This is a genomic window from Streptomyces sp. NPDC050625 (assembly GCF_040654755.1).
Taxonomy (GTDB): Bacteria; Actinomycetota; Actinomycetes; order Streptomycetales; family Streptomycetaceae; genus Streptomyces.
Map to the genome: position 1 here is coordinate 1 of NZ_JBFAIQ010000031.1, position 56,204 is coordinate 56,204.

Genomic DNA, 56,204 nt, shown 5'->3' on the forward strand with positions numbered 1-56,204 from the left:
GTAGGCGGCCTGCAGCACCACATCGTCGAAGCGCTGCGCGCCGAGCCAGGCGTGGTGCGCCGGCCGCCACGTGGCCCCGCCGCTCCACACGAGCCCGTGACGCAGCAGCAGTTTGCTCACCCGATGGCGCGCCCGCATCAGATCCCCGCGCACATCCTCGCGCGCCCGCACCAGATCCCGGGCGGCTTCTTCGGCCGCCGAGGGCACCCGCACCGCGGTGAACTCGTCCAGGCGCAGCAGCTTCGCCAGATGCAAGGCGTCGCGTGCGTCGGTTTTCACCCGCTCACCGGCCGGACGCTGCAGCCTTGAGGGCGCGAGTACCTCGCAGCGTATCCCCGCCAGCGAAAGCGCCCGGGCCGGGCCGAACCCGGTCGGGCCGGCTTCGTAGGCCACCGCGGCCGGACCGGGCAGGCGACTGATCCACCCGAGGACGTCTGCATGCTGCGGCGTGAGCCGACAGCGGATCAACTCCCCGGTCACCGTGTCGATCGCGCACCCCACCACGCTGCGGGCATGCACATCCAACCCGACGCTCGTACGCTCAGAAAACACCGGGCCTCCCGCAAATGTAGGCACTACCGGCCAGGCTGCGCCCGGCCGGCAACCCACGACAACTTGCGAGCGAGGCCCGGGCCCACGACCGGCGCCTACATACCGTCTAGCTCCGCCGGCTGGCCGCCGTCACCCAGCACGGTCACACCCTCCCGTTGCCACCCCGCTCCCACATCACCCTCAGCAGACGCATGCACTACCTCACCTGCAGCCCGGTGAACGTCTCCACCCACACCCGATCAGCCCTGCTGCCGGCGGCGGACCCGTTGTGGAGGGCTTCGACGCGGGCGGTCGTCCCGGTACCCCATCGTCCCGGTCTTCCCGGGCGCTGGGTCACCAGCGCACACGAAAACTGGGAGGCGCCGAGCTGGCGCCTCCCAATCGAAGTCAACGGCGAGGAAAGCGAAAGAACTCGTTTCAGGAAAGGAGTTGAGAAGGAAGCCCCTTCATGGCCTCGCCGTAGGCAACGCTAGCACTCAGCCCGGGATCAAGTCGCGCAGATTTTCGGGGGTGATGATCCGCGAGTCCGGATGCAGCCCCTCAGGACGTCCGAGGCCGATGTACATCACGGGCTCGTCCAAGACCGGCTCGCCGTCCCACAGGTCCACGGTCGTGGTGTCGCCGGACATCAGGTCGATCAGGTACCGCACCGTCAACTGCTCGCGCTCCACGATGGCGCGCACCACCTTCGACACGGACACCTGGTTCTCCTCGACCCGGTTGCCCGACGAGATGCCCTTCAGATAAAGGTGCAGCCACTTCGCACGCCACCGGCCGTCGTCCCCGCGCTGGAACACCAGCGGCAGCGCCACCCGGCCCACCCCACGCAGCTCCGACTTCATCCGCACCGTGCGCGGCTCGAACGGCCGGCCCTTCTGCTCACCATCACGCAGCATGAAGCCGAAGAACGATTCCTCGACCTCCTCGAAGCCTTCGCCGGCATAGATGTTGACCTGAGGAACGATGAATGTGCTGCGCACTCGGTCCAGGGACAGGTTGATGAACTCCGAGGCCCCGTCGGGCGCCTCAGTGATGTCGCCCGAATGCTCGCCCCCGACGGCCTTGAGAGACGTGTAGGAGAGCCAGGAATCGGTGCTGTAGTCGGTGTGGAGAAGCAGCGCCGACAGGTCGTAGTCGGTCCGGTCCTTGGTCTCTTTCCAGTACACGAAGAAGCGCAGCTGTTCGCCGTCGACCGCAGAGACCGACCCTCGCGGCAGTACACCGAGACCGGCCGCGGTTGCCCGGCCGCTGAGCGGAAGCGCGACGTCGAGGACATCGGGGTCGAGCAGCAGCCGGCCCGGCGCCGGGAGCCGACGACGCATCTCGGCGTCGAGGGCGGCGATCAGACGATCGCGGTGGGCGGCCGGTACCGGCGGTCGGAAGTCGGGGGTCACCCAGGCGCGGCCCCGGCGGTTGACGAAGATCCGGGGTTCGCCGCTCTCACGTGCCCGGTTGTGGAGATGCTCGCGCACCGATAGCACGACCCGACCGGAAACGTCGGGAGCGACCTGCACCGCGGCGGCCACCACTGCGTCCCGTTCCTCCTGGTCGGCGGCGATGCGCAGCAGGAGGTCCAGGGCCCGGAACAGCTTTCCGGGAGCGGACTTCAGCAGCTTCACCGCACCGAGGACGTCGAACTCGTCGAGCAGCTTCTCGATCCGGCTGTCGAAGGACCGAGCCTCCTTCTCACCCCGCGCGACCGCAAACACATCGGCGGCGTGCGGCCAGCGCGGGTACTCGTGCGGGTGCAGGCGCTCGCCAAGCCGCTTGAAGGACTCCCGGTGCGCGTGCACATCGGCGAGCTTCGCGGGGTTCGCCGCGACGACGGAGTCGAGACCCGCGAGCAGCCCCCGGCGTAGCGGCCGCGACAGCGCCCGGAACCGGGTCGGCTCCTGCAGCGTCACGTCGCCGCCCGACAGCGCGCAGGCCAGCCGCAGCACATCGGTAACGGTGTCGAGGAGGAGGTCCGCGCCGACGCCGAGCCGGGCCTCGTTGATGACGGCCCGGTTCTCCCGGATCGGGATCGCCTCCGGCTGAGGGCCCAGCGCGCACCGCTCGGCGAGGGTATTGAGGTCGCGCAGGTCGTCCTCGCCCAGCGGAGTCATGCTGCCGGCCAGGGCCAGGTACAGGTCGGTGAGTTCGTCGTCCAGGTCCCGGCCGAGATGCAGGACGGTGATCCGGTCGCCCGCCGAGGCGATCAGTTCGTTCTGCGCCGCGAGCATTTCCTCGTAGGTGTGCTGGTACCGGCCGTACGTGGGGAGGCTGAGCAGATCCAGCACCCCACGCCCCAGCTGCGTCAGCACGTTCTCGCGCGACTTCTCGTCGCCGACCGCTTTCGCCACGCACCGCATCCAGAACTCTTCGGTTTCCGGCACGTTCGCCGGGAAGTCGATGAAGTACGAGTTGTGCCGGACGTGGTCGCCCACCATCTCGCTCACGGTGCGCAGCGTCCGCTTGGCGGTGTGCACGACCACGGCCTCGGACAGCCCCGACAGCCGCTCCAGCAGCTCCGCCGACAGCTTGAAGCCCACGGATGTCAGCGCCGCGTCAAACTGCCGTGCGGCGATAGCCCCTCCTCCGGCGGAGCCCTTGGGGGACGGAAGGCGGTAGGTGTGCCGGATGACCAACGACTCGAGACTATGCGCCATTCGGGGATGATCGCAGAGGTGCGCGGGCCGGCGCACAGGAGTTTTTGTACGCGCTCCGACGCTGCGATACACCTGCCACAGCAAGATCATCCCATCTGCGAGCGACAGTTACGGGATGGCCCCTAAAGGCCTTAGGGGCCATCCCGCAATGACCTGGAGGCCCGCGTCGGGGCCCGAAAGGATGCGATGCCGTGCGAGCAGTGTGTGTACGGTGCCGGAGTGATCGACTTTGAATGACGGAGCCGCAGATCGCAGGCGTGCGATTTCAGAACTTCGGCATCTGACGTGTTTCCGAGTCAGGCGGTCAGCTCACCATGCGCAACGCTCCTGCCAGGAGGAAGGTGCCGGTGATCCCGAAGTAGATACGCATGGTGGTAAGACTTCGCCAGCTCTTCCCGTATGGCCTGCGCACTGCTTCTGCCCAGTCCCAGACCCACACGTCGACACCGCGATAACCGCATGCAATCACCGTGCATGCACTGCTCGCGAGCAGCAGGAGCAGACAGAGCGCTCCGCGAATGATCAACGTCGTTCCCCTCCTCGAGCTGGCGCTCAGCGTCGCGGCATTGTCGCAGGGGGCGTAGGCGGGGGCTGAGCGTCCCTGACGTGACGGCAACCCTGACGTGACGGCAACCCTGATGGCGACGACGGCGGACGGCAGCGGCACCGAGCAGCCTGGCATGGTCGGGGCTGTCGGAGGCAGCAGCGCGTGTGCAGGCAGTCCCGCCGATGGGATGACGATCTACACTCAAGCGAGCTGTGGGCGGCCGGCGGATGAGCGGAGTGTGCAAGTGATCGGGGCCTCATCGTTTCGGCCCTGTTCGTGGCGCTGGCTGTCCGGTACGTCGTGGTGGCCGTCCGGCTCTGGGGGCATCCCGAGCGTGCTCGCAATGCCACGGAGTCGTTCAGTGTGAGGGGGCGCCGGGGTGGGTCCTCACCCGTGGCGTCGTGGTCGTTGCAGCCAACTTCGTCTTCCTGGCCGTCATGGTGATCGCGGTGTATGTGGGACTCGAAGTCACGCTGACGCAGAGACCGGCTGAGCCGTGGTTGGGGATTTCAGCCGTGGCAATCGGCGGCATGCTGCTCTGCTGACTGTTGATCATCCTGGTAGGGATCTTCAACAGGCCGCGCTGTCTGGTGGTCCCCTACCTAAGGGACAAGCGGCGGCTGTGATGCCCAGACCGGCTCTCATCGCCTTCGGGCAGTGGGCAGCGTCAAGGTCCGGACAGCCGACCTGACCGGTCAGGGGGTGCGTGAGCGGCGGGTGAACACGCACCACTGGTTGTTGTTGGGGGCGCCGAGTACGGTGCTGAGGGCGATCGAGTCTCCTTTGCGGACGTAGTCCAGGTCGTAGAACTCATTGCCGATCTCCAGGTCGAGGGTCTGCGGAATGCTCCCCTTGACCCCTGGGTAGAGGTACCGGGTGCCGTGGCCGGACGCCAGACGCTTCGGGTCTCCGGAGTCCAGCTCGAAGTCCACGGGGAAGTTCGGGACGGTGAAGGTGCGGTCCGGTTCGACCGTGAGCGTCGATCCGCAGTCGCTGGTCCAGTGACCCAGGACGTCTGCCGCCGTCACGTGCACGTGCGCGAGCGCCTGCGGAGCACCGCCGCCGCAGGCGCCGGCCAGCAGCGTGGCACGTACGTCCTCGTTCGAGTCGCGGAGGTCCCGAAGGCTACATCTTGATCGCCCGTGCCCACCACGCGGCCATCAGCTTCGCCGGACAATCTCCGAACAGAGCCTCCGGAAGGCCGAGTTTGCGTACGTCGTTCAGCTTCGTCATCTCCGTCAGCAGCAAGTCCAGGCCGACCGCGCCAGGGTCGCGCTTGAGCGCGGCCAGCAGCGCGGCGCCGTTCTCGTTGTCCTCGGCCACCAGTGCCGGTAGCCGGGCGACGCCGGCCCCGCCCGGGCGCTCGACGGTCCGCGCGCGGAGCCGCGGCCGTCACCCTCGGCGAGGCTGAGATCCGCCTGCCGGTGGTGCGGCCGACACCGCCTGCCGGATTTCGTGCAACGCCTCGTCGAACAGGGCGCGGGCGCGGGTGAACCAGTCTGTCAGCACGGCGATCTCATCGGCTTCGTAGTCGCCGAAGAGGGCGCCGAGACGCTGGTAGAAGGGGCCGTATACCTCGAGGATGCGTTCCTGAGCGGTCTCCTCCATGACCACGTACACGCGTCGGCGGTCGTCCGGGTCGGCGGTGCGCCGGATGTAGCCGGCCTTCTCCAGGCGGTTCAGTACGCCCGTGACCGCTCCCGTGGTCAGCCTGGCCCGTTCTGCGAGATCGCCGGCGACCAGTGACTCGCCGGCCACGGACGCCTCGATGAGGAAGCCCAGACAGGTCAGGTCCGTGACGTTGAGACCGAGCCGCCGGGCGATGTCCTGTTGCCCGAACTGGGCGGTGGCGATCATCCGATCCATGGCGTAGAGCGCCTGGTCGGCTGTTGCTGCCGGGCGCGCCTTGCGGTCAGTCACACTATCCCCTTAGCATCTAAGTTAATTAGCTCGCGAGATAAGATATCTCTCGAGAGTCATACGACCTCATCTTCACAGCTCTCAAGGAGCGCAATCATGTTCATCCACGGTGACGACGACTACGACATGGGCCACACCGTCGCAGGCTGGACCGGCATGGGCATCGCGACACTGGGCTTCGGGCTGTGCGGCCTCGGAGCGGTCGCGGTATCAGGACTGCTCGTGCTTGCGGGTGTGGCAGTGCTCTCCCTGGCCCTCCTGACCACATGGATGCTTCATCTGGCCGGCTGGGGCAAGCCGACCGGCCCCCGCCCGGTCAGCCAGTGGGACTGGCGAGTCAGGGATCTCAGTGTCCGCGATGGTCACCCCGACTGCCTCGGCTGCCGCCTCGCAGGGCGAGGGGTAACTCACCAGCAAGCCGAAGACCACCCGGTGGAACCCGCCCTTGCCGACGCCTGAGAAACCCTTGTCCTTCCGAGCTTGAGAACTGCGTTTCCACTGGTCAGGCATAGAGACGGTGATCCCGTGACAGTGGCGGTGTGTCGTGCCAACGGGCCGAGTCAAGACCACGGCCCGCCCTCCAGCAATGAGGGCGGCACCTCGTCTCGGAGCCGGGTCCGCCGCCTGAACGCCGAAGAAGCCGCCGGACACGGCGAACTGCTCACCGCCTGACTCTACCGCCCTGCCTTCACCGACAGCCCGTTCGAGGCCTTGCAGGCCGAGCTGCAGCACCGCCAGCACGCGGTGATCGAGCAGGTTATCGCGGACAGCAAGGCATCGGCGCTGTCCCACCTGCCCTCCGGGAACTTCCAGGCCAGCGCGGCCTGGCCCACGCACTGGGCGATCGCCCACGACCTGCTGCGGGCCGCCGGAGCACTCGCCGGGACCTTTCATGCGAAGGCCACCACCGCGACGATCCGCGCGCACCCGGCCCACGTCCCGCCCCACCGGCTCACACTCCACCTGCCCCACCGATGGCCCTGACAGCACGCCTTCACCGATCTCTTCAACGCCACCCATCCGCCACCGGCTCGCCGACCGCCCCGACCACCCGCCCGCATGGCTTCGGCCTCACCTCCCCCGCCGCACCGTCATTGCCCGACGTGGCGGCGGCGCCGAGGCGCTGGTCTGGGTGGTGGAACTCGCCTGCGACTCGAACGAGCTGGACCAGCGGGGACCCCTTCGCTGGGTGAAGCTGGAGGCGTGAGTATCAGTAGCAAGCGCCCGGTAAGTGCTGAGCAGATCTACACTGCGCTGGCCGCTTTGGCGGCTGAGCCGGTGGCAGATCCGGAGAAGCGACCCAAGGGGCCGCAGGAAGAGGACCGTCTGCAGTTGCTGGGCAGGCTGCTGGCGAAAACCGAGCTCGAGATCACCGCCGCAACCCGTCTGACCGAGGAAGAGGAAATCGAAGACGTCCTTGAGACACTGCTCGGCTGGGAGGCACAGGTAGGAACGGATTCCGGCCTGGCGGTCAACGTCCTGACCAACCGGCTGCAGCGCACCGCGGTGCAGGTCTCCGAACCCGAGGCGGAAGAACTGCCACCGGGCCGGGAGGCCGCCTTCGCCGCCGTCATGACAGCGGTGTACACGCTGGGCGCCCAGCTGCACGCCGAACGCGGCGACACGGAGGGAACCCGAAGCGCTCTCAGCGGGGCGGAAGAGGCCCTCATCGACATCCTGCAAGGCATACATGACCTGCGCATCTCCATCGGCGACGCGCCCGGGCCGGAGAACGAAGCCGCCGGCTGACCAACTCCGCACCCGACCGTCAAGAGCCTCCCAGGACGGCAGCCGGCCCGAGACCGCAGCCTCTCCCCTGCCGACCGTGGCCACCGGGGAGAGGAACTGCCACGTACGAACGACTCCGCAGGCGTCGGCAAGTTGCCGGCGGCCGGGCAGTGCCGGTTGCTTGCCCAGCATGTGAGGTCGCCGACGTGGTAAAGGAGTTCTCAGCACCCCGCTTGCCCACTGGGGCCGGAAAACGGGGCTCCCTTGTTGCGCTGCGCAGCGCAACAAGGGTGATCTCCAGCAGATGCTGCACATGCTCCTGGCGCAGCCCCACCGCCTAGCCATCGCCCAAATTCGCTTCCTGGGCGATCTGGGGTGGCCTGCGTGATACCTCTGCCGATGACCACGGTGCCGTAAGACGGCAGCGAGGCCGAGCGATTAGGACTGCTGTGCGGTCTCGGAGCGGGAGCGCTCGTACTCGGCGGGGTCCAGGATCTGCCAGACCGCCTGGCCGATGGCAAGGACGCCGCGGGCCGGCAGGGTCGCGTCACCGATACGCACGCAGTCCGGCAAATGAGTGGGGCGGCCGAGGTCGACACCGTCCATCATGGCTCGCGAGGTTTCGACAAAGTAGATCCGCTGCGGCATGAGCATTCCGGTATGGCCGCTCGGCATCACGCCGGAGAAACGCATGTCGCCCATCCCCAGCGCGCGGGCCAGTCGCTGCCGTGCCCGAAGGCAGGCAGAAGCGCGCCAGGTGGAAAGCGGCAGCGCCGCGCTGACACTGTTCAGAAGGTCCAGGAGCCGGGTCGAGGTGGCCGTGAGGGTCCAGTCCAGGGAGGGGGAATCCATCGTCACCCGCAGGGAGGCCGCTCCCGTCCAGGTGACCTGTATGTGGGCGTGTCCCGTGCGCTCGCATGCGGCGCCGTAGTACCTGGGGCACGCGGTGTCCAGCCGTGTCCCGTCGACGTCGATCGACCAGTTGCCTGCCGGATCGCGATGCCACAGCGTGCGGTACGGGCCGAAGTCGTTCTCCGGGAAGACGCGCAGCGCGAGCACATGACCGGAGTCGAAAGGCAGGCCGAAGACGCCCCAGCCCTTGACGTATTCATGTCCCGGCCAGGGGGCTCGGCCCCGTACCGCCGGAAGGTCCGACAACCTGGCGGACAAATCAAGCATCTCCATCACCCCGGAGGGTCGTCGGTGTGCCTCCAGCGTAGGGGTTGCCCAAGGTGCGGGCGCGGTGTGGCGGTAACGGCGTCAGCCACCCGCTCGGGTTCGTCGGCCCGGACGAAGTGGCCGTCGTCGTCGAGCAGACGCAGTTCGCTGTTCGGGAACAGGTCGGCGAGCTCCCGCGCCGCCCGGCATTGAGGTAGCGGTCCCGGGCCCGAAAACGATCCGTACGGGCGACTCGAACGCTCGCAGCTCGGGAAGGCACCGTCTCGGCTGATCTTGGCGTCCCCGACAGCCGACCCGCGCTTGGGTTGGTTGCGTAGGCCTGGCCGTAAGTGACGAACGGGACCCCCGCCAGCCTCGTGGCTCAGCGCCCCTGCCGGGGATCCCGTGTCGGACTGCCGATAGGACCCCCACGACGGCTGCGGTACGCGGCGCCATCACTGCGCCAGTGGCTTTGGACCTTGGCCGACGGAGGCAACGTTCCGGAGCCGTCGGCGCCGCGTCCGCCAGACCTGGTCGACCGGGGCTTCACCGCCTCACGGCCGGATCAGCTGTGGGTGGCGGACAGATGGTGTCCCTTTTCGTGATGTTGGCGATCAATCGGTAGGCGTGTGCGCGTTGTTGGGTAGCGCGGGGGCGCTTTCGGGGCGTTCGCGGTAGAGCTCGTCCATGCTGCCTTCGGGCAGGCAGCGGCGGGGGAAAGCGATCCATTCGTCATGCATCTCGAAGAGCACGGCGGTGACCAGTCGCAAGAGCGCGTCGTCGTTGGGGAAGACCTGGACGACGTCGGTGCGGCGTTTGATCTCCCGGTTGATCCGTTCCAGCGGGTTGATCGACTGGATCTTCTTCCAGTGCCTCGGCGGGAGGTCCGCGAATGCGGTCAGATCCTCCTTCGCGTCCAGCAGCATGCCCCTGACCTTGGGAAACTGGGTGCCGAGCATGTCGGCGACGGTGTCGAGCTGGGTGCGCACCAGCTCGGCGGTGGGCTGGGTGAAGATGGTGCGGATGGTCGTGGCAACCATCTCGCCGGAGTCCCGGTCGATCACGTTGAAGACGTTCCGTAGAAAATCGACACGACAACGCTGCCAGGCGGCGCCGAGCATGACCTTGCGGACCGCGGCGACCAGGCCGGAGTGCTGGTCGGTGGCGACCAGGCGGACCCCGGACAGGCCGCGTTCGCGCAGGGAGCGCAGGAACTCCTTCCAGAACGCCTCGCTCTCGCTGTCCCCGACCATGGGTGGTTGCTAGCGCTGCCGGCAGTCCGCAGGCGTTCGTAGTACAACTGGGACGTGTTGCTGAGTGGATGTCAGGAGTTGCGCGGGGTTACCAGGCCGGATTCGTAGGCGAGGACGACGAGGTGGGCGCGGTCGCGGGCGTGGAGCTTGGTCATGGCCCGGTTGATGTGGGTTTTCACGGTCAGCGGGCTGATCACCATGATGTCGGCGATGTGGTCGTTGGACAGGCCCTGCGCGGCCAGGGTGACGGCCTCGCGTTCGCGACTGGTCAGCTCTTCCAGCCCCTTGGCGGTGCCGGTGTTGAGTGGCTGGGTGACGTATCTGTTGATGAGCTTGCGAGTGATCGAGGGGGCGAGCAGCGCGTCGCCGCGCGCCGCGACGCGGACGGCGTGCAGGAGGTCTTCCGGCACGATGTCCTTGACGAGGAATCCGGCGGCGCCCGCGCGCAGCGCGTTGAAGACGTACTCGTCCAGGCCGTAGTTGGTCAGAATGACGACGTGCACCCGGTCCAGGGCCGGGTCCGCGGCGATGCGCCGGGTGATCTCGATGCCGTCCATGACCGGCATCTGGATGTCGATGAGCGCGATGTCGGGCAGGTGTTCGCGGACCAGGGCCAGGCCCTCTTTCCCGTCGGCGGCCTCGGCCACGACGGTGATGTCGTCTTCGAGGTCGAGGAGCGCGCGGAATCCGCTGCGGATGAGTGGCTGGTCGTCGACCAGCAGGACACGGATCATGACGTCTGAGCCACGGGGAGTTCGGCCTGGACGGTGAAGCCGCCCTCGTCGCGGGGTGCGGCGCGCAGGTGGCCGCCGAGGGCGGTAACGCGTTCGTGCATGCCGAGCAGCCCGACCCCGGGCACCGGGGCGGTACCCGGGGTGGCCTTGCCGTCGTCGTCGATGTGGATGGCGAGGGCGTCCGGACGGCAGTCGATCCGCACCGAGGCCGTCGTCGCGGCGGCGTGGCGGGCGATGTTGGTGAGCGACTCCTGAACGATCCGGTAGGCGGTCCGGTCCACTGCGGCGGGCACGTCGCATCGCTGTCCCTCGATCGTCAGCGTTGCGTCCAGGCCGAACCTACCGGCCCGATCCACCAGTTCCTTGATGTGGTCGAGCCCGCGCGGCGGGGTTGTGTCGTCGTCGCGCAACGCCTGAAGGGTCGCGCGTAGCTCCCGGCTCGCCTCCCGGCCGGCCTCCTGGATGGCGAGGAGGGCCTCCGGCACCTGCTCGCCGCGCCTGCGGGCCACGTGGACGGCGACTTCGGCCTGCACCTTGATGACCGAGATCTGGTGGGTGAGCGAATCGTGCAATTCCCGCGCGATACGGAGCCGTTCTTCGTCGGCGCGGCGCAGGGCGGTCTCCTCCCTGGTGCGCTCGGCTTCGTCCGCCCGCCGCTCGGCCTGCCGTAGCGCCTCCCCCGCGGCACCGGCGGCGATCAGCCAGGCAATCTCCAGGGCGCTCCGGGCCTGGGTGAACGCCTCGCCCGTGTCGTGCAGGCCCGAAGCCAGTGCTGCGAGGGGCAGCAGGGCCAGCATGGCCACGCTCGCCACGATCGTCATGGTGCGGTGTCCGGCTCGTACGGCGGCGTACACCGCGAACAGGTAGGCCACGGCCGGCACGTTGAAACCGGCCGCCTGGTAGCCCACCGTGCACAGCCCGGTGACGGCCAGCACAGGAACCGGAGCGCGGCGGCGTGCGGCCAGTGCCACGCCGCCGGCCGTCAGCAGCGTGTAGCCGAGCGGGGCGAGGCTCGTGGCGGAGTGCTGCCCGGACAGCCCGGTGACCAGCAGCGTTGCCGCCACGCCGACGGCAATCACCCAGTCTCTGGCCCGGGCCCATGCACCGGAGAGTCCAGTCCTCATACGCGAACCCTAGCCAGACGCCCTTGCGAGCGAATCCCACCCGCGGACGAGCGGCCGACTACCGCACACGCAGTATTTCCCCTGCTCCTGCCGCGTCCGCGGTAGCGGGGTGCGCCATCGGCGGCAGTGCGAAGTGCGTCCGTCTGCGGGACGACGGTGACGGGCACGGCGGACATGCTCGGACCACATCCAGTCACAGGAGGAGACATGTCAGTCGTGTTGGTGCTTGCCGCGCCGGCGGCCGCGCACGCTTCGGTCCAGTCGGTCGCCGCCGATGCCTACGACCTGACCGCCGGACGGCTTGTGGGCACCGTGGCCGCACTGGTGTCGCTGGCCGGTGTGGTCATCGGCGGGCTGGCTCTGGCCCGGTCTCGATCCGCCAGCCGTATCGGCAACGGGAAGAGGCGGGCCGTTGTGTCCCTGGTGGCGGGACTGACCGGCATGGTCATCGGCGCGCTGAATCTGGCCGTCGCCGACGGTGGTCTCGGCACCGGCAACGGAGTGGCCGGGGGCGCCATTGCCCTGGTACTGGGGCTGGTCGCCACGGTCCTCGGCCGTCTGGCTCTGATCCGCTCCGCCCGCACCGGCCGGGCGACCGACGGGGCCGATCACGAGCGCGCGCTCCAGTGAGGGCAGGAGAACGACGCGAGGAGACGACGGTGGCAACCGAGACCCCCCGTACGGGTGGAGCTTTGGCGGGACTGGGCCGGTTCTGCTTCCGGCGGCGCCGCCTGGTCCTTCTGACCTGGATCGTCGGTGTGATCGCCGTGGCGTTCGTCGGCTTCGGCTACGGAGCTGCCCCCGACAACGACTTCTCCGGAGGAGACTCGCAGTCGGCCAAGGCGCAGCAGCTGATGGAGAAGCACTTCCCCAAGGAGCAAGGGGACAGACTGACCCTCGCGATCAAGGCTGACAAGGGGATCGACGATCCTGCCGCCAAGCAGAAGATCGAGAAGGTCATCGCCGATCTCGCTGACTCACCCGTTACCGGACCGGTGACTTCGCCGTACCAGGACAAGCACCTGGTGACGGAGGATCGCCGTATCGCCCGTATGACCATCCCGCTGAGCGCCAAGGACGTGAAGAAGAGCGAGGTCAAGCCCTTGGTGGACACAGTCAAGGACGCCTCCGACGACAGCGTCACGCTTGCGCTGGGCGGGTACATGGCGGAAAAGGCCGAGACACCCCCGCAGGGTTCGGCCGAAAGCATGGGCATCCTGGCCGCAGCAGTGATCTTGTTCATCTGCTTCGGGTCACTGGTGGCCATGGGTTTGCCGATCGTGACCGCCCTCCTGGCCATTGTGGGCGGCCTCGCGCTGACGAAGCTGGTGGGGCACTTGTTCCCGGCGCCGGACTTCACGCTGGTCTTCGGTGCGATGATCGGGCTGGGCGTCGGCATCGACTACGCACTGTTCATCGTGACCCGCTACAAGGACGGCCTTCGGGGCGGCGATGACCCCGAGAGCGCCACGGTCAAGGCCATCGACACCGCCGGTCGCGCGGTGCTGTTCGCCGGCACGACCGTGGTGATCGCGTTGCTGGGCCTGTTCGTCATGGGACAGAGGCTGATGACCGGGGTGGCCGTCGCCACGTCGATCACGGTGCTGATCACGATGATCGCCGCGGTGACGCTGCTGCCCGCGTTCCTGGGCTTCACCGGATACAAGATCAACTCGCTGCGCCTGCCTCGCCGCGCCTCCCGCCGGAAGGAGAAGGTCAGTGCGCCGTCCCAGAAGCGCCGTACGCTCGCCGAGCGTTGGGCCGGCGTGGTGCAGCGCAGGCCGCTGGTCGCCGCACTCTTCGCCGGCGGGATCCTGCTGGTGCTGGCCGCCCCCACACTGTCGATGCGGCTGAGCCAGCCCGACGCCAGCGTGCAGCCCCGCGACCGGAGCAGCTACATCTCGTACAGGATCCTCTCCGATGGCTTCGGTCCGGGCTATGGAGCACCCTGGTCTTCGCCACCGAGATCGACTCCAAGGACGCCGACCTGGGGCCCACCGTCGAAGCGGTCAGCAAGACCGAGGGCATCGCCTACGCCACGCCACCCCGGGTCAGTGAGGACGGGCAGGCCGTCACCTTCACCGCCTTCCCCACGACCGGGTACCAGGACGAGGCAACCACGAACCTGGTGCACGAGCTCCGCGACAACGTGCTGCCCCGGACCACCGGCGGCGAACAGGTTCTCGTCGGCGGACCGAACGCCGGCACCATCGATGCCGCCCAGCAGTCCGGCTCGCGCCTGCCCCTGATGATCGGGGTCGTCATCGCGATGTCCATGGTGCTGCTGATCGCGCTGGTCCGGTCGGTCACGATCGCCGTGCAGGCCGCCGTGATGAACCTGCTGTCGATCGGCGCCGCCTACGGTGTGGTGGTGGCGGTCGTGCAGTGGGGATGGCTCGGCCCAGCCCTCGGGTTCCCCGCCGCGATGCCGGTCACGACCTGGGTCCCGATGATGATGTTCCCGGTCCTGTTCGGCCTGTCGATGGACTACCAGGTATTTCTGATCTCACGGGTCCGGGAGGAGTACGAGCGAACCGGCGACACCCGCGTTGCCGTCGCCCGCGGACTGGCGCGGACCGCCAAGGTGATCACGGCCGCGGCCGCCATCATGATCGCCGTCTTCACCACCTCCCTGCTCGGCCCCGATGTCGCGGTCAAGCAGGGGGGCCTGGGCATGGCCGTCGCCGTGCTCATCGACGCCACCATCGTCCGGATGATCTTCGTTCCCGCGGTGATGGAACTGTGCGGCAGGGCCAACTGGTGGATGCCCGGACGCCGCACACCGAAGGCGGCCTTGGCTTCACCGACCGAGGCGGCGGAAAAGGCCCGAGTCTGACCTTTCCTCAAGGCAGGGGTCATCGCCGACGGATGACGGTGCCCTGCTGCCCCGCGATCCTTGGCAGCGTGTGACAGGGCACCGCGGCCTGCGAGGCGAGCGATGAGGCGAAGGCGGCGAAGGATCCGAGGAGCTGTGTGTGGACCACGTCCTGGCGGCTACTGGACATGGACGCACTGACCTTCCTGGCTCCGGACGTGCCCGGGGCGGTGACCTGGGTGCGCGGCAGCGAGCCCCGCGGCTGTCGGCGACTTCCCAATCCAGCGTGCCCGGGCTGTACTTCACCGGCTCGCCGGCCGCCTCCTTCGGCCTCTGCCGGGCCAAGGGCCGGTCAGGCTTTCCGATACCGCTTGCCGATAGGGCAGTTGTGGACACACTGGAGCAGAAGGGGGTAAGACTCCGGGCTCGGTGGTGGCTTGAGGCTTTGTGCTGTCCTGATGTGCGCCTGGGGAGAGGCGTGCGCGGGCCGAGCAGGGAATGTGCGTGACGCAGTCGTGGTCTGCCCAGCGTGAGGAAGCGTCGTCGGACGCGGTCGTCGGACGCGGGCTGCCAGTGGTGGTAATCGGGGCGGGGCCGTACGGGCTGTCGGTGGCTGCGCATCTGCGGACCGCTGCTGTGCCGGTTCGGGTGTTCGGTGAGGTGATGGGCAGTTGGCGGCATGCGATGGCCACCGGGATGTTCCTGAAGTCGACGCCGGAGGCAACGGATCCTTCGGCGCCGGTGGCGGGTGGACGGTTGCCGGACTTCTGCCGGTCGCGGGGTGAGGAGGCGCTGACCGAGCTGACACCGATTCCGTGCACCACGTTCGTGGCGTACGGGCAGTGGTTCCAGCAGAGTCCGTTGTTCGGGGCTGGCAGTGCATGTCGGGCGGTGTGCGCTGCTCCGTGAGGCGGGGTTGGGGAGGTGGAGGGCATGCCGGGGCTGCCGCCGGGTTGCGGATCTTCGGTGCAGTGTGGGACGGGCGTCTGGGCTTGTTCGCCTGGTGGTTCGTCAGCCGTGGTGTGGAGGGCGGCCCGTTTCGGCTGGGCCGGCCGGGTGAGACCGGTGTGGGCGTGCACCGACCAGCCCCGCCACAAGCCGTGGATGCCGACCCGGCTTCCCGCCGGTTCTCTTACGGTGGCAGGATGCCTGACCACGCCAGGAGCACACGGGAGATCCCATGCACGATCAAGGCAACCCTGGCTCGGCAGAAGGCTTCAGCGTCTTCGCTGTCGACGCCAGCTGGCCGGAATCACGGCAGGTCACGGGGCACGGCCACAACCGAGTCACCGGCGACATCCATGTGTACCTGTGGTTCGGTTCTCCGTATTTCGACCCCGAGGTCGAGCACGTCACGGTCTTGAGCGCCTCCTCCGGCAATGCGGAGGCCGGCGATGCTCTGGAGCGGGCTTTCGAGGACTACCACCACCCCGGCGAGGGACCCCCGGCCAGCCTGCCGGCCTCCGAACCCGTCACTATCACCGCAGACGGGAAACCCATGACGTTCGAACTCTGGCGCAACAGCAGCAACCGTTACTGGGTCGCACGGGGATGCGTCCTGAGCACTGAATTGGTCCTGTCCGGCTCCGAGATCGAACCCAGCGAGCTCAGCCTGGTCCGCGTGAGAGATCTGACCTCGTTCTCGAACCCATTCGCATCCCTCGGGTAACTGCACTACACGGAACCCCTCGGCCCACTGTCCGGCTGCGGACCAAGGTCACCCGGGGCGCCGGCAGCGCGGCCGCCGCCCCGGCCATGGTCTTCAAGCTCGTCGAGTCCGCCCAGCAGCGGTGGCGGGCCGTGAACGCACCCCACCTCGTCGCGCTGGTCCGTGCCGGAGCCCGCGTCGAGCGCGGCCACCTCGTCGAACGCTCCGAGAGCCACGCGGCCTGAACGACCGCATTTGATCCACGGGTCATGATTCCTGCCCCCTCAGCCCGGCAGCAGGCCGGCGCGTCGGGCCGATGAGTTTGCCGGTTGCCTGAAGTCTTCCTTGTGACAAGCCCGCCCCGTCGGCGGATCGGGAAGCGCCGGATCCCGTGGTCATGGAGGAGAGATGGAGGAGGCCAGGATGAAAAATCCGATTCGGCTGTACATGTCGATGTCGCTCGACGGCTATATCGCCGGCCCGGACGATCGGCCAGGGCAGGAACTCGGACGCAACGGTGGACGGCTCTTCAACTGGCTCGACGACCGGGAGTCCGACGGTCCCAGCGGCCAGGTCTACCGCGAAGCGTTGGCGACCGGCGCGGTGATCTCCGGCCGTCGGACCTTCGAACTCGCCGGGCGCTGGCAGGGCGATCACCACGACGGCGTGCCGATCTTCGTACTCACCCACCAGGTGGATGACGAGGACGTGCCACCCGGCCACGCGCGTTTCGTCACCGCTGTCGAGGACTGCGCCCGTCAGGCTCGCGCAGCCGCAGGGGACCGGCCGGTCATGGTCCATGGGGCGGGGGCGGCCCAAGCACTTCTCCGAGCCGGGCAGGTGGACGAGATGGAGATCCACCTGGTTCCGGTCCTCCTCGGGGACGGTCGACGGCTTTTCGACCACCTGGGTAGTGAGCACATCGAACTCGACCTCGTCCGACGGCTCGAGGATCGAGATGTGACGCATCTCCGCTACCGGGTGCATCGACCCGAGGAGGCCGCGTGAAGACGCTCTTCGTCTCCTACCGCGTCACCGACCTGGACCGCTCGCTCGGTTTCTACACCGCCTTGGGCTACACCGAGCTGGGCAGGGTCGAGGCCGGCGACGGGGCCCGCCTCGTGATCCTCAAGTTCCCCGACGAACCGGCGGCCTCGCTCGAACTGGTCCACCGCCCCGGCTACGGACCGGTCGACGTCGGCAGCGGTTTCGACCACCTCGCAATCCAGGTGGAGAGACTCACCACCACCCTGGAGACGCTGACCGAAGCCGGCCTGAGGCCAGGACCTGTCCAGCAACCGGGCGGCCCTCACGGCCCGAAGACGTCGTGGCTCACGGACCCGGATGGTTACCGGATCGAGTTGGTGGAGTGGCCGTCCGGACATCCCGACGGCATCACCTCACCAGCCACACCCGGTGTCCCTCGGGCGACAGGGCCCTACTAACAGCCCGATCAACCCCCACCAGAAGGTAGGACACCTCAGGGATCTAACTCGTCAAGCGGTGTCGAGCCGTTGCATGCTCTGGTCGAACAAGACGGTGGTCAGACACCGGCGAACGCGGACAGAAGTGTGTCGGTGCGGAGCTGAAGCTCAGGTGTCTCGGCTCCTGTGACGCTGACGGACAATTCTTCCCCGCCGACAGCTTGGGCGAGGGCGACCTTCAGGATGGCGCCGGTGCCGACCAGGGGATACGAGTACCAGCCGTCGGGACCTTCGTCGTCGGTGTCCTGAAAAAGGAGGCCTGTTCGTCGAACAGCTTGCGGTGCTGGAGACAGTGGTAGAGCTGGCCGATCATGCGGCTGAAGAGATTGCGCTGGGCGGGAGCGTGCCAGTGCCGTGGTCGTCACGGCGCCTGCAGTAGTGGGCTTTGGCGCCGGGTGAGGCGGTGATAGCGGAGAAGGCCCCGGGCACCCCGGAGTCCGGCTCCGCTGCTATTTCGACATGCGCCAGTCCCCCAGGACACGAACCACGCCGCCTCCAGCGCAGCGGACGACTCCGCCGCACCGACCCGCTGCCGGATATCGAGGCGACTGCACGGTCGGGAGTCGAGCGGGCGTGACACTCCTGTCGGCAGTCCCACCAGAGCACAGTCAGACCCCGGGCCGCAGCAGATGCCCGGGGTCTCGTGCTGCCAAGCAGGCTCAGGCCGTGAGCTTTTTTGGAGGGGACCTTGGGGGAAGAGCCAGCGGGCTGCAGCTCGACCTCCGGGCGCACACGGTACGGCGCGACCGCGGCGCCTCTCTCCCCGTGAACGGCTGCCGTCCCCCGGACGGCGCAGTCCTCCTGGCGGGACGGGTGACGCGCACAAAGGATGGCATATGCCACCCCATGGGCCGGCGCGCGCCCGAATGCGGGCAGCGAGCCCCGGCACGGGTACGAACCGCCCCCGATCCGCGGGACGGGGGCGGGTTTCCGGTCTCGAACCTCTCGTGAGGCAGCATCATGAACGGAAAGTCGGTCGACATCGACTGGACGCGCGACTTCGACACGATCACCTACCACAACAGCGCCTGGTGGATCACCAAGAACTACATGGCCGTCAAGCTCACCCAGGACCTGCGCGGCTTCCAGAGCGCACCCCTCTCGATCGGCGACGCATGGCCCGCCCTGAAGGGGGACATCTTCGAGGGCGCCCTCGACACGTGCTTCATCGACTCCTCGAACCCCGACGGCTGGTGGATCACGGCGGGCGCGGTCGCCATCAAGGTCAGCACCGACGGCAAGACGACATTGGTGCCCCGCACCCCGATCACGTCGGTGTTCCCCGCACTGGCGTCCCTGCCCCAGGACGACATGCTGTGGACGCAGGAACTCGGCTCGATAAACCATGTCAACGGCGAGTGGTGGTTCACCAAGCGCGGTCGAATCGTCAGGCTCTCCGAGGACTTCCGGACCGTGACTGCGCAGCCTGCGCCGCTGACCGACACGTTCCCCGTCCTCGCCAACGGCGTCTGGAAGAACGGCGAGGACACCCTGTACTTCGACGGCACCGGCTGGTGGACCACCTCCGGACCGTACATGGGCAAGACGGATCCGCAGGGCGAGCAGTGGACGGACTGGCCCGAACTCGCCGCCGCCAGGGTACGTTCGGTCGTCTTCTCCGAGCCGGGGGACCACACCTTCGACGCCTCCTCCTTTCCCGTACCGAGCGGGGTCGGACAGATCACCGTGGAGCTGTGGGGACCCGGCGGCGACGGCGGCGAGAGCTGCGACGACCCCAACACCTTCGGCGGGGACGGCGGGCCCGGCGCCTACGTCAAGGACATCTTCCCCTTCGGTTCGAACACCGCGTTCAGCTTTCACGTCGGGGCACGAGGGGACCACAGCCGCAATGGCACCACCGTCGAGTCGAGCACCCTCCTGGCCGCCGGCGGAGGCGGTGGTGGAGGCTCCGGAGGCTTTGGCTACGGCAACGGCTGGGCGGGCTCCGGCGGATCCGGTCCGGGCCAGGCCAAGGGCAATCTGCGTGGCGGGGCGGCCGGCGGCTCGGGCTACCCCGGATACGGGGGCAACGGCGGAGGCGGCTGGCCCGGCGACGGCGGCAACGGCGGACAGGGCGGCGAGGCCGGCAGCAATGGAAGCACCGGCGCCCGGGGCAAGGACGCGGGGGGACCAGGCGGAGGCGGAGGCGGAGGCAGCGGTGAGCCCCACAGCACGGGCGGCTCCGGCGGCTCAGGCGGAGGCGGCAACGGCGGCAGCTCCAACGGCAGCGCCGGAGGCGGAGGCGGCGGAGGGGGCGGGAACGGCTACGGCGGCGTCGCGGGCAGCGGAGGCGGAGGGGGCGGCGGAGGCGGAGGCGGCGGTGGAGGGGCCCAGGGATGGAGCATGGTGCAAACGGGCACCCACTACGACGGCGGCAAAGGCACCACTCCCGCCGGGAACCCGCCACCCGGCGTGGCCGTCGGCGGCAACGGAGGTCAGCAGGCGAAGCCCGCCGAAAAGGGCGGCAGCGGCGCCGTCCGCATCACCTGGTGACACCTGGGTGTGGTGTCTTCGGTGCGGCGAAGGTGCCATGCCTCCGCCGGGGTGTGGGACCCGAGGCGGGCCCCACGGGCTCGCAACGGGATGACGACGGGTGGAGTTGGTGCAGCCGGTCGGCCGCTTTCAGGAGCTATGAACGAGCCCGGCGGCCCCGTGGGCGCGAAGTACGCCGGGCCCGGCTGTCCGCCACCGCAGCGCTCGCTCCGCACGCACGGCGGCGCACCCCCGGCGAGCCGTCGAGAAGTGTGTCGCCGAACACCGAAAGGGCCTGGCCGAGCCCGCCGACGACACAGCAACCGAAGCCCCGGCCGAGCCGGTATCAGATGCGACGGCGGAAGACGCGCCGGCCCCGATGGAGGGACCGCGCGCGATCAAGCGACGCGAGCGCCATGCCGCGGTGCATTGCCCTGTACGACAAGGGCGTGCAGATCGAAGTGATCGCCAAGACTCTCGGGCTCGACCGCAAGACCGTGCGCCGCTACGCACACGCTGCCACACCTGACGATGCCTCCCGCAGCACCGGCTCCCGCCGCTACGGTCAAATCCACGCCTACTCGCCCTATCCATACCGGCGTTGAAACGAGGGCTGCACGGACGCGGCGCGTCTTCATGCCGAGATCACCGAACTCGGCTACTGCGGCAGTAAGCGGACCGTCCCCCGCCACCTGGAACAGATCCGGGCCAGCGGAAAACCCGGACCGACAAGCCCACGGAGCTGACCGTCCGGAAAGCCGCCTGGCTCATCACCGCCCACCCCCGACAAGTTCGACGGGAGCAACGCGCTCAAGCTCTCGCAACTCCTTTCCCGCTGCCAGGAGTTGGATGCCGTCGCCGACTGTGTGCGTACCTTCGCCCGCATGATGACTGAGCGCCGCGGCACGGAACTCGACGCGTGGCTCACCCGTGCCGAGGACACCGGCCTCAGGCCGCTGTGCAGCCTGGCCCGCGGTCTGCGGCAGGACTTCGACGCGGTCGCCGCCGGGCTCACCCTGGAATGGAGCTCGGGCAAGGTCGAGGGCAACGTCAACATGGTGAAACGGATCAAGAGGGACGGATACCGCCGGGCCGGCTTCGACCTCCTCCGCCGACAGATCCTCCTCGCGGACTGAACAGCGTGGCGCTCCGTGATCGGACCACAAGAAGTGGATCAGAGCCGCTTGGCATGGGCCGCCGTCAGCCGCCCACGATCGTTCGGGCCACTTCTTGCGCGCCTTCGTTCTGTTCCTTGACGGCCCGCATGAAGCCCTCCACATAGTCGTGATCACCCTTCCGGATGGCCCGGTACAGGTCGCGGGCGTCGTCGTTAACGGGTATGACGTCCTGTCCGTTGCAGATCGCCTCCAGGATCTCCGCACCCGCTTGGTCGATCCCGACCGCGTTCGGCGGGACAGGCAGCTCGAAATGCAGTGAGTAGTCCAGGGCCCGGTAGAAGATGTTCACCCAGGCACCCGGCGAACCCGTAGACCGCGTGCTTGGAAGCGACGTAGACCCTCTGGTAGGGCAGCGGTGAGATGCCCGCGACGGACGAGACGATGACGATGTGCCCGCTTCCCTGCTTGACGAGGTGAGGCAGCATGTAGTGGATGCAGTTGACTACGCCGAAGACGTTCACATCGAAGATCGTGTTCCAGTCCTCACGCTTCGTCACCTCGCTGTAGGGCTGACCGAAGCCGACCCCGGCGTTGCAGAACAGGTAGTCGACTCGGCCGCGACCGGCCACGTACTCCATGTACTGCGCAACCGCCTTTTCCTCTCGGACGTCCAACACCTGAGCGTTGACGCTTTGGCGATAGTGGCCCAGCGACTGTGCCGCCTCCGCGATATGGGCCGGCGTACGGCTCGACATGTACACCACTGCTCCCGACTCCAGCAGTTTCCGGCTCAGCCCCAGCCCGATACCGGTCGAGGCACCCGTAACGACGGCGACCTTGCCGCCGAAGAATTCATCGCTCGCGCTCGGTCCATCCTCCGATCGGTTTGAATTGCCCAGGAGCCAACCCATGGCCCGCATCAAGGAGTTCGACCTTGTCGCCGGATCGCCGTCACGTGCCCCCGGAAGCCGCGCTCGTCGACCGGGCGTTGGTCTTGGCGAATGGTCCAGCCGCAGTCGGCTCCATCGAAAGCCTCGACAGTAGTCACTCCGGCCCTGGCGGGTTCGGTTGCCCGCGTCCGGTCGGCGAAGACGTTTTCAGGCACTCAAGAGACTTGACCTTGCCCAGAGGTGAAGGCCGACGGTGTCCGAGGCGACCAAGCCGGTGAGCTGGGTGCGTTCGGCTCTGCCGAACCCGGACGAGAGGAACCCGCATGGACGACGACGCTCTCCTGACAGAGCAGTTGGCCTACTACCGGGCCGGAGCGGCCCAATACGACCGGCCCTACTCGGAGTACGAAGCCCTGCAGGAGTTACTGGCTGTCGTCGACAACCTCCCGATTGCCGGGGACGTGCTGGAGTTGGCCTGCGGAACGGGCCAGTGGACCCCAAGGCTCGCCGCGCGGGCACAGTCGGTGACGGCTGTCGACGCGGCAGCCGAAGTGTTGGCCCTCGCTCGTGCGCGCACGCCATGCCCCACCGTTCATTTCCTCCATGCCGACCTGTTCCAGTGGAAGCCGCCACGACGCTAAGACACCGTGTTCTTCGCCTTCTGGCTCTCCCACGTCCCGCCGATGCGGTTGCCCCACTCCTGGAACACCGTCGCCAACGAACTCGCGCCGGGCGGCAAAGCAATCTTCATCGACGACGGCCCCGCAGCAGCGGCGTACGAGGAAGTCCTCGCGAACCAGCCAGCTCCGGCAGCGTTGCGCCGGCTCGATGACGGCAGCCAATACCGCATCGTGAAGGTATTCCACGATACCCAGACCCTCACGGACGACCTTGCAACACTGGGCTGGTCGGCCCACATCCGGACCATGGCCGGGAACTTCATCGGCATTGCAGAGCCGCCGACCCTCCCCTGACCAAACCACGTAGGTGGGTTAGACCTTCCTCGCTGAACTCGTCGCGAGCGGCTGCCTATTGGCGCTCGGCTCGGCCTCTCCGGTACCGCCTTACCCCGGCTGTCGCGGCTCTCCGCGGCGCCGCTCATCTTCGGTCATCTTGTCTCGCACCCGCCATCGACAGAGACGACGTGTGGCGTACCCAGCCAGGTAGCACGTCCTACTGGGCCTCACGACCGAGCAGCTCGGAGAGTCCGAGAGGTTCCGAGAACCTGTGCGACCACACCGCGCGCGGAGTCCCATCGAGTGACCGACGGGCAGAAGGCCTGGCGGGGGCTCCCGAGGGGCCGTTCCATCATTGGCGGGTGAGGTGGGCTCGAACGGCCTCCGCGATGAGGTCGTAGGGGCCGATCCCTCGGCGCTTGGCCTCCGCGATCAGGCGCTGGTCCAGGTCGTCGTCCCATGCCTTGCGCATGTGCTCGATGTTCGCCCGTTTGGTGATCCAGCGGCAATTCTCAGGGCTGTAGCCAGCGTCGGGGTCGACGCGGTCACATTCCAGGCCGTCGGCGTAGCCGTGGTCCAGGGCCCAGCCCCGGAAGGCCTGGAAGTCGTTGCGCCACTGCTCGCAGATGGTGATGCCACGGCCTCCATAGCGGTGCCAGGAGGGATTCGCCGGTCGGCCACATCGGTCCTTCATGCCCGCCCAGATGGTGTAGAGGCGGATGCTGTCGGCATCCTTGGCGGGCGTGGCGGCTGCGGTCTTCTCCTTGGCCCGCTCGCGCTTGGCCGTGGTCACGCCGTGGGTGGTCAGCATCTCGGACATGATGTCGCGCTGGAGACAGCCGCAGGAGCCCGAGGTCCCGTTGAGGAGGTTGTTGGCGGTCACGGTTCGCGTCTGGCCGCAGTCGCACACGCAGTTGACGACAGAGTGGCGGGTTCCGTTGCTGCGTTCCTGGAGACGGGGCGGTTCCAGGGTGGTCCAGCGCTGGAACCGCGTGCCGACCTTGATCTGCACGGTGCGGTAGTTGCCGGTGCGCTTGGTGCCGGTGAGCGCGGCGATGCTCTCGACGCGGGCGCAGCCACAGGAGCGGGAGCGGTGAAGGATGTTGTGCTCACGAAGTCTGCGCTTCGTCCCACAGTCGCAAATGCAGTCGTAGAAAGCCCGCTGAGCGTGGGGACGCCCGGGGATCGGCTCCCAGATCGGGGCACTGGCGATGGACCACCGACCGAACCGGGTTCCGATGGCCAGCGTCCCTGCGGTGGTCGCTGCCTCGCTGGAGGAGCAGCCGCACGAGGTCGTGTGCCCGGAGCGGAGGTTCTCCACCGTCACGTCCAGAATGCTGCCGCAGACGCAGCGGCACCTCACCCGGCGACGCGGCTTACCTCCCTTGGGCCCTGGGGTGCTGATCGGGACGGAGATGGTGGTGAGGGTTCCGAAGCAGCTCCCCAGCGGGAGCGGGACGGCGGCAGGCATGCCGTCAAAATAGCTTCCTGAACATCCCTCGGTCTGCCCAACGGATGAAGTCATGCGAACGGTTCTCGGGCACTGGCGGGTCCATCTTCAGTGAGACAAACGGACAGCCGCTCGTCTTCGGTGAGAATCGCGCCGTCTTCGCTGAGGCGGGTCGACGGCGCAGGGCTCGGAGGCCGCCGTACTTGTGACCGTGCGCGATAATTGGCAGATCACCTCCGAAGTCCTCACAGGTCACGGCGTTTCTGTTCATTGCAGTTGGCGTGAGCTATTCACGGTGGTTGGCGGATCTGCGACCCCGGCGCGCGCGACCGGCGCCGGAGCCCGTTTGGGATCAGTAGGCAGCGAGTCCGTGGACGTCGGTACTGGTGAACAGCAGCCAGAACGTGGTGCCGTCCTTGACGTCGGTGGCGGCCAGCCCCCAGGTGTTGGCGTAGACCGTGCGCCAGCCGTTGCAGTAGTAGCCGCCGCTCGTGGGTGCAAAGCAGGTCTGTACGTCGATCGTCCGGGTGATCTTGACGTTGATGTCATTGCAGTTGGACGTGGTCTTCGTGGAACCGCCGGGCGGCCAGTGGCCGTTGTCGTCGGTGCCGTTGATGGTCTTGGCGCTGCCGTAGCACGACGTGGCCGCCGCGGACGCCGTGGGTGCCGGGGCGAGGAACAGCCCGGTCGCGAGGGTGGTCGCCGCCGTGAGCGCGATCATCCTTCGTTTCTTCAATGGCCCTCCCCTGTCGCGCACAGAGAGTTCTGCACGGTGGACGCCGGACCAGCATGGCGGAGCCGGGTGCGGGTAACGACGCCGTCTTTGAGCCCTCTTTTTGGCATGCAAGCATCAAGCGCAGCTTCTGGGCTTGGCGTTTAACCGCTTTTGATTGTCACAAGGGTGAGCGGTCCGCACGGCTCCTGGTGCGGGAGACTGTGCACGTGACCGTTCCCAACCCGCTTGCTACTGCCGAAGAGATACACGCTTACCTTGTTGACCAGCTCAATCTCGCGCTCCGCCGGCCTGGAATGTTTGGGGGCGAACTGGCTCTTCGGATCCTGCTTGATCACCTGCTGTTCATTGAACGTCAACCCGATGCGTACGCTCAGCAACAACGAGACTGGGAAGACCGCGGGCTCTGGTCTGCTGTCGGTGTGACGGGGGCCTTCCGAGACTTGATCCCTGGGCATGACTACGAATACGGCATGGCGTCGGTGTACGCGGAGTTCGCACAGCACCGCGGTTGGCTCAAACCGGACGGTGTTCTTGCGGAGGAGGCCTACGACGCTCTCAAGGGTCGCGTCCGGCAGTGGGCTGGGGCGGACCGCACGTGGGCGGACGTGACGGCGGAGTTCGGTGCCCCCTCCGTGCTGTTCGGAGGAAGCAATCCCCTGTACGGGAAGACGCTCGGCTACCTCAGCAAGGATCCGAAGCAGCCGATGGTGGTCTTCCACCTGTGGAACGGCAGCGCACCAGGGGCCGACTCTTGGCCCCCCGAATACGAGCAACCGCTTCTTCTCGCGGTGCGCTTCGGCGAAGGTCCGTTCCGTCGATCCTTCACGTTCACCCCGGAGGGGGAGCGAAGGAAACCAACGCCCGCTGAGCCATGCCTGCCTCAGTAGTCAGTCCGGACTTGAACGAGGGAACGCATCCTCGTTACCCACATGGGGATGCGTCGGACGGTGGGACGACCTTCGCATGATCCTGAACTCTGCGACGAGGTACAGGAATCGGTGCGAAGCCGTGGTGATGAGCATCCTGCAGCAGGCGTCCGGCGTGATCCGTTCGTGGAACTGTCAAGCTTCCCAACGTTGTTCTGCGGGCCATGGTGAGCCCTTCGCACTCGCCATGGCCGCACACAGCTGCCTGACCGTCCTGTGGGCCCGGGCACTGGATGCAGGGAAAGCACAATCGGATCCTCCCAGCTCATCCCCTCAGCCTCGCCGAGATCAGGCGCCTGATCACTCGCCTCACCGACCGCCGGCCCGTGCCCGTCGACCACATCCTGCGCTGGTCAGCATGGCGTCGATGACGCCAGTACCAGGTCCGCTCACGCTGTCGCATCCGTGACAGCGGCGGTAAGGCGCGCGGCCCCCACGGCATCTCCACCAGCTCCTACACCGACCGCGCCCCACCATCGCCTCGATCGTGCCGCGCTCGCCAGCCGCGTGACGGCCGCCTGGTTCACAGGCGCGTGGCCACCGTGCGCGCCAGATCCGTGAGCGGCTTGTCGTTCTCCGCCGCCGGGTTGCCCCGTACGAGACGGATCGAGACCCACTCCTCGGACACCCGCAAGAAGACCGATCCGTCCTCCAGATACGCCTCGTCGCCGACGTCGTCGAGTGGCTTCAGGTTGTGACCGAGCTGTCGCTCGGCATCGTAGTAATTCTTCCCCGTCTCTCCGGCGAAGATCTCCACCTGGGCCGTCGGTCCGCTCTCGGGTGCGACATAAGTGCAGGTCCCGTCGACGGATTTCCCTGGCTTGACCGGTGTGCCGGCGAGCTGTTCGGCCTCCTGCTGGGTCACCAGCGCGCATGGGTCCCCCACCGCGGTGGAAGTCGGCGTCGGCGACGGCGCTTCCGAGCCCTGTCCGGTCGGCGTCGACGTGACCGCAGTGGTCGGGCTCGGCTTGTCCTGCGCGTCCGCGTCCGAATCCTGGCAGCCCTGGAGCGCCGGGATCAGCAGCGCCGCCAGCGCCACCCCCACCACATGCAACGGACGGCCGCGGCCGCGGCTACGGGATCTGGTGCAGGTACGGCTGTGTGTCATCGGTTCTGTCCCCCCCCTGGCTCCTGGCTCTCTACGGGGCGGGATACCCGGCCAGGCGAACCTACAGACGTACCGCACCCACCATTCGGTTTCGGCGATGCTGAAGCAGCGCACCGCACGAACAATCCCGTGATCATCTCCGGACCCCACCAACGTGACAGTGCCGTGACCGGAGCTGACGTCAAGGGGGCCAAGACCGTCTGGTCGCCAACTCGGACCGCTTTCGCGTTCGACGTGGTCGTGCCGGACATGCCCCGGTCAGTAACAGCACGACTTTCGTGTACCGCCAGAACGAGTCCGGCCAGCCATGGCAGAGCACCAGCGGCAGCGCGGTCCCGGCCGACGCCGCGGCCCGCGCGTGCACGAAGGGGATCCCGAGACCGCCGATGCGCGCGCGGAACCGGGGCAGACGCGCGAGCTCCACCTCCCGGGCCGGCCAGTGACCTCAAGTTCGGTGTGCACGAAATGAGGCTTGGCCACACTGACGCGCGGCAGGTGCCCGTGTACGCAGAACTCACCACCGGTCGGATGGTGCAAAGTTCACGGATGCCGTCCTTCCTGCTCGAATCGCTCAATGATTTGCGTAGGCAGAACGCACTCCGTGCCACGCCGTAGGCGCTGTGCCTGCTCTACCACGGCAGTACACGAGGTTGTAGTTGAGGTGCAGGAAATCCCGGTGAGATTGATCTTGCCTCGATTCCCCTGCCCCACAGGGGCGGCTGGTGGTGCTCCCCCGTGTTACCGGTGGTGTGGTGGCAGGGGCGGGATGGTGGCGATGCCGGGCACGGTCTCGGGCCAGATGAGCAGGACGGGGCAAGGGGCGTGGTCGACGATGAAGCGGCTGGCGGGGCCGAGGCTGCGGGGGCCGAGGTGGGTGCGGTCGCCGTCGCGGGCGAGGATGAGCAGGTCGGCGCCTTCGGCGGCGGCGACGACTTCCCGCTCGACGCGCCCGGTGCGCTCCTGCCGGGTGCAGGGGCGGCCCAGGCGCTGCGCGGCGTCGGCGAGGAGCTGCTCGGCGGAGGCGGCGGCCAGATGTTCCAGCCGTGTGCCGGGGTCGCGTTCGGGGTGGCCGCGGCCGAGCAGCCCGGCGAACGCGCCGTGCGCCGCGCCCGGGACGTCGGCGGGGGTGACGTGGAGCAGGACGACGTCCGTGATCTCTCGCGTGTGGGTGCGCGCGGCGTCCACGCAGGCGGGCCATGTGCCCTCGACGATCCAGACCACCACGGCCATGGGCTTCAGCCTCCTCGGAGCGCGGTCAGTGAGACCCACAGTGCCAGCACCGCGGCGCCCAGGCTCGCCGGTACGGCATACAGGCCGAGCCGGGTGAACTCCTTCAGCTCCACCTCGGCGTTGTGGGCGTGCACGATGCGCCGCCACAGCAGGGTGGCCAGCGATCCGGCGTAGGTCAGGTTCGGGCCGATGTTCACCCCGAGCAGCACCGCCAGGACCGCGCCCGGCCCCGACGGTACGGTGAGCGGAAGCAGCACCAGCACCGCGGGCAGGTTGTTGATCACGTTCGCCAGCACGGCGGCCAGCGCCGCGATGCCCAGCAGCGCGGCAAGGCCGGTGCCGTCGGGGATCAGGTGGCCCAGGGCGGTATCGAGGCCGTTGTCGACGACGGCCCGGACCACGATGCCCAGGGCCAGGACGAAGGCGAGGAACGGCACCGCGCCGGCGCGCAGGATGGCGGCGGGGGTGGTGCGGCGCTGGGCCAGGGCGCGGACCGCGAGCACGGCGGCGCCCGCGAACGCCGCCCAGGCGGGATTGATCCCGACCGCGGAGGTGACCACGAAGCCTGCCAGCGTGCACGCCACGGTGGCCAGGGCGAACACCGGCACCTCGCGTGGCTGGGCGGTGGCCGGGGCCGTGGCGCCGGCGTCCAGGTCCGTGGCGAAGAACCGGCGGAACACGACGTACTCGACCCCGATGGCCACGAGCCAGGGCAGGGTCATCAGGGCGGCGAACCGGGTGAAGCTCAGCCCGCTGGCCGCGAACGCCAGCAGGTTGGTCAGGTTGGATACCGGCAGCAGCAGTGACGCGGTGTTCGACAGGTGGGTACAGGCGTACACGTGCGGCCGGGACCGGGCCCCTAGGCGGGCGGCGGTGGCGAACACCACCGGGGTCAGCAGCACGATGGTGGCGTCCAGGCTGAGCACCGCGGTGATCAACGAGGCGAGGGCGAACACCTGCACCAGCAGGCGTCGGGGCCGCCCGGCCGCGGTTCGGGCCATCCACGCCCCGCACGCGTGGAACAGGCCCTCGTCGTCGCACAGTTGGGCCAGCACCAGCACGGCCGCCAGGAAGCCGATCACCGGACCCAGCCGGGCGGCCTCGGCGGCCGCGTGGTCCAGCGAGATGGCCCTGGTGGCGATGACGACACCGGCGGCCGGGACGGCAACGACGGCCTCCGGCCAGCCGAACGGGCGGATGACCGCGCACGCCAGCACGACCACAAGAAGAACGGCGGAGAGAGCCTCCGCCCACGCAGTACTCACCACGCTATCCTCTCCGACCCCGGCAGCTGCCGGTGCTTTACCTGTATTCAGCTTCTGGTCACGCCGTGCGCTTCAGCTCCACCGCAACCGCCGCACCGTCCAGTTGTCCCGCCACAGTGCTGTCCTGTCGTGCCGCTCGCTCGGCACAGGCCCGGCACAGCGCCAAGGCACGGAGATGCATCAGGACTCCGGTGGCTGGTTCGTCGCACCCACGGTCATCGACAACGTCACCCCCGCCATGGCGGTGGCCCGCGAGGAGATCTTCGGCCCGGTCGTGGCGGTGCTGCCGTTCGACACCGACGAAGAAGCCCTCGGCATCGCCAACGACACCGACTACGGACTCGCGGCAACCGTCTGGTCCCGCGACATCGACCAGGCCCTCAAGCCGGCCCGTGGCGTCCGGGCCGGCACGGTCGCCGTCAACGGATACAGCGAAGGCGACATCGGCACCCCCTTCGGCGGCTACACGGCGGCTACAAGACCTCCGGATTCGGCGGCCGCGACAACGGCCTCGAAGCCTTCGAGCAGTACACCCAGCTCAAGACCATCTGGATCACGCTGCACTGACAACCGCGCCTCCCCGGCGGTGCCCCAGCGCGGCCACAAGGATGCGTGCCCGGAACCCCCGACTCCGGGCACGCATCCCTGCCGTCAGACAGCCATCGAACACGAACCTGCTGAGGATGAGATACGTGTCCGTGGCTCCGGCTCTCCCTCACGCACATACGCGACCTGATCTACGAGGTCGGCGACGGCAGCACCGAGTTGCCCGTGGCACGTCCAGCCGGCCCCTTGGCCGAAAGCGGCCGGGGACTGCTGATGATGAAGGTGCTCTCCAACGCCTGCGGAGCCCGTGTCACGCCGACCAGGAAGGTGGTGTGGTTTCGTACCCGTATCGCGTCCGGCTCGACGGCAGCCAGGGACAGGTTCAGTGTCCCGCGACCGGCGCAGGGCAGTATTCGGTCGCATAGGTGAAGCCGCGCTTGCGCTACCACGACCGTGTCGTCAGTAGCGTGACTGCGCCTGTCCGGATCACCTGTGGTTGACATTCGCAGTGATCAGGCGGAGCAGTTCCTTGGCTGTGGCGTGCTGATGGGGCGTGAGGCCCATGGCGTCACCAATGGCGAGGGGGACGGTGCGGGCCTTTTCTCGCAGATCTGCGCCGGCGTCGGTGAGGCGGATAGCAACGGAGCGTTCATCGTCTGAACGACGTTCGCGGATGATCAGGCCGCTGGCCTCAAGGCGCTTGAGCAGAGGCGAGAGGGTGCTGGATTCCAGCTGGAGAGCGCTGCCCAAGTCCCGTACGGATACGGCGTCCTGCTCCCACAGGACGAGCATGACCAGATATTGCGGGTAGGTCAGGCCGAGTACGTCAAGCAGCGGCCGGTAGCAAGCGGTGACCGCCCGGGAGGCCGCGTAGAGGACGAAGCAGAGCTGGTCCTCCAGCAGAAGTGAGCCCTGGCCTGCATGGTTGCGGGCTACGTGATCCATGGGCTGATCCTTGCCTCAGCGTGGTCGATGGAAACGGCCCTGACACTCTACCATTTCCATCGTGTGCGATCATGTATAGCACGATCTAGTTGTACACAACTTGATACACCACCCACGCCTTCGCCACCGCCGTCGTCCGAGCATGTCGACTTCTTCGAAGCTGTCGTCACTGTCCTACGACCCAACCTGCCAGTGTGGCGTGTGCTGCAACCTCACCCACGAGCCCGGCCCCGTCCGGTGAGGTAACCGGCAGCCAGTGGGGAAACTCGCGGCCACAAAGTGCCGGATAATCCGCCGCCTACAGGGAGGAGGCACTGGCCGCCGTCAAACTCGCCATCCCGGCCGACCTGTTCCTCACCCACCTCATCGTTTCCTCGGATCGCCGAGACCCTGCACATCCTGCGCCTGGCCGACGAGCGCGGCTACCGAAGGCAGATCAAGGTGCAGGCCAACCTCCAAGAGGGCCGGCACGCGCTTGCCCGGAAGATCTTCCACGGCCGCTCAGGGCAGCTGTATCAGCGTTACCAGGACGGCATGGAGGACCAGATCGGTGCCCTCGGCTTCTTCCTCAACGCCCTGGTCCTCTTCAACACCCGGTACATGGACGCCTCTGTCGCACGGCTTCGTGCCGACGGCCACGAGGTCCGTGACGAGGACGTCGTCCGCCTCTCCCCCGTTCGTGCCGTACCACGTCAACACGCTGGGCCGGTACTCCTTCCAGTTCCCCGACCTTTCCGGCGGCCTGCGGCCCCTGCGGGGCTAGAACGCCGCCGACGACGAGTGGGCGCCGACGGAGGTGTGCCGGGCTGCCACAGTCGGCAAGGCTGCGGTCGGCCGAGGTGCTTTCGGCGGTACGAGGGCTTCAGTTCCCTTCTCCCGATCCGTGAACCGTGCTGCCGGTCGGGGTGAGGCAGCGGCGCACGAGTGCGAGAGCGCGTTCCGTGACCGTGTCGAGGGGTGTGCCGTGTTCGACGGCGGCGAGGGCCGTGTGCAGCATTCCGGCGATCAGGTCGGCCGTGAGCGCGGGCTCGGGAGCACCGAGCTGCCGGACGGCGGCGCGGAACGGTTCGACCTGTTCCAAGTGGAGTTCCGTCAGCCGTTGTTGGCAGGCGGGATGAAGGCCGGCGTTCATGAGGGCGGCGGCGGGCCGGTGTGCGCCTTCGGCACCGAGGCGGAGACTTTCCCTGAAGAACGCCTCGACGCGTTCCAACGGGCCGTTTGCGGTGGCCAGGGCGCGGGCGAGCGCCTCGTTGGAGCGCCGGAAGGCTTCCTCCGTGATCGTACCCAAGAGGGCCGCAGAGGAGTCGAAGTACTGGTACACGCTGGAGCGGGCCAGGCCCGCGCGGGCGCCGACCGCCGCCGGCGTGACGGCGGCGGCGCCCTCGTTGACCAGGATGTCGATCGCTGCCTCGATCAGCGCCTCGCGTTGCTGGGCGCGGTGCTCGGCGACGGTGGAGGCGTTGATCTTCGGCATACGGGGCGGACTCCTGGGTGGCGGACGGGGCCGGGAGTGAGGTTCCGGTCTGCGGCGCCGGTCAGGACAGGCGGCCGTCGACCATCTCGTACACCCGGTCGGCAGCATCCATTATCGCCGTGTCGTGAGTGACCATGACCGTGGCCGTTCCGCGTTCATGGGTCTGCTCGGCGATCAGTCGTACCGCCTCGGCGGAGCGGACCCGGTCCAGCGCCGAGGTGGGTTCGTCCACGAGCAGGACGGCGGGGGAGGTCATCAGGGCCCGGGCCAGGCCCGCGCGCTGGCGCTCACCTCCGGACAGCTGGTGCGGTCGGGAGGCGGTGCGGTGGGTGAGTCCGACCGCCTCGATGAGTTCGGCGGCCCGGGCGCGGGCCGCGGCGTCGAGGCGTCCGTCGATGTGCAGGGGCAGCAGGAGCTGTTCCAGGACGGTGAGGGAGGCCAGCAGGTTCGACTGCTGGAAGACGAAGCCGATGTGGCGACGCCGAGTCGCGGTGCGCTGCTTGTCCGACAGGGCGGTCAGCTCGGTGCCGGCGATCCGAACGGTGCCGGAGGTGGGGCGCTGGAGGCCGCCGGCGACGGCGAGGAGGCTGGACTTGCCGGACCCGGAGGGGCCGACGACGGCGACGAACTCGCCGGGGGCGACGCACAGGCTGACGTGGTCGAGGGCGGTGACGGCGGCGTCGCCGTCCCCCAGGGTGAGGGTGACGTCGTCCAGTCGCAGTCCGTCGGAGCCCGCGGCGTCCGGGGCGTCCTGGTGGTCGGTGACGGATGTGGTCATCGGGTGGCTCCCAGAGCGGTCAGGGGGTCGACGGCGGTGATGCGGCGGACGGCGACGACGGCGCCCACGGTCCCGAGGGCGACGAGGAGGCCGGAGGAGGTGGCGATGGCCGGGGCGGAGAGGGAGAAGGGGGCCTTGCCGATCATCGCGCTCCCCAGGGCCAGGCCGACCGCGGTGCCGACGACCGTGGCGCCGACGAGCACGGCGACGACCTGGGCGAGCGCGTCGCGCAAGATGTATCCGGTGGGGGCGCCGAGCGCCTTCAGCAGGGCGATCTCGGCCTTGCGCTGTACCGTCCAGACGGTGAAGAACGCGCCGACGACCAGGGCGGAGATGGCGTACAGGAAACCCTTGATCAGGGCCATGGTGCTCGACTCGGCCGCGTAGCCGGGGGACGCGTCGAAGGTGGTCTCCTTGGTCTCGGCACGGGTGGCGGTCGCCTTCTCCACGGCGGCGATGTCGGCGCCCGGCTTCAGGGTCAGGGCGACGGCTGTGGCCTGCCGGCGTGCGGCCTCTGGCAGGTCCCCCGGCAGGCCGTAGTGCAGGTGCCGCCAGGTGTCGAGGTCGGCGTAGACGACGCCGATGTGGCCGTAGGAGACGGTCTCGTCGACCAGGCCCACGACCTTCAGCCGCACCTCGCTCCTGTCCGCGGTCAGGACATCCCCGACCCGCACGCCCAGATCGGCGATCTCCCGAGTGATCACGATGCCCGCACCGCCCTCTTTCAGGCCCTCACCCTCGCTGGGGATCGGGGCCAGGGAGGAGTCCGGTGCCATGCCGAAGACGGCGAGGTTGACCTGCTCGCCCTTCTTGGCGCCCTGGGTGACCTGGGCGTTGGTCAGGGTGTTCCCGAACGGCTCCGCGCGCTCCACCCCCGGGGCCTTGGACCACGCCTGCCAGTCCGCCTCCTCCACGGTCGAGCGGGAGAACTGTTCGCTGGTCGCCTTCTCGTCGAAGGCCATATGGGTCACGGGCAGCGCGCGCAGACCGGATATACCGGCATCCGCCAGACCGGAGGCGAGTCCGGACAGCAGGACGCCGAGCACGGCGATGAGCGCGACCACCGCGCCCATCAGGGCGAAGCGACCGCGGGCGAAGCGCAGATCGCGTAGGGCGAGGAACACGGAACTCTCCGAGCGATGAAGGTGATGAGGGCACGCCGACTGAGCACGTCAGCTCTTTACTTAAAGTTGACGACTCAAGTGTCGGCATCCTATCGGATGTTACCGACACGCCTGTCGGCACGTTGTGGGCGAGATGGAGCGGGCAGTCAAGGCGCACTGCATCGCGTCCGCGGGCGCCTGACCGATCCGGAGCGTGCAGCTGCGCTCGCCCGCCGCATGGCTCCCGACCGGGAGACCTCAACGCCCCTCGCCGCGGCGTTCACCGCGTACGACCTGGACGGGCGGACCAAGCTCTTCGTCGAGGACGCGGTCAGCGACATGATCGGCGTCGCCCATGGCGCGGGCCTGCCCGTACGAGAGCCTGGCGAACCCGGTGTCCGGGCAGACGTCGCGCGGGCTGACGACCTTGCCGGGGCCGGGCTTGCGGTGGGTGACGAACACCGGTCCGCGGGTGCGGCCACGCAGCAGCCGCGGCAGGAGCCGGGCGGTGCCGGCGTCCCAGTACACGGTCTCCAGCACGTAGTCCTCGCGGACCCGGCCCCGGCGGCGGGCCTTGGTCCGGGCACCCTTCGCCTTCACCGGGCAGCGGCGCCCGGCGAAGTCCGGCTCCTCGATGTTCACGCCCAGGATCTTCTCCGCCCGCCCCGACGTCTCGTACAGCATCCGCCACAGCCTGCTCCGGCAGGTGAACCTCGCGCCGGGCGATCAACCGAGCCAGGACAGCGCCGCTCCGCGGTGGGCGTTCCAGGTGTTCGTCGCCGAGCGGCCTCGCAGCAGCTCCAGCGCCTCGCCGATCTCGGCGTTTTCCACTGAGGCGAGCGACCGGGCCTCGCCGAGGCGCTCGGTGGTCTTCCCGACGGCGATCCCGTAGTTCCGGATGGCGTTCGGGTTGCCGAGCGAGTCGAGGAGCAGGTCGTCCGCCGTCCGGGCGGTCAACGCCTTCCCGGTCGGCAACTGGACGAGCGTGGGCACCGTTTTCACCTTGCCGCGGACAACAGGGCCGCTTCGCTCAGCGCCCAGAGAACGTCACCGCAGGTGGCGGATCAAGTTACTGCAGATATTGGGGTGTTATCCGTGGAACAAGTCCAGAGTTTCCGCTCCGATGTTCCTCAACCCCCGATCAGCAACGGTTCCGCGCCAGACGAAGCCCCACGCCATTGACACACCCTCTTCCTCGGCCATACGTTCAGAAGTAGATAGGAAACTTTCCTAACAATAGACGGCAAGGGGGGCCGAACGCTGACGGCCGCGCAGCCGGAACCCGATGCTTGGAGGCTCCCAGCATGACCGCCAACAGTCCGACTCACTCAGCCGCTGGAAGCGGTACCCCGGCGCCCGGCCAGGTCATGGCTGCGGAGATGGCGGAGCAGCCCGCGGTGCTTCAACGGATCCTCGACCAGGGGGCTCCGGCGATTCACGAGGTCGCGACCGCTATCGCGGCCCGACGCCCGCGGTTCTTCCTGCTCACCGCACGGGGCACCTCGGACCATGCCGCGCTGTACGCGAAGTATCTGATCGAGGTGCTGCTCGGCAAGCCCGCTGGGTTGACGTCGATGTCCACGACGACGGCGTACGGGGCCGAACCCGACCTCGCGGGCTGCCTGGCGATCATGGTCAGCCAGTCCGGCGGATCACCCGATCTGGTGGCGTCCACCGAGGCCGCTCGCAAGGCGGGCGCGATCACACTGGCCGTCACGAACAACGCCAAGTCACCGCTCGCGGAGGTGTCCGAGTACCACCTGGACGTGCTGGCGGGACCGGAGAAGGCGCTGCCCGCGACGAAGACCCCGCATGTCGCTTCGCCACCGTGAGTGTGTCCGGCTGGCGGAGACGCTCGCCACAGTGACACCGCATTCGTGTGGTCTCTACCCTCCGAGGCATGCGCGTGCTGGTGGTGGAGGACGATCAGGAGCTCGGTCGCGTCGTGGCATCACGGCTGCGGTCGACCGGGTTCGCCGTGGATCTCGCGGACCGGCTGGCGGACGCTGATGTCAAGCTGGCCGTCAGCAATTACGACTGCCTGGTGGTGGACCGGGGACTCCCCGACGGCGACGGGCTGGCTCTGGTGCGGAGCCTGCGAAGGTCCGGAAGACGGGTTCCCGTGCTGATGCTCACGGCGATGGGCGAAGTGGTGGAGCGTGTGGCGGGGTTCGACGAGGGCGCGGACGACTACATGGTCAAGCCCTTCGCCTTCGCGGAGCTGGCCGCGCGGGTCGGCGCACTGTGCCGCCGTGCCGAACCACCGCGCCCGCCTGTCGTCGAGGTCGGTGACCTGGAAGTGGACATGGCCCGGCGCCGGGTACGCCGCGCGGGGGTGCTGCTGACGCTCACCGCCAAGGAGTTCGCGGTTCTCGAACTGCTCGTGGCCCGGGCCGGGCAGGTGGTCCCCCGTGCCGACCTGATCGATTGCTGCTGGGACGAGATGGCGGAGCCGATGTCGAACGTGGTGGACGTGGTGGTCTCGCAACTGCGCCGCAAGCTCGGTGCACCCGCGGTGATCGGCACCGTGCGGGGTGTGGGATTCGTGATAGACGGCACCCCGTGATCCGGCGGCGGAAAACGAGCGGCCGGGGCAGCGGTTCGGCAGGAGGCACCGGCAGGCCCGCGGTGGCGCGCCTGCGGCGGTTGAGGTGGATGCTGACGGCGTTGTTCACGCTCACGACCGCCCTGTGCCTCGCCGCTCTAGCAGCTGTCGCAGTGCAGATCGATGCGCGGTCGCGCGGCCAGGCCCTCGACGGAAATCTCGACCGGCGGGCCACGGGCCTGGCCCGCGCGGTCTACTACGACCAGGGCGTACTGCACTTGGAGCCACTGCACGAGGACGAACTGGCCCAGGGACCGGCTGCTGTTGCCGTAGTGGAATGGGACACCTCCGGCCGTGCGCAGCAGCGTTTCTCCCACCGCTCCGCCCTCCTGCCGAAACTGGCTGGGCTGAGCGTCGCCGGCAGCCGGGCCCGGCATGACCAGGAAACCGTCGTCGAAAACGCCACGGCCGCCGATGGCCGGCCGGTCCGGCTTGCCGCAGCACCTGTGTGGGACGACGACCGTGTCGGCGCGGTCGTCCTGGCCGCCGGAGACCCAGCGGCGGAGAAACGCGATCACGAACGCCTGGAGCGGTGGCTGTTCCTGGGCGGACTGGGCCTCGTGCTTGCGGCGGGCGGAGCCGGCCATCTCCTGTCGGGCCGCAGCATGCGTCCCGCGCTGCGCGCACTGGACCAGCAGGAACAGTTCCTGTCCGAGGCAGCGCACGAGCTGCGTACCCCGCTGGCCACGCTCAGGCTGGTCATGGAGAGCGGTGCGCGGTCACGAGAGGAGGCTCCTGCGGCGCTGGGCGACGCGACGCGGCTGGTCGACCAGATGGGGCGGCTGGTCGCAGGCCTGCTGACGCGTGCGCGGGTACAGATCGGCACGCAGGAGGTCGAGCGGACAGCGCTCCGTCTCGACCAGGTGGTCGAGACGGTGGTCGACGAACTGCCCACCTCCGCTGCTGTGTTGAGAGTGCGCACTGAGCCCACCATCGTGTACGGCGACCCCGAGCTGCTGGCTCAGGCGGTGCGCAATCTGATCGACAACGCCCTCAAGCACGGAGTCGCTCCAAAGGAGCGGGCGGCCCGGATCGATGTGTCGGTCGCCGACGGCAGGGTCGTCGTCCGGGACCACGGTCCGGGAGTTCCCACGTCCGGGCGCGAGCGGGTCTTCGACCGGCGGACGACCGGACCGAGAGGGGGTACGGGCATCGGGCTGGCGATCGTGCGGTGGGTGGCCGACCTGCACGGCGGCACGGCACGCATCAGCGAAGCGAGCGGCGGTGGAGCCGTTGCCGAACTGGTCGTCCCACTGGAACCGACTGTTGGGGCCCCGTTGAGCGGTGGACGCATTGATAGTGAGTCTGCTTGATCCGGAGGAAGCGAGAACACGGCCGATGTGCCGGGCGGGAACGATACGGGCGTGATCGCAGCTTCCTGCGCTGTCGTCCGGCACCAGGTTCGTCCCTGCGTCACCTGCCTGGTCCCGGATCGACTCCTCCCCTGTTCTGCGCGTTCGCCTTCGTCGGATGACGCCAGTCGGCGAACCGACCACCTGCCGCGCCAGGCACTTGGGCGACTTCGGTGGTCACTGGCTCGACGGTGCGGCTGTTCCTCTTCGCCCCGAACTTCGGACCCGTCAAACACGTCCTCGGCCTCACAGATCGGTGGTGGATCCGCGCGGTGGCGGCGGTCTGGGGGACCGTTTGCAGTGACGGGTCCTGGGGACGGACAGTCCCCGGCTGTTCAAGCCACGTCACCGTCGCTGGAAGCAGTGGTCTTGGGGCTTGCGGTGAGGCTGAAGGCCAGCAGTGCGGCGGCCGTGAAGTCGTCGGCAGGTTCGACGGTCTGCCAGGCACCGACATGGTCCCGGTAGCCGGCGCCGTGGCCGTCGAAGACGGAGAAGGGGTCACGCTTGTGGGCCGGGCACCTGCGCATGGCCGGGAAGGAGTTGAGTTCCTTGAGCTTGCCGACCGCGTTGGGGCCATTGACGACGCCGCCGGTGAGGATGTCGCCCTTGCCGGTGAGGCTGCCGGCCAAGTTGGCGGACTGGTGCTCCGGACAGTGCGGGAAGGTGGAGCCTGCCCCGATGACGAAGGACGATCCCCAGGCGTTGGCACCCAGCGCCCAGTTCCGCTGCTGGGTGGCGAAGCTGTCGTAACGGGAGTCGCCGCTGGCCTGGCGGTACAGCTGCGCGGTGGCGACCAGGCCGAAGGCGTGGGGTACGGAGTCGAAGTCCGTGTATACCGCTCCTGCCCGGAAGGGGTCGTGTGCCGCACGTGCCTTGCCGTCGTCGAGTTGCCTCTTGAGGTCGGCTACGAGCCGGCCGCGGCCTGCTTCGCCGCCCGGCCCGCCGGCGTCGATCAGTTTGATGAGGTCGGCGTGTGCCAGGGCACTGACGTCGGACAGTTCCAGGGTGCCGCGACTGTCCGACGCCAGGTACTTCGTGGCCCAGTGGCCGGCCTGCCGTGACCACTGCGAGGCCCGGTCGTCACCCAGGGCCGTGCCGGCCAGAGCGAGTTCGGCGGCACCGAACTCCATGTCGTCCGCCCAGGAGGACTCGGGGTAGAAGCCGTGCGGGAAGGCGGTGACCAGCTGGCCCTTCGGGGACGTGTCGGCGAGCTCGTAGATCTGAGCGGCCTTTTCCAGTTCCTCGCGAGCCTGATCCGGATCGTCCTCGGCATCCAGTTGTGCGGCGAGCGCGAAGACTGCTGCGACACGCCCCGCGAGGTTGGGGCTGAGGGGCTTCCCCGGAGGGGCCGCGCGGAAGACCGGCCGGTGTTTGATCGTGTAGTCGGGATCGCCGGGCTTGACGTCCATCTTGTCGTCCGCCTCCGGCAGCCTCCATATGTCGTGATCGGAGCGGACCTTGCCGGTGCCGTCCTCGGTGTCGCCCATGCCGATCCCGACCTGGGCGTAGAGCGTACGGGACGAGGCGTTCCACATCTTGTCCAGCCACTCCAGGCCATGGCGGGCCTCAGTGGACAGCTTCTCCTCTCCGACGGGGCTGTTGCGCTGCGCGAGGAGGAGGCTCGCGGCGGAGAAGGAAGCGGTGTGGGTGAACTTCAGGAAGTCTCCGGCGTCGAACCAGCCGCCGGAGACGTCGACGGCACGCTTCACAGGCTTGAGGGGCGAGAGCAGACGCTGTGCGTCCTCGTCGTAGTGGGGGGTGTCGTACACGGTGGCCCGGCGGTCGGCCAGGTGCGACGGCTTGCGGCGCAGTACGCCGGCGTCGACGTCGGCTCCGTCGCGCTGAGCGGTGAAGAAGCGGACGTTGTCCTCGATCACCCTGCCGAACAGTTCACTGACCGGCGCCACACGGAACTTGGGGGAGATCGCGGTGACCGGGCCGGTCACCTCCACCCGGTACTCCCCCGGTGCCGCGAGGCGCGACAGGTCCAGGACGTAGACGGACTTGTAGGTGCCGTTCCACCTGCGGGGAGAGGGGCCGGCGGTGCCGGACAACACCCGCTTGCCGGAGGCGTCGAGCACGCGGAAGGGCGCCCGGGCGGAGGAACGGGAGGTCATCAGGTAGGCATGCTTGGTCTCGCCGGGCCCGTAGCCGACCTGGTCCACGCGGACAACGGCGGTGGGCGCTCCGGAGGCCGGCTTCGCCTCGGACGAGGAGTGCGGCGTGCAGGAGACGGCGAGAGCGGTAGCGGCGATGACGGCCGCGGTCGTGCTGATTGCGCGATGGCGGGGCTGGAACATGCCGCAAGACTGGCAGTGACTGGATGAGGGAATCGTGAGGTCATCCCGATGCCCCCTGCCACGGACAAGGAGGCGTCCCAGTGCCGGAACGTCTGGCGGGGAAGTCTCGGGCGCATAGGTGTCGACCGGTAGCGAGCGGCTGCACTCCAAGGGCCGGCGCCTCCTGCGCAAACTCCGTTGCAGCACCACCCGCATCACCCACATCGTCAAGGCAGTCTCGGCGTTGCAGCTCACAGCGTCAGCATGAGGTCGACGAGACCCGCAGCATGGACAAGGAAGTACCGACATCAATCACACCAAGGGAGCCAGCTCACTGTGGCAGAGGTCAGAGTCACCTACGACAAGTCCGTGAACGCAGCGTACGTGTACTTCACCGAGCCCCAGGCCCGCGTGAACTCCGCGCACATGTATCCCTGCGATCCGGTGGATGTCGACGGCATGATCAACCTCGACTTCGACGAGCAGGGCCGCCTCATCGGCATTGAGGTCTTGGCGGCCAGTTCAAAACTGCCCGATTACCTGCTCAAGTCGGCCGAACGCCTGGACACCGAGGGCACATGAAGCAGTCGGGCAAGGCAGTCGCGACTCCTCGCGGCGCCCTGCCGCAGGTTGGAAACGAAGGCCGATCTCCAGGACCGCTACCGGGTCTTGGAGACCGGCGGCGCTGATCAGCCGACGGTAACAGGGCGAAGGCCTGAGCCGGCTTCGCGACCGAGTTGGGGCCGTTGACGCCCGCACCGCGCAGGATGATGCCCGTTCCGGTGAGGCTCCCGGACAGGTTGGCGACGGCGTGCACCGGGCAGTGGGGGAAGACCTGGCCCGCACCGATCACAAAGGAAGTGCCCCAGGAGTTGGCGCCCAACACCCAGCCGCGCTGCTGCGTGGCGAAGACGTCGTAACTGTGGTCACCCGTCGCCCTGGAGTACAGCCGGGCCGTAGCGATCAGGCCGAAGGTCGTCGGCACGGCGTCGAAGTCGGTGTAGACAGAGCCCGCCCGGAAGGGGTCGGCGTTGGCGCGGGTGACGCCCTGGTCGAGCTGGCGGCGCAGGTCGTCGGTGAGGTTCGCCGGGCTGACGCCGTTGAGGCTCGATCCGTTGAGCAGGGTGAGCAGGTCGTAGTGCGCCAGGGCGCTGACATCACCGATGCCCAGGGGCATCTTGTCGGTGGAGTCGAGGTAGGCCCTGGCCCAGCCGGCCGCGGATCCCTTCCACTCGCCGGCCCGGCTGTCGCCGAGTTGCTGCGCCGCCACGGCCATCTCGGTGGCGGCGAACTCCAGGTCGTCGGCCCAGCTCTTCTCCGGGTAGTAGGTCTTGGGATAGACGGTGAACAGGTCGCCGGTGTGCTCGAGGTCGGCGTGGTTGTAGACGTCCGCCGCCTTGTCCAGGTACTCGTGGGCCAGTGTGGTGTTGCTGTCGGCGAAGGCGCTCTGCGCGGCCAGCGCGAGCGCCGCGGCCACCTTGCCCGCCAGATTGGGGCTGATCTTCCCGCCCGGCGCCGCCGCGCGCAGCAGCGGCCGGTGCTTGACCAGGCGCTCGGCCGCCATGTCGGGACGGCCGAGCGCAATGTGGCAGTTCCCTCAGCGATGAGGACTTCCGCCCGCAGCATGGCCGTGCCCACGTCGGCCTCCTCCTCGGGCGGGCCGATCGCTTCCGCCGGCTCTCGCAGTGCCTCCGCGGGCCGCCCCAGGCCGGCGAGAGACAGCCCGCGCTCGTAGTGGATCCTGGCGCGGACGGCGGACGACCGGGTTGCCCACCGGATACGCACCCAGGTCCGCGGAGGCACGGTCCAGCGGGTCGAGCGCCTCCTCGGGGCGTCCGGTGCACCCCTGCCCTCCGGACGACGCGTCAGCACGGGTTCCCGCGTCCGGGGAATGGCAAGGCGCGGTCGTGGTGCCAAGCCAGCCGGCCCGCCTGTCGCCGCAGACGTCGCGCAGCGCATTCGAGCCGTCGGCCTCGACGACAACGGACCCTCTACGAAGCCCTGGGCGTCACGATCACCCGCGACAACGCAGCGAGGGGCTCTTCCGTAAGAAGTCGAGGCCTTCGCGTTCGTATCACTATGAGGAGTGTCCGGGGGGCGAGGTCACGGCTGGGGAACGTTGCTGCCCGTGTTCCGCTGGGCGCGCCACACCGACAGGGGGCGGAAGTTCCACCTCGGCGGCTCGTCGGGCAGGGCCACCTCCGTCTCCACCTGGACCCCGCAGCCGGGGCAGAAGTACTGCCGGTAGTTCAGGTCGTCGCGCTCTCGAATGGGGCTTTGCAGCGCGGCCGGGCTGATCGTGGCCTGACGGAACGCAGCGTGCCACTTCCAGTTGTCCCGGGGGTCACAGAAGGTGTGGGCGCAGTCGCGGCACTGATACCCGGCCGTGGTCAGTTCCAGGTGCTCGCCGAGCGTCTGGGTGCCGGTGCGGTCCGCCGAGCCGGCGGGAGCGGGCGGCTGCGTATGACGGAGGTCGGACAGTGCCTCGCTCGTGCGTGGCAGGGCGGCGCGCTCCTGGCGCAGTTGTGCCCGGTGGCGTGCCGTGGCCTCAGGGTCCGGGCTGCCGTCGGGGGTGAGGACCGCGCCGTAAGCGTCCCTCGCGGTCCTCGGCGAGACGAAGCCGCGGCGCAGGTCTTCCGCGACCTCGTCGACGGGTCGGTCGAGGGGATCTCCGTAGCCAGGGCCTCCCGTGGCGCGCATGTAGTAGCCGTCGTCGGCCTCGACGACCAGGCCCTTGGCCCGGGTCGGGGTGCGCTCGGCCGACTCCGCGTACTCGCGTATCGGCAGCGGATCGCCATGGCGCCAGCGGGCGCGGACGTCGTCCATGATGCCGCGGGCGAAGCGCAGGGAGGACCCGGCGCCGGACTGGCCTCCGGACACCGCCGACGACGGGGTGCTCAGCCGGTTGTGGAAGACGACCGTGTCCCACTTGGCGGTGTCCCACGGCACGCACAGCGACTCCAGCGCCAGGCCGCCCCGGTACCGCCCGGCGCCTCCCGTGTCCGGGGCGAACGCCCGCTGCAGGAACAGCACCGGGCTCTGCAGCTCGTAGTCCTCGATGTTGGCGGTGAAGGAGCCCACGGTCTGCACGCCCATCATCGCCGGTTCTCCGTCGCGGAACGGCATCGCCGACGCACCGCCGGAGCCCGCGGTGAACACGTTGAAGAACCAGGGCTCGCCGTACTGGTTGGTGCAGTGCAGCCAGGCGAAGGTCCAGCTGCCCCACGGACCGGTGCGCCGCTGCTGGTGCTCCTGGTGTCCGGCGATCATGTAGTTGAGGGCCTCGAGGACGGCGTCGGTGCCGAACCAGGCGCCGTAGATCGTCGCTCCGGAGATCGGGGCCGGCTTGATGGCGTTGACCAGGGTCCCGCGCGGCGACTCGATGCTCACCGGGTGCATCAGCCCCTCGTTGAAGGGGATGTCCGGGGCCAGCACGGTGGCGAGGGCGGCCACCACGTTGCCGGTGGAACCGACCTCGGCGCTGTTGAGGATGCCGGGCGCCTGCGGGTCGGTGCCGGTGTAGTCGAAGGTGATGTGCTCCCCCTCCTTCACCACCCGCATCCGGATCGTGTAGATCCGGTCCTCGGCGCCGTCGTGTTCCATGTGCGCGGCGCCTTCGTAGACGCCGTCCGGCAGCGCGGCCAGTCGCTCGCGCATCGCCTTGTCCGACTGCTGGATCTGGCCGGCGTGGACGGCACGCACCCGTTCGGCGCCGTGCTGGGCGAACAGCGACTCCATCCGCTCGCGCCCGATCCAGGTGGCCCCCATCAGGGCCTTGAGGTCGATCCCCGTCCGCTCGGGCAGCCGCACATTGGTCAGGAACGCGTCCACGAGGTCGCCTCGGTACACCCCCCGCTCGTAGAACTTGACGGGAGTGAAGCGGATGTTCTCCCCGAAGCACTCCATCGGCTCCACCGAGAAGCCGCCGGGGACCGCGCCGCCGACGTCCGTGACATGGGCGGACACCCCCACCCAGGCGGACAGCTCACCGTCGGTGAAGACGGGCGCGACCACGACCACGTCGGAGGAGTGCAGCCCGCCGCCTCCGTAGGGGTCGTTGCAGAAGATCATGTCGCCGGGGTGAATGTCGTCCCCGTAGCGCCGCAGCGTGGCCCGCACGGTGTTGGAGACCGCGTAGCCCATCTGGAGCGACCAGGCGATGCTGGTGAGGATGTTGCCCTCGGCGTCGAGACAGCCGCAGGCGAAGTCGGAGGCGCCGACGAACAGCGGGGAGCCGGAGAGGTTGACGACGGCGCGGCCCATCTCGCGGTTCAGGGTGAGTTCGTAGTTGTAGATGATCTGCGACAGGACCGGGTCCCAGTCCTGGGCGGTGTCGCGCTCGCTCGTGGTGGTGTCGCCGGTGGAGATCGTCATGGGTCAGTCCTCCCGCTCGTGCCGGACCTGTTCGAGCACGACGTTGCCGTGCACGTCGACGGCGGCGGTGAATCCGTTCGGAACCAGGACGTTGGTGTCGGGGTACTCGATCAGCGCCGGCCCGTCGGCCCGGGCACCGGGCCGGGACGCCCGGCCGTCGTAGACCTGTATCTCCGTCAGCTCGGCGCTCTCCAGGTCAGCGGCGGCGGCGCGCGTGCCCTTGGGGACGAAACCGGCCGCGTCGGCCGGGTCGGGCGACGGGGCGCCGACGGAGGGGCGGTGGATCCGGCCGATGCCGGTGACGCTGTAGTTCTTGAGGGTGTAGCCGTTCTCGGGCGAGGCGGCGCCCGGCCCGTACACCGCCCGGTAGCGCTCGTCGAAGTCGGCCACCAGCGCGGCGATGTCCTCGTGCCCGAGTGACCTGGCCGGGGCGTCGACCTGGAAGTTGAGGATCTGTCCCAGGTACGACATCTCCAGGCCGTAGCGCAGGACGCGGTCCTCCTCCGGGACGTCGTGCTGCGCCAGGTCGGCGCGGGCGCGTGCGTCGAGTTCGGCGAGGATGCCGTTGACGTCCTTGAGCGCGTCGTCGGTCAGGATGCCGCCCGCGGCCACCTGCGTGGTGGCGGTCTTGGTGTAGCTGTAGACCAGGTCGCTGCTGATCAGGCCGGCCGCGGAGAACACCGACGCCATGGTGGGCACGATCACCTTGCGGATGCCCAGTTCGGCGGCGACGGCGGCGCAGTGCAGGCCGCCCGCGCCGCCGAAGGACACCAGCGTGAAGGTGCGCGGGTCGAGGCCGGCGAAGACGGTGCGCAGCCGGATGGCGTCGGCCATGACCGAGTTGACCACCCGGAACATGCCGTGTGCCGTGGCGGTGGTGGACAGCCCGGCCCGCTCGCCGAGTCCGCCGACCGCCCGTCGTGCGGAGTCGGCGTCGAGCGGGACCTGCCCGCCGAGGAAGTAGCCGGGGTCGATCAGGCCCAGCACCACGTTGGCGTCCGTCACCGAGGCGTCGGTGCCGCCCTTGCCGTAGCACGCCGGGCCGGGGACGGCGCCCGCGCTGTGCGGACCGGTGCGCAGGGTGCCGTCCACTCCCACCCAGCCCAGGGAGCCGCCGCCCGCGCCGACGGACGTGACGTCGATCATCGGGATGGCCAGCGCCTGCCGGTCGAGCCGTTGCAGCGAGGTGGTCTGGATCCGGCCCTCGTGGACAAGAGCGACGTCGGTGCTGGTGCCGCCCATGTCGAAGGTGATGAGGTTCTCCTCGCCCAGGCGCTCACCGAGGTGGTGGGCGGCGACGACGCCGGCGGCGGGGCCCGAGTACACCGTCTGGGCGGCGGCCGTGACGGCGCTCGCGATACTGGCCGCGCCGCCGTCGGACTTCATCAGCAGGATCGGCCGGCTGAGGCCGCCGTCCCGCAGGTCCTCGTCGAGCCGCTCGGCGTAGCGCTTGAGGGCGGGTCCGGCGTAGGCGTTGATGGCGGTGGTGCTGGTGCGCTCGTACTCGCCGAGCACGGGGCAGGACTCGGCGGAGATCGACACATAGGCGTCCGGTGCCATCTCCAGGATCAGCTCTTTGGCGCGGCGTTCGTGGTCGGCGTTGCGGAACGACCACAGGAAGCACACGGCGAACGCGCGGACACCCTGGCCGAGCAGGCGCGAGACGCCCTGTCTGAGGTCGTCCTCGTTGAGCGGGGCGGCCACCCGGCCCGCGTAGTCGACCCGTTCGCTCACCTCGACGGTGTCGCTCGCCCCGATGAGCGGGACCGGGTGGGTGACCTTGGACGGGTCCTGTTCCTGCCCGCGGTACTGCCGGGCCAGTGGGTAGGTGTCGGCGAAGCCGCGCGTGGTGATCAGTCCGACCCGCTCGCCGGTACGGGTGAGCACCACGTTGGTGGTGACGGTCGTGCCGTGGACGAAGTGGCCGGTCTCGCCGAGCAGTTCGGCCCGGTCGCGGCCCAGGTCGGCGGCGGCGAGGTCGAGGGCGGCGAGGACGCCCGCGCCGAAGTCGGGTGGTGTGCTCGGCGCCTTCCAGGTGCGCCGGTGTCCTGTCTCGTCCTCCAGGACGAGGTCGGTGAACGTGCCTCCGATGTCAACTCCGATGCGCATACGCATCTCCCTGAGGTCGGATCGGTCGGTTCGGAACGGATCAGGTCTGCTGCCATCGCAGCAGCCACCGTTCGAGCAGGGTGAACAGCCAGTTCATGACGACGGCGATCACCATGAGCTCGACGAGGATCGCGAACACGGTGTTGATCTGGTACGACGACGAGTACAGGACGATGTCCTGGCCGATGCCGCCGGTCGCAGCGACCATCTCCGAGGCCACGACGCCGAGCAGGGCGTAGGTGAACGTCAGCCGGAGGCCCGCCATCATGGTCGGCACGGCCGACGGCAGCACGACCTTGAGCAGGAGCGAGGAGCGTTTCAGCCCGACCACCCTGGCCATGGTCATGAGGTCGGCGTCCACGGACCGCACCGCGGAGCGGGCGTTCTCGGCGAGGATGAAGAAGACGATGCTCACCGCGAGCACCACCTTGGCCGTCATGGTCAGCCCGAACCAGGCGATGAACAGCGGGGCCAGGGCGATGCGCGGGATGCTGTTGACCGGCGCCAGGAAGGGGCCGACGATCGCGTTGAGCGTGGGGCTCAGTCCCAGGATCAGGCCGGCGGCCGTGCCGGTCACCGATCCGATCACGAAGGAGACGGCGACCGCGGCGCCGGAGGTCCTCAGCGAGTCCAGGCTGCGGTCGGACGGCAGGTAGTCCACGACGGCCCGCCAGACGCCGCTCGGCCGTCCGAAGAGGTTCGGGTCGACCCAGCCACGGCGGGACGCGGTCTCCCACAGGGCCAGGAAGCCGACGCAGAGGACCACGCGGGCGGTGTAGACGAAGGCCTTCGACACCATGCGGCGGGGACGTGCCGGGTCCTTCTTCTTCTCGGCGGGGCCGGCGGGCGGCGCGGCCAGTCTGTCGGTGGTCATGGTCACGGTGTCGCCGCCCCTCAGCTCTCTACCGGTCGGGCCCGGTCGCCGATGGCGCCCTCGAGCCGCTCGAACAGGTCGTGGGTGGTGCGCTTGAACTCGTCGGTGAACTGGATCTCGCCCAGGGCCTTCGCCCGTGGGCGGGGGAGGTCGATGACGCGGTCCTCGGCGATCCGGCCCGGGTTGGGCAGCATGACGATCACCCGGTCGGCCAGCAGCACCGCCTCCTGCAGGTCGTGCGTCACGAACACGACCGTCTTGCGTCGCTCGCTGCCCTGGTGCTGCTCCCAGATCCGTAGGAACTCCGCCTGGAGCGTCAGCTTGGTACGGGCGTCCAGCGCCGCGAACGGCTCGTCCATCAGCAGGATCGAGGGGTCGGGCGCCAGCGTCCTGGCCAGTGCGACGCGCTGCCGCATCCCCTGCGAGAGCTGTAGCCGGAACTGGGACTCCCGCCCCTCGAGGCCGACCAGAGAGAGCACCTCACCGGCCCGTTCCCGGCGTCTGGCCCGGTCCCAGCCACGGGTTTCCAGCGGCAGTTCGACGTTCTTGCGGGCGGTGCGCCACGGCAGCAGCGCGTCCCGCGCGAACATGTAACCGATGTCCATGTTGGGCAACCGCGGCGGCGCTCCGGCGAGGCTGACCCTGCCCTCGCTAGGGGTCACCAGACCGGCCAGCATGTTGAGCATGGTCGTCTTGCCGCAGCCGCTCGCCCCGACCAGCGCGACGAACTGCCCGGGTGCGATGTCGACGGTGACATCGTCCAGAGCCACGAACTCCCGGCTCCTGCCCGGCGCTCCGGCTCCGCTGCGCTGTCCTTGCAGGCGGAACACCTGCCGTACGTTCTGGAAAGAGATCAGCGGCTCGGCGCCGGTGTCTGTGGTGGCTTCGGTCGTCATGGTCGGCCTCCGGCCCTTGCGGCCACGATGAACAGGTGAACGTGTGTCGGCTGATGGCTGTGGGGGGCGGCTCGCGGTGTCGCTCAGGAGTCCGCCGCGCCCAGTTGCCGCGCCACGGAGTAGGCCAGGGTCAGTCCCCGGCCGAGGGCGAATCCGCTGTTGTATCCGCTGCCCGCGGCGGTCAGGGCCGCGCAGGACCCCACGGCGTAAAGTCCCGGTACGGTCCGGCCGTGCGTGTCCAGCACATGGCCGGTCTCGTCCGTGCGCACCCCGCTGGATCCGATGCCGGTGCCGAGGAAGCGCAGTCGCAGACCGTGGAAGGGCGGTTCGGCGACGGGACCGAGGACGGGGTTGGGCCGATGGGCGGCGTCGCCGTAGAAGCGCAGGACGTAGTCGAGGGTGCCGCGGTCGTAGAAGGGGTCCTCGCCCTGCTCGGCGTGGGTGTTGAACACCTCCGCCGTCCGCTCCAGTTGGACGCCGTCGATGCCGAGGGCGTCCCCGAGGGCGCGCAGCGTGGGCGCGGAGGTCACCGTGCCCTGTGGGTAGTCGGCTCCGGGTGGCACGGTGCCGAGGCCGTACTTGCGATGGTGCCGCTCGTCCCAGACCAGGAAGAAAGGCAGGTGCGGGTCCTTCGGGTCGAGAGCCTTGGCGACGATGTCGACCCAGTAGGAGTCGTTGCAGAACCGCCGGCCGGTCCGGTCCACGATGAAGGCGTGGGGCCGGGCGAACTCCGGTCCGTAGGCGAAGCCGCCCTGTCCCGACTCCCATCCGGGGAGCATGGGCACGCTCGTGGGCGGGATCCTCGCCACCGCGCCGCCGGCGCTGCGGGCGAGGGTGATGCCGTCGCCGCGCAGGCTGTCGGGCGCGACGCTGCCGAAGTCGTCCGGGCCGAGGCCCAGCAACTCCTCGACCAGCTCGGGGTTCCAGTCGTAGCTGCTGGTGGCCAGTACGACGGGTCCGTGCCGTTCCACCGGCCCGTGCGGGCCCTGCGCCCGCGCGCCGATGACCCGGCCGGCGTCGTCCCGCAGCAGCTCGGTGACGGGATGCGAGGGGAGGATCTCCAGGGACTCCTCGCGCAGCGCCCGGGCGAGGAAGCTCGCCACCACGCCGGTGCCGAAGGTGAGCGGATCGGGGCCGCCGGTGACCGCCCGGTCGGCGTCGGATCCGGCGCGGGTACGGCCGAACGCCTGCGCTTCCCCGGCCCGTGAGCCGGCCGGACCCTGCTCCGCGTCCCGGTTGACGCTGCGGCCGGTGCGGAACATCTCCGCGTACGTGGTGCCGACCGGGAAGTAGGGGCTGACCCGCAGCCGACCGCGCCAGTTGCCGAGGGCCCGGCCGTCGAACACCTCGTTGGTCAGGTACCGCCCGGCGCCGAGGGCCCCGTCCGCCTCCGCGTGGTAGTCGGCGAGCCCCGGGATCACGGTCCAGCGGATCGCACCGACCTCTTCCCAGTAGCGCATCGCCGCGGGCGCCTCGGCCAGCCAGTACGCCATCGCCTGCGGGTCCAGCGCCTCGGGGGCCGCGTGGGCGATGCCGCGCACGTACCGCTCGGTCAGCTCGGGGCTGTCGTCCTCGATCCCTTCGCGCCGGGCCACGTGGTTGGCGCCGACCCAGACCTGCCCGCCCGAGTAGGCCGCCGCGCCGCCGACCAGGTCGGCCGATTCGAAGACGGTGACGGAGCGGCCCCGCAGGGCGGCCCCGAGGGCCGTGGCGATACCGGAGAGTCCCGCGCCCACGACGACGACATGGGAACCGGGAGGGTGTGCGGTCATGGTGTCTCTCCTCAGTGGGCCTGGACCAGGGTGTCGTACGACGGCTTCGGGTCGGCCTTGAGGATGCCGAGCTCGACGTACTTCTCGAACGTGGTGGTCAGCCTGTTCCGGTCGAGTTCGGTGGAGTGGTCGCCGTAGGTCTGGTCCACGACGAGCTTGGCGACCTTCTCGCTGATGCCGGTGTCCTTGGCCAGGATCGCGGCGTTGGCCGTCGAGTTGGCCGGGTCCTTGATGAGGTCGAGGGCCTCGCCCATGACGTCGCAGAAGGCCTTCGCCGCATCGGGCCGCTGCTTCAGGAACCGGTCGGGAGCCACCCATGCGCTGCCGTAGAGGTCCTTGTAGGTGCTGGGGCCGTCCGGCAGGTACACCAGTGGCTTCCCGGCCTTCCGGTCCTGCATGTACTGGGTTCCGGTGGGCGCGATCTGGGCCACGTCCACGCTGCGGTTGCCGAGTGCCGCGACGACCGTTGCGGGGTCGGTGCCGATGTTCACGTACGTCACGTCGGTGACCCCGGCCTCTTTGAGGGCCGCGGCGAACAGCAGTTGGACGCCGGAGCCGACCGGTGTCTGGATGCCGATCTTCTTGCCCTTGAGGGCCTTCAGAACCTCCTGCCAGGAGGCGCCGTCCGCGGTGGACGGCAGATCGGAGCCGTTCGGGGCCATGAGGGTGGTCTGGATGGTGTTGAGGCCGCCGCAGAAGTACTTGCCCTTGGTGCCGGCCTGGTAGCCCTGGCCGAGGGTGGCGACGGAGACCTGGCCGATGTCGGAGCCGGTGGCTTGCAGGCCCTGCATGCCCTGGAGGTTGGTGGGCTGCTCGGTGATCTCCAGGGTGATGCCCCGCTTCTTGAACAGGCCTCGGTCCCGTGCCACCAGGACCGGCAGCCGGTACGCCTGGCCGGGGAACATCATCACCTTGAGCGTCCCGCCCCGCTTCCCCTCCGACGGATTCCCGGCGGCTTTGGAGTCACCACAGGCGGCGGCCCCGGCCATCAGCAGGCCGGCTCCTGCCAGGGCTATGAGGGACTGCGATTTCCTTCGCACTGCGCACCTCCGAGTCGGGCAGCGGAACGAGCTTCGCTCGATTGCGACTATTTCACGTTGAACGAGAGATAACAAGAATTTCAACAGCCGGCCCCGGCCGCTCGGCGGGACCGCCAGCGCCCGGAACGCCGGTCGGGCCGGGCCTCCGCACAGACCCCGCCCGACCGGCTCCGGTGCGGCGGACGCGGGCTAGTGCAGCGTCCAGCCGCCGTCCACCGGCAGCGTGATGCCGGTGATGTACGAGCCCGCGTCGGACGCGAGCAGCAGCAGTGCGCCGTACAGCTCGTGCCGCTCCCCCACCCGCCCCAGCGGGGTCCGGGCGAGTACCTTCTGCCGGCCCACCTCGCTCTCCAGGAGCGGGCCGGTCAGCTCGGACTCGAAGAAGCTCGGCGCGAGGGAGTTGACCCGGATCCCGTAGCGGGCGGACCACTGCATGGCGAGGTCACGGGTCATGCCGTTCAGCCCGGCCTTGGAGGAGGAGTAGGCCACTTGCGGGATGTCACCGCCGCCGATGCCCAGCGCCGACGACACGTTGACGATCGAGCCGCCGTGCCCCGCACGGATGCAAGCCCGCCCGAAGGCCTGGGCCATGTAGTACGCGCCCATCAGATTGACGCCGACCACCCGCCCGAAGTCCGCCGGGTCCTCCTTGTGCGCCGGCGCCGCATGACCGACGCCCGCGTTGTTCACCAGCACGTGCACATCGCCGAGTTGCTCCACGGCCGCCGCGACCAGCGCGTCGCAGTCCCCGGCCGCGGAGACGTCGGTGGGCACCGCGATGCAGCGCCGGCCGGCGGCACGGATCTTGTCCCTGACCTCTTCCAGCCGCTCCACCCGGCGCGCTCCGAGCACCACGTCGGCACCGGCGTCCGCCAGCGCCTCGGCGAAGCCCACGCCGAGACCGGAGGAGGCGCCGGTGACGATCGCGACCTTGCCGTCGAGCCTGAACTGGTCCAACACACTCATGAATGCCTCGAATCCGGAGGAAGGGGCGGTTGGGATGGGGGGTGGGCGGCGGGTTCACTCGCCACGGAACACCGGCGGCCGGCGCTCCTCGAACGCCTTGCGGCCCTCGGCGACGTCCTCGGAGGCGAAGATCGCCGGCATCAGGTTCTCGCCCTCGCGGTAGTGGCCGCCCGCCGCCTTGTTGAGCACCCACTTGGTGGCGGCCACCGCGAGCGGCGCGCGCCGGGCCATGCGCGAGGCCAGCTCCGTGTACTCGTCGACCAGGGACTCGTGCGGGACGACCTTGTTCACGAAGCCGAACTCGCGGGCTTCGGCGGCGCTCAGGTCGTCGGAGGTGTAGGCCATCCATGCCACCCGGCGCCGGCCGACCATGTCGACGCCGCGGGTGATGGTGACCGCGGGCACCAGGCCGTGGTTCATCTCGCGCAGCCCGAAGCGGGCCTTGTCCGAGGCGATCACCAGGTCGCAGGCGAGCGCGATCTCGGTGCCGAAGCCGAAGGCGTAGCCGTTGACGGCCGCGATGACGACCTTTCCGAGCCGCTCGATCGCCTCGAACGGAGCGTGCGCCAGCCGGATGAACTCCCGGCAGTTGCCCATGCTGTCGAACGTCATCCCGCCGAGGTCGGCGCCGGCGGAGAACGCCTTGCCGTTGCCGCCGGTCAGCACCACCGCACGGACGTCCTCGTCGTCCTCGAAGGACGCGATGGTCGCGGCCAGTTCGCCGAAGAGGGTGGGGCTTCCGGCGTTGAGCACGTCGGGCCGGTGCAGCGTGACCACGGCGTAGCGGGCTTCCGGGTACTTCTCCACGTACAGGGTTTCCTTGTCGAAGCGCTCCATGTCGGCCATGTCCACTCACTCTCCTCGCGACGAATATCTTATCTTTTACGTGCAACGGCAGATAATTGCAACACGGATCCGCCGGCCGCGCATCGGGCGGGCTCGGTCAGAGCACCTCGACGACCGTCGCGTTGGCCATGCCGCCGCCCTCGCACATCGTCTGCAGCCCGTAGCGGCCGCCCGTGCGACGCAGTTGGTGGACCATGGTGGTCATCAGCCGGGCGCCGGTGGCACCGAGCGGGTGGCCGAGCGCGATCGCGCCGCCGAGCGGATTGGTGCGTGCCGGGTCGACGCCCAGCTCCCGCTGCCAGGCGAGGACGACGGGAGCGAACGCCTCGTTGATCTCGAACTGGTCGATGTCGTCGATGCCGAGGCCCGCCTTCTTGAGCACCTGCTGGGTGGCGGGGATCGGCGCGGTCAGCATCAGGACCGGATCGGCGCCGGTGACGGTCATCGTGTGCACTCGGGCCAGCGGGTTCAGGCCGTGCCGCTCGACCGCGGCGGCGGACGCGATGACGAGCGCGGCGGCGCCGTCGGAGATCTGGCTGGAGGTGGCCGCGGTGATTCGCCCGCCCTCCGTCAGGGGCTTCAGGCCGGCCATCTTCTCCAGTGAGGTGTCCGCGCGCGGCCCTTCGTCGGCCCACACCTCGCCGTACGGCACGATCTCGTCGTCGAACGCCCCGGCGCGCTGCGCCGCGAGGGCCATGCGGTGGCTGCGGAGCGCGAACTCCTCCATCTCCTCGCGGCCGATCCCCCACTGGCGGGCGATCAGCTCGGCGCCGCGGAACTGGGAGATCTCCTGGTCGCCGTAGCGCGCGGTCCACCCCGGGCTGCCGTACGGGGCTCCGAGCCCCTCCCGTTCTCCGACGATCGCCGGGCTGGAGATCGGCACCAGGCTCATCACCTCCACGCCCCCGGCGACGACGACGTCCTGGGTTCCGGACAGCACGGCCTGCGCCGCGAAGTGCACGGCCTGCTGCGAGGAGCCGCACTGCCGGTCGATCGTGGTGCCCGGGACGTGCTCGGGGAGCCCCGCCGCGAGCCAGGCGGTGCGGGCGACATTGGTGGACTGGGCGCCGAGCTGGTCCACGCAGCCCAGGATGACGTCCTCGACGTCACCGGGCGCGACTTGGGCGCGTTCGACGGCGGCCTTGACGGCGTGCCCGGCCAGGTCGGCCGGATGGACGCCGGCGAGGCCGCCCTTGCGGCGCCCCACCGGGGTACGGACGGCACTGACGATGTAGGCCTCGGCCACGGTTCATCTCGCTCTCGGGATTCGGCAGGTGGATGACGGAGGATGACGGTCGCTCAGGCCTGGTCCATGACGACGACCGTGCGGCCGACGGAACGACGGGCGGCAAGGAACTCGTGCGCGGCGGCGACCTGCGAAGGGGGAAACACCCGGGCGACCACCGGAGCGGCCCCGCGCTTCTCGAAGAGGTCGAGGACTCGTGCCACGGAGGGCCCGACCAGCTCCGGGTGGTCGCGCAGCCAGGTGCCGAGGGTGAACCCGGACACCGAGATGCCCAGCTCGAACAGGGTGTGCAGGCGGAGCCGGCTGCTGCCGCGCCCGCTGCTCGCGCCCACACTGACCAGCCGGCCGCCGGGTGCGACGCAGTCCAGGCTCCGGTCCAGCACGGCGCCGCCGACGGACTCCAGCACCAGCGGCACACCCCGGCCCCCGGTGACGTCCAGGACGACCTCGCCGAAGTCGGACTCGGTGTAGTTGACGACGAGGTCCGCACCCCACCGCCGTACCTGCTCGGCCTTCTCGTCCGTGCCCGCCGTCGCGATGACGCGGCCCGCCCCGTAGGCCCGGCACAGCTGTACGCAGGCCGAACCGTAGGCGCCGGCCGCGGCGTGGATCAGGACGTCCTCGCCCTTCTCCAGCCGGCCCATGGTCACGATGGCGGCGTCCGCCGTGAGGTACGGCCCGGCGGCGCCCGCCGCCTGGGCGTCGTCGAGTGCGGCGGGCACCGGGTACAGCTGGGCGGCCGGGGCGGCGAGGTACTGGGCGGCAGCACCGCCCCGGGGGATCACCCCGAAGACGCGGGTGCCCGGGGGCGGCCCGTCGGTGTCCGGGCCGGCACCGACGACCACGCCGGTGACGTCGTGCCCGGTGACGTAGGGCGGCGCGGGTGCGCCCGGATACGCGCCGGCGCGCTCGAGCAGGTCCGCCCAGTTGACGGCGAAGGCCCGTACCTCGACCAGCAGTTCTCCCGGACCCGGCTCGGGCACGGGCACGTCGTCCCAGCGGAGCACCTCGGGGCCGCCGTGCCGGTCGAAGCGCAGAGCCTTCATCGTGGAGCCCGGCCCCGTGGCACCCTGGACGGCGCTCATGCCTCGTACATCCCCGCCGGGACACCGTCGACCATGCGGTCGTGGTACTCGCAGATGCCGTGGCCGGTCCGGCCGAGGAAGTCGATCCGCATGAGGACCTCGGCCAGCCGGGCCACCTGGCCGTCGCGGCGGTTGCGCAGGGGCACGTTGTG

51 protein-coding genes and 10 pseudogenes (1 of these 61 running past the window's edge) are annotated in these 56,204 nt (G+C 69.1%); 25 read left to right on the forward strand and 36 right to left on the reverse strand.

Annotated features, from left to right (window positions below):
* On the reverse strand, positions 1-552 hold a 552-nt coding region (locus AB0I54_RS39425; RefSeq protein WP_363301134.1), incomplete at its 3' end, for a transposase.
* 476 nt (positions 553-1,028) lie between these two features.
* Positions 1,029-3,200 carry a TerD family protein gene (locus tag AB0I54_RS39430; protein WP_363301213.1) on the reverse strand — a complete coding sequence of 724 codons (2,172 nt, stop codon included), beginning with the start codon at positions 3,198-3,200 and terminating at the stop codon, positions 1,029-1,031.
* A 948-nt stretch (positions 3,201-4,148) separates the two neighbouring features.
* Here AB0I54_RS39430 and AB0I54_RS39435 point away from each other — a divergent pair.
* Positions 4,149-4,292 carry a hypothetical protein gene (locus AB0I54_RS39435; protein ID WP_363301135.1) on the forward strand — a complete coding sequence of 48 codons (144 nt, stop codon included), beginning with the start codon at positions 4,149-4,151 and terminating at the stop codon, positions 4,290-4,292.
* A 150-nt stretch (positions 4,293-4,442) separates the two neighbouring features.
* Here the strand turns inward: AB0I54_RS39435 and AB0I54_RS39440 are convergent, their stop codons facing one another.
* From AB0I54_RS39440 to AB0I54_RS39450, 3 genes are all read right to left on the reverse strand, one after another.
* Entirely contained in the window at positions 4,443-4,775 is a 333-nt protein-coding gene (locus AB0I54_RS39440; protein WP_363301136.1) for a hypothetical protein, read from the reverse strand.
* A 97-nt stretch (positions 4,776-4,872) separates the two neighbouring features.
* On the reverse strand, positions 4,873-5,070 hold the full coding sequence (locus AB0I54_RS39445; RefSeq protein WP_363301138.1) for a hypothetical protein: 198 nt from the start codon (positions 5,068-5,070) through the stop codon (positions 4,873-4,875).
* A gap of 69 nt (positions 5,071-5,139) precedes the next feature.
* Positions 5,140-5,613 (reverse strand): MarR family transcriptional regulator, encoded by a 474-nt coding sequence (locus tag AB0I54_RS39450; RefSeq protein ID WP_363301214.1) that lies wholly within the window; start codon positions 5,611-5,613, stop codon positions 5,140-5,142.
* 150 nt (positions 5,614-5,763) lie between these two features.
* Here AB0I54_RS39450 and AB0I54_RS39455 point away from each other — a divergent pair, with 150 nt between their 5' ends.
* From AB0I54_RS39455 to AB0I54_RS39465, 3 genes are all read left to right on the forward strand, one after another.
* On the forward strand, positions 5,764-6,126 hold the full coding sequence (locus AB0I54_RS39455) for an HGxxPAAW family protein (protein WP_363301140.1): 363 nt from the start codon (positions 5,764-5,766) through the stop codon (positions 6,124-6,126).
* 252 nt (positions 6,127-6,378) lie between these two features.
* Positions 6,379-6,651, forward strand: a complete 273-nt coding sequence (locus tag AB0I54_RS39460; protein ID WP_363301141.1) for a hypothetical protein — start codon at positions 6,379-6,381, stop codon at positions 6,649-6,651.
* Between the two features lie 219 nt (positions 6,652-6,870).
* Positions 6,871-7,416: a hypothetical protein gene (locus AB0I54_RS39465; protein WP_363301143.1), complete on the forward strand. Its 546-nt coding sequence runs from the start codon at positions 6,871-6,873 to the stop codon at positions 7,414-7,416.
* Between the two features lie 417 nt (positions 7,417-7,833).
* Here the strand turns inward: AB0I54_RS39465 and AB0I54_RS39470 are convergent, their stop codons facing one another.
* The 4 genes and pseudogenes from AB0I54_RS39470 to AB0I54_RS39485 form a co-directional block, all read right to left on the reverse strand.
* Complete coding sequence (locus AB0I54_RS39470) at positions 7,834-8,574, reverse strand: hypothetical protein (RefSeq protein ID WP_363301144.1); 741 nt, start codon at positions 8,572-8,574, stop codon at positions 7,834-7,836.
* Positions 8,575-9,167: 593 nt separating this feature from the next.
* A pseudogene (locus AB0I54_RS39475) lies at positions 9,168-9,803 on the reverse strand (transposase); the annotation flags it as partial.
* Between the two features lie 74 nt (positions 9,804-9,877).
* Positions 9,878-10,540, reverse strand: a complete 663-nt coding sequence (locus AB0I54_RS39480) for a response regulator transcription factor (protein WP_363301145.1) — start codon at positions 10,538-10,540, stop codon at positions 9,878-9,880.
* Entirely contained in the window at positions 10,537-11,664 is a 1,128-nt protein-coding gene (locus AB0I54_RS39485; RefSeq protein ID WP_363301146.1) for a sensor histidine kinase, read from the reverse strand. Before AB0I54_RS39485 ends, AB0I54_RS39480 begins: the two co-directional genes overlap by 4 nt.
* Positions 11,665-11,871: 207 nt before the next feature.
* Here AB0I54_RS39485 and AB0I54_RS39490 point away from each other — a divergent pair, with 207 nt between their 5' ends.
* From AB0I54_RS39490 to AB0I54_RS39500, 3 genes and pseudogenes are all read left to right on the forward strand, one after another.
* Positions 11,872-12,294, forward strand: coding sequence for a DUF6223 family protein (locus tag AB0I54_RS39490; RefSeq protein ID WP_363301147.1), 423 nt, complete (start codon positions 11,872-11,874; stop codon positions 12,292-12,294).
* Between the two features lie 224 nt (positions 12,295-12,518).
* Positions 12,519-13,391: pseudogene (locus tag AB0I54_RS39495) on the forward strand (MMPL family transporter); the annotation flags it as partial.
* A 29-nt stretch (positions 13,392-13,420) separates the two neighbouring features.
* Positions 13,421-14,500 (forward strand): MMPL family transporter, encoded by a 1,080-nt coding sequence (locus tag AB0I54_RS39500; protein ID WP_363301149.1) that lies wholly within the window; start codon positions 13,421-13,423, stop codon positions 14,498-14,500.
* 19 nt (positions 14,501-14,519) lie between these two features.
* Here AB0I54_RS39500 and AB0I54_RS39505 read toward each other — a convergent pair whose 3' ends face one another.
* Positions 14,520-14,669 carry a hypothetical protein gene (locus AB0I54_RS39505; RefSeq protein ID WP_363301150.1) on the reverse strand — a complete coding sequence of 50 codons (150 nt, stop codon included), beginning with the start codon at positions 14,667-14,669 and terminating at the stop codon, positions 14,520-14,522.
* Positions 14,670-14,983: 314 nt separating this feature from the next.
* On the opposite strand from AB0I54_RS39505, the gene AB0I54_RS39510 reads away from it, so the two are divergent.
* The 8 genes and pseudogenes from AB0I54_RS39510 (at position 14,984) to AB0I54_RS39545 (ending at position 21,219) form a co-directional block, all read left to right on the forward strand.
* Positions 14,984-15,388 (forward strand): hypothetical protein, encoded by a 405-nt coding sequence (locus tag AB0I54_RS39510; protein WP_363301151.1) that lies wholly within the window; start codon positions 14,984-14,986, stop codon positions 15,386-15,388.
* A 271-nt stretch (positions 15,389-15,659) separates the two neighbouring features.
* Positions 15,660-16,148 carry a hypothetical protein gene (locus tag AB0I54_RS39515; RefSeq protein WP_363301152.1) on the forward strand — a complete coding sequence of 163 codons (489 nt, stop codon included), beginning with the start codon at positions 15,660-15,662 and terminating at the stop codon, positions 16,146-16,148.
* 26 nt (positions 16,149-16,174) lie between these two features.
* Positions 16,175-16,372: pseudogene (locus tag AB0I54_RS39520) on the forward strand (IS256 family transposase); the annotation flags it as partial.
* 178 nt (positions 16,373-16,550) lie between these two features.
* A complete protein-coding gene (locus AB0I54_RS39525) occupies positions 16,551-17,135 on the forward strand; it encodes a dihydrofolate reductase family protein (RefSeq protein WP_363301215.1) in 585 nt (194 codons plus the stop codon).
* Positions 17,132-17,572 carry a VOC family protein gene (locus AB0I54_RS39530; RefSeq protein WP_363301153.1) on the forward strand — a complete coding sequence of 147 codons (441 nt, stop codon included), beginning with the start codon at positions 17,132-17,134 and terminating at the stop codon, positions 17,570-17,572. Before AB0I54_RS39525 ends, AB0I54_RS39530 begins: the two co-directional genes overlap by 4 nt.
* Before the next feature lie 999 nt (positions 17,573-18,571).
* On the forward strand, positions 18,572-20,104 hold the full coding sequence (locus AB0I54_RS39535) for a hypothetical protein (RefSeq protein WP_363301154.1): 1,533 nt from the start codon (positions 18,572-18,574) through the stop codon (positions 20,102-20,104).
* A gap of 428 nt (positions 20,105-20,532) precedes the next feature.
* On the forward strand, positions 20,533-20,688 hold the full coding sequence (locus AB0I54_RS39540) for a hypothetical protein (RefSeq protein ID WP_363301155.1): 156 nt from the start codon (positions 20,533-20,535) through the stop codon (positions 20,686-20,688).
* A 279-nt stretch (positions 20,689-20,967) separates the two neighbouring features.
* Positions 20,968-21,219 (forward strand): transposase, encoded by a 252-nt coding sequence (locus tag AB0I54_RS39545; protein ID WP_363301156.1) that lies wholly within the window; start codon positions 20,968-20,970, stop codon positions 21,217-21,219.
* Between the two features lie 64 nt (positions 21,220-21,283).
* Here the strand turns inward: AB0I54_RS39545 and AB0I54_RS39550 are convergent, their stop codons facing one another.
* Entirely contained in the window at positions 21,284-21,550 is a 267-nt protein-coding gene (locus AB0I54_RS39550; protein WP_363301216.1) for a hypothetical protein, read from the reverse strand.
* Positions 21,551-21,569: 19 nt separating this feature from the next.
* A pseudogene (locus AB0I54_RS39555) lies at positions 21,570-22,121 on the reverse strand (SDR family NAD(P)-dependent oxidoreductase); the annotation flags it as partial.
* A 293-nt stretch (positions 22,122-22,414) separates the two neighbouring features.
* On the opposite strand from AB0I54_RS39555, the pseudogene AB0I54_RS39560 reads away from it, so the two are divergent.
* A pseudogene (locus AB0I54_RS39560) lies at positions 22,415-23,065 on the forward strand (class I SAM-dependent methyltransferase).
* Positions 23,066-23,399: 334 nt separating this feature from the next.
* Here AB0I54_RS39560 and AB0I54_RS39565 read toward each other — a convergent pair.
* Both AB0I54_RS39565 and AB0I54_RS39570 read right to left on the reverse strand, forming a co-directional pair.
* Positions 23,400-24,374 (reverse strand): CopG family transcriptional regulator, encoded by a 975-nt coding sequence (locus tag AB0I54_RS39565; RefSeq protein WP_363301157.1) that lies wholly within the window; start codon positions 24,372-24,374, stop codon positions 23,400-23,402.
* Positions 24,375-24,849: 475 nt separating this feature from the next.
* Complete coding sequence (locus tag AB0I54_RS39570; protein WP_363301158.1) at positions 24,850-25,218, reverse strand: hypothetical protein; 369 nt, start codon at positions 25,216-25,218, stop codon at positions 24,850-24,852.
* A 221-nt stretch (positions 25,219-25,439) separates the two neighbouring features.
* Between AB0I54_RS39570 and AB0I54_RS39575 the strand changes: the two genes are divergently transcribed.
* Entirely contained in the window at positions 25,440-26,120 is a 681-nt protein-coding gene (locus AB0I54_RS39575; RefSeq protein ID WP_363301159.1) for a hypothetical protein, read from the forward strand.
* Between the two features lie 562 nt (positions 26,121-26,682).
* On the opposite strand, the gene AB0I54_RS39580 is transcribed toward AB0I54_RS39575, so the two are convergent.
* The 4 genes from AB0I54_RS39580 to AB0I54_RS39595 all read right to left on the reverse strand — a co-directional run bounded on the left by AB0I54_RS39580 (position 26,683) and on the right by AB0I54_RS39595 (position 29,762).
* Complete coding sequence (locus tag AB0I54_RS39580; protein ID WP_363301160.1) at positions 26,683-27,204, reverse strand: DUF3558 family protein; 522 nt, start codon at positions 27,202-27,204, stop codon at positions 26,683-26,685.
* A 244-nt stretch (positions 27,205-27,448) separates the two neighbouring features.
* Positions 27,449-27,691, reverse strand: coding sequence for an epoxide hydrolase N-terminal domain-containing protein (locus AB0I54_RS39585; protein ID WP_363301161.1), 243 nt, complete (start codon positions 27,689-27,691; stop codon positions 27,449-27,451).
* A gap of 314 nt (positions 27,692-28,005) precedes the next feature.
* Positions 28,006-28,497, reverse strand: coding sequence for a universal stress protein (locus AB0I54_RS39590; protein ID WP_363301162.1), 492 nt, complete (start codon positions 28,495-28,497; stop codon positions 28,006-28,008).
* 5 nt (positions 28,498-28,502) lie between these two features.
* Positions 28,503-29,762 (reverse strand): SLC13 family permease, encoded by a 1,260-nt coding sequence (locus tag AB0I54_RS39595; protein ID WP_363301163.1) that lies wholly within the window; start codon positions 29,760-29,762, stop codon positions 28,503-28,505.
* 175 nt (positions 29,763-29,937) lie between these two features.
* On the opposite strand from AB0I54_RS39595, the gene AB0I54_RS39600 reads away from it, so the two are divergent.
* Positions 29,938-30,498, forward strand: coding sequence for an aldehyde dehydrogenase family protein (locus tag AB0I54_RS39600; RefSeq protein ID WP_363301164.1), 561 nt, complete (start codon positions 29,938-29,940; stop codon positions 30,496-30,498).
* Positions 30,499-30,794: 296 nt separating this feature from the next.
* On the opposite strand, the gene AB0I54_RS39605 is transcribed toward AB0I54_RS39600, so the two are convergent.
* Positions 30,795-31,253, reverse strand: coding sequence for a MarR family transcriptional regulator (locus tag AB0I54_RS39605; RefSeq protein WP_363301165.1), 459 nt, complete (start codon positions 31,251-31,253; stop codon positions 30,795-30,797).
* A 375-nt stretch (positions 31,254-31,628) separates the two neighbouring features.
* On the opposite strand from AB0I54_RS39605, the pseudogene AB0I54_RS39610 reads away from it, so the two are divergent.
* Positions 31,629-32,016 (forward strand): annotated as a pseudogene (locus tag AB0I54_RS39610) (Tn3 family transposase); the annotation flags it as partial.
* A gap of 99 nt (positions 32,017-32,115) precedes the next feature.
* Here the strand turns inward: AB0I54_RS39610 and AB0I54_RS39615 are convergent.
* The 4 genes and pseudogenes from AB0I54_RS39615 to AB0I54_RS39630 form a co-directional block, all read right to left on the reverse strand.
* The gene (locus AB0I54_RS39615; RefSeq protein ID WP_363301166.1) at positions 32,116-32,727 is read right to left on the reverse strand and encodes a TetR/AcrR family transcriptional regulator; all 612 of its coding nucleotides are present in this window, start codon (positions 32,725-32,727) and stop codon (positions 32,116-32,118) included.
* Between the two features lie 61 nt (positions 32,728-32,788).
* Positions 32,789-33,505: an ABC transporter ATP-binding protein gene (locus AB0I54_RS39620; protein ID WP_363301167.1), complete on the reverse strand. Its 717-nt coding sequence runs from the start codon at positions 33,503-33,505 to the stop codon at positions 32,789-32,791.
* On the reverse strand, positions 33,502-34,629 hold the full coding sequence (locus AB0I54_RS39625; RefSeq protein ID WP_363301168.1) for an FtsX-like permease family protein: 1,128 nt from the start codon (positions 34,627-34,629) through the stop codon (positions 33,502-33,504). Before AB0I54_RS39625 ends, AB0I54_RS39620 begins: the two co-directional genes overlap by 4 nt.
* Before the next feature lie 327 nt (positions 34,630-34,956).
* Positions 34,957-35,601, reverse strand: a pseudogene (locus AB0I54_RS39630) (site-specific integrase); the annotation flags it as partial.
* 311 nt (positions 35,602-35,912) lie between these two features.
* Here AB0I54_RS39630 and AB0I54_RS39635 point away from each other — a divergent pair.
* The 4 genes and pseudogenes from AB0I54_RS39635 to AB0I54_RS39650 form a co-directional block, all read left to right on the forward strand.
* A pseudogene (locus AB0I54_RS39635) lies at positions 35,913-36,416 on the forward strand (SIS domain-containing protein); the annotation flags it as partial.
* 92 nt (positions 36,417-36,508) lie between these two features.
* Positions 36,509-37,174, forward strand: coding sequence for a response regulator transcription factor (locus AB0I54_RS39640; protein WP_363301169.1), 666 nt, complete (start codon positions 36,509-36,511; stop codon positions 37,172-37,174).
* A 101-nt stretch (positions 37,175-37,275) separates the two neighbouring features.
* A complete protein-coding gene (locus AB0I54_RS39645; protein ID WP_363301170.1) occupies positions 37,276-38,526 on the forward strand; it encodes a HAMP domain-containing sensor histidine kinase in 1,251 nt (416 codons plus the stop codon).
* A gap of 185 nt (positions 38,527-38,711) precedes the next feature.
* A pseudogene (locus AB0I54_RS39650) lies at positions 38,712-38,819 on the forward strand (sugar ABC transporter permease); the annotation flags it as partial.
* Between the two features lie 81 nt (positions 38,820-38,900).
* On the opposite strand, the gene AB0I54_RS39655 reads toward AB0I54_RS39650, so the two are convergent.
* On the reverse strand, positions 38,901-40,865 hold the full coding sequence (locus AB0I54_RS39655; protein ID WP_363301171.1) for a glycoside hydrolase family 9 protein: 1,965 nt from the start codon (positions 40,863-40,865) through the stop codon (positions 38,901-38,903).
* Positions 40,866-41,022: 157 nt separating this feature from the next.
* On the opposite strand from AB0I54_RS39655, the pseudogene AB0I54_RS39660 reads away from it, so the two are divergent.
* Together AB0I54_RS39660 and AB0I54_RS39665 are read left to right on the forward strand one after the other, a co-directional pair.
* Positions 41,023-41,112 (forward strand): annotated as a pseudogene (locus AB0I54_RS39660) (IS5/IS1182 family transposase); the annotation flags it as partial.
* A gap of 68 nt (positions 41,113-41,180) precedes the next feature.
* Positions 41,181-41,426: a DUF2283 domain-containing protein gene (locus AB0I54_RS39665; protein ID WP_363301172.1), complete on the forward strand. Its 246-nt coding sequence runs from the start codon at positions 41,181-41,183 to the stop codon at positions 41,424-41,426.
* Here AB0I54_RS39665 and AB0I54_RS39670 read toward each other — a convergent pair.
* The 12 genes from AB0I54_RS39670 to AB0I54_RS39725 all read right to left on the reverse strand — a co-directional run.
* A complete protein-coding gene (locus tag AB0I54_RS39670) occupies positions 41,389-42,408 on the reverse strand; it encodes a glycoside hydrolase family 9 protein (protein WP_363301173.1) in 1,020 nt (339 codons plus the stop codon). The genes AB0I54_RS39665 and AB0I54_RS39670 overlap by 38 nt on opposite strands.
* A gap of 539 nt (positions 42,409-42,947) precedes the next feature.
* Positions 42,948-45,218 carry a hydantoinase B/oxoprolinase family protein gene (locus AB0I54_RS39675; protein WP_363301174.1) on the reverse strand — a complete coding sequence of 757 codons (2,271 nt, stop codon included), beginning with the start codon at positions 45,216-45,218 and terminating at the stop codon, positions 42,948-42,950.
* A gap of 3 nt (positions 45,219-45,221) precedes the next feature.
* The gene (locus tag AB0I54_RS39680) at positions 45,222-47,327 is read right to left on the reverse strand and encodes a hydantoinase/oxoprolinase family protein (protein WP_363301175.1); all 2,106 of its coding nucleotides are present in this window, start codon (positions 47,325-47,327) and stop codon (positions 45,222-45,224) included.
* A gap of 40 nt (positions 47,328-47,367) precedes the next feature.
* Entirely contained in the window at positions 47,368-48,201 is an 834-nt protein-coding gene (locus AB0I54_RS39685; protein WP_363301176.1) for an ABC transporter permease, read from the reverse strand.
* 20 nt (positions 48,202-48,221) lie between these two features.
* A complete protein-coding gene (locus AB0I54_RS39690; RefSeq protein ID WP_363301177.1) occupies positions 48,222-49,097 on the reverse strand; it encodes an ABC transporter ATP-binding protein in 876 nt (291 codons plus the stop codon).
* Positions 49,098-49,180: 83 nt separating this feature from the next.
* Positions 49,181-50,869 (reverse strand): FAD-dependent oxidoreductase, encoded by a 1,689-nt coding sequence (locus tag AB0I54_RS39695; protein ID WP_363301178.1) that lies wholly within the window; start codon positions 50,867-50,869, stop codon positions 49,181-49,183.
* A gap of 11 nt (positions 50,870-50,880) precedes the next feature.
* Positions 50,881-51,909, reverse strand: a complete 1,029-nt coding sequence (locus AB0I54_RS39700) for an ABC transporter substrate-binding protein (RefSeq protein WP_363301179.1) — start codon at positions 51,907-51,909, stop codon at positions 50,881-50,883.
* 189 nt (positions 51,910-52,098) lie between these two features.
* A complete protein-coding gene (locus tag AB0I54_RS39705; protein ID WP_363301180.1) occupies positions 52,099-52,875 on the reverse strand; it encodes a glucose 1-dehydrogenase in 777 nt (258 codons plus the stop codon).
* 54 nt (positions 52,876-52,929) lie between these two features.
* Positions 52,930-53,721, reverse strand: coding sequence for an enoyl-CoA hydratase/isomerase family protein (locus AB0I54_RS39710; protein ID WP_363301181.1), 792 nt, complete (start codon positions 53,719-53,721; stop codon positions 52,930-52,932).
* A 97-nt stretch (positions 53,722-53,818) separates the two neighbouring features.
* A complete protein-coding gene (locus AB0I54_RS39715) occupies positions 53,819-54,967 on the reverse strand; it encodes an acetyl-CoA C-acetyltransferase (RefSeq protein WP_363301182.1) in 1,149 nt (382 codons plus the stop codon).
* Between the two features lie 53 nt (positions 54,968-55,020).
* Positions 55,021-56,052, reverse strand: coding sequence for a zinc-binding dehydrogenase (locus AB0I54_RS39720; protein ID WP_363301183.1), 1,032 nt, complete (start codon positions 56,050-56,052; stop codon positions 55,021-55,023).
* A protein-coding gene (locus tag AB0I54_RS39725) for a hypothetical protein (RefSeq protein ID WP_363301184.1) crosses the window boundary here: on the reverse strand, positions 56,049-56,204 show its final stretch. Its footprint extends 837 nt past the window's final position; 156 of the gene's 993 nt are visible here — the last part of the coding sequence; its start codon lies off the right edge, out of view; it ends in the stop codon at positions 56,049-56,051. Before AB0I54_RS39725 ends, AB0I54_RS39720 begins: the two co-directional genes overlap by 4 nt.

What these genes read in the sequence shown, in the direction of transcription:
- AB0I54_RS39430 (WP_363301213.1), bottom strand. Translation starts at nt 3,200, where the DNA reads ATGGCGCATAGTCTCGAGTCGTTGGTCATCCGGCACACCTACCGCCTT.
- AB0I54_RS39450 (WP_363301214.1), bottom strand. Translation starts at nt 5,613, where the DNA reads ATGGATCGGATGATCGCCACCGCCCAGTTCGGGCAACAGGACATCGCC.
- AB0I54_RS39455 (WP_363301140.1), top strand. Translation starts at nt 5,764, where the DNA reads ATGTTCATCCACGGTGACGACGACTACGACATGGGCCACACCGTCGCA.
- AB0I54_RS39470 (WP_363301144.1), bottom strand. Translation starts at nt 8,574, where the DNA reads ATGCTTGATTTGTCCGCCAGGTTGTCGGACCTTCCGGCGGTACGGGGC.
- AB0I54_RS39480 (WP_363301145.1), bottom strand. Translation starts at nt 10,540, where the DNA reads ATGATCCGTGTCCTGCTGGTCGACGACCAGCCACTCATCCGCAGCGGA.
- AB0I54_RS39485 (WP_363301146.1), bottom strand. Translation starts at nt 11,664, where the DNA reads ATGAGGACTGGACTCTCCGGTGCATGGGCCCGGGCCAGAGACTGGGTG.
- AB0I54_RS39490 (WP_363301147.1), top strand. Translation starts at nt 11,872, where the DNA reads ATGTCAGTCGTGTTGGTGCTTGCCGCGCCGGCGGCCGCGCACGCTTCG.
- AB0I54_RS39505 (WP_363301150.1), bottom strand. Translation starts at nt 14,669, where the DNA reads ATGTCCAGTAGCCGCCAGGACGTGGTCCACACACAGCTCCTCGGATCC.
- AB0I54_RS39515 (WP_363301152.1), top strand. Translation starts at nt 15,660, where the DNA reads ATGCACGATCAAGGCAACCCTGGCTCGGCAGAAGGCTTCAGCGTCTTC.
- AB0I54_RS39525 (WP_363301215.1), top strand. Translation starts at nt 16,551, where the DNA reads ATGAAAAATCCGATTCGGCTGTACATGTCGATGTCGCTCGACGGCTAT.
- AB0I54_RS39535 (WP_363301154.1), top strand. Translation starts at nt 18,572, where the DNA reads ATGAACGGAAAGTCGGTCGACATCGACTGGACGCGCGACTTCGACACG.
- AB0I54_RS39545 (WP_363301156.1), top strand. Translation starts at nt 20,968, where the DNA reads ATGATGACTGAGCGCCGCGGCACGGAACTCGACGCGTGGCTCACCCGT.
- AB0I54_RS39570 (WP_363301158.1), bottom strand. Translation starts at nt 25,218, where the DNA reads ATGATCGCGCTCACGGCGGCGACCACCCTCGCGACCGGGCTGTTCCTC.
- AB0I54_RS39590 (WP_363301162.1), bottom strand. Translation starts at nt 28,497, where the DNA reads ATGGCCGTGGTGGTCTGGATCGTCGAGGGCACATGGCCCGCCTGCGTG.
- AB0I54_RS39600 (WP_363301164.1), top strand. Translation starts at nt 29,938, where the DNA reads ATGCATCAGGACTCCGGTGGCTGGTTCGTCGCACCCACGGTCATCGAC.
- AB0I54_RS39605 (WP_363301165.1), bottom strand. Translation starts at nt 31,253, where the DNA reads ATGGATCACGTAGCCCGCAACCATGCAGGCCAGGGCTCACTTCTGCTG.
- AB0I54_RS39615 (WP_363301166.1), bottom strand. Translation starts at nt 32,727, where the DNA reads ATGCCGAAGATCAACGCCTCCACCGTCGCCGAGCACCGCGCCCAGCAA.
- AB0I54_RS39620 (WP_363301167.1), bottom strand. Translation starts at nt 33,505, where the DNA reads ATGACCACATCCGTCACCGACCACCAGGACGCCCCGGACGCCGCGGGC.
- AB0I54_RS39640 (WP_363301169.1), top strand. Translation starts at nt 36,509, where the DNA reads ATGCGCGTGCTGGTGGTGGAGGACGATCAGGAGCTCGGTCGCGTCGTG.
- AB0I54_RS39655 (WP_363301171.1), bottom strand. Translation starts at nt 40,865, where the DNA reads ATGTTCCAGCCCCGCCATCGCGCAATCAGCACGACCGCGGCCGTCATC.
- AB0I54_RS39670 (WP_363301173.1), bottom strand. Translation starts at nt 42,408, where the DNA reads ATGGCGGCCGAGCGCCTGGTCAAGCACCGGCCGCTGCTGCGCGCGGCG.
- AB0I54_RS39675 (WP_363301174.1), bottom strand. Translation starts at nt 45,218, where the DNA reads ATGACGATCTCCACCGGCGACACCACCACGAGCGAGCGCGACACCGCC.
- AB0I54_RS39680 (WP_363301175.1), bottom strand. Translation starts at nt 47,327, where the DNA reads ATGCGCATCGGAGTTGACATCGGAGGCACGTTCACCGACCTCGTCCTG.
- AB0I54_RS39685 (WP_363301176.1), bottom strand. Translation starts at nt 48,201, where the DNA reads ATGACCACCGACAGACTGGCCGCGCCGCCCGCCGGCCCCGCCGAGAAG.
- AB0I54_RS39690 (WP_363301177.1), bottom strand. Translation starts at nt 49,097, where the DNA reads ATGACGACCGAAGCCACCACAGACACCGGCGCCGAGCCGCTGATCTCT.
- AB0I54_RS39695 (WP_363301178.1), bottom strand. Translation starts at nt 50,869, where the DNA reads ATGACCGCACACCCTCCCGGTTCCCATGTCGTCGTCGTGGGCGCGGGA.
- AB0I54_RS39705 (WP_363301180.1), bottom strand. Translation starts at nt 52,875, where the DNA reads ATGAGTGTGTTGGACCAGTTCAGGCTCGACGGCAAGGTCGCGATCGTC.
- AB0I54_RS39710 (WP_363301181.1), bottom strand. Translation starts at nt 53,721, where the DNA reads ATGGCCGACATGGAGCGCTTCGACAAGGAAACCCTGTACGTGGAGAAG.
- AB0I54_RS39720 (WP_363301183.1), bottom strand. Translation starts at nt 56,052, where the DNA reads ATGAGCGCCGTCCAGGGTGCCACGGGGCCGGGCTCCACGATGAAGGCT.